Here is a 57,671-nt window from a genome sequence, read left to right as displayed (position 1 = left end):
TAGCAGGAAAGGCAGAGATGTCTAAATTCATTCGTACAACAGGTTTTACACGCGAATCAATTATTGAAGCTGTTGAAGGTAGTTTGGAGAGATTACAAACTGATTATATAGATTTGTACCAATTGCATTGGCCAGATCGTAGTACCAATTATTTCGGACAACGAGGTTTTACACATGATATAACAGATCATTGGGAAGATAATATTCATCAGGTTTTAGAAACATTGCGAGATTTAATTCGAGAGGGTAAAATAAGACATGTGGGTGTGTCTAATGAAACCCCATGGGGTATGATGCGTTTTCTAGAGGAAAGCAAAGTTCATGGAACACTGCCCAGAACTATAACCGTACAGAACCCTTATAGTCTTTTAAATAGATTGTTTGAAGTTGGTATGGCCGAAATATCAGCTAGGGAGCAAGTTGGCTTGTTGGCATATTCTCCATTAGGATTTGGTGCCTTAAGTGGTAAATATTTGGGTAATCGTATGCCAGAAGGTTCACGTTTAGCTCTTTTTCCTAATTATAGTAGGTATATTGGTACTACTGCAGTAGAGGCAACAAAAAAATATTATGAGTTGGCGCAAGCAAATGGTCTTACCTTGGCTCAGATGGCGTTAGCTTTTGTAAATTCAAGATCCTTTGTGACAAGCACGATTATTGGAGCAACCACAATGCGTCAACTAGAAGAGAATATTGGAAGTATAGATGTTGACTTGTCTGATGATATACTTCAAAAAATTGAGGCGATTCATAATTTAATACCTAATCCTGCACCGTAATATGGAAAGTCTTGTTTTTTTAAAGGTTGGTTTTTGGCAAATAGTAGTTATACTAGCCGTAGTAATAGTTATTATGGTATTTGCAAGGATAATGCGGGATAAGCGTTAACCGAATAGGTTGCGGGCAACTTCTTCAATTTTAGAGGCCAATAGAATTTTTATCTTTGTTGATTTGAGACCTATTTTATTGTTTTTGGACACTATAATTGTGGTGTAGCCTAATTTTTCTGCTTCTAATATACGTTGCTCTACACGTTGAACTGGTCTAATTTCACCAGCCAAGCCAACTTCTGCGGCAAAACAAATTCCTTTATCAATTGGTATGTCTTCATTACTCGATAGTATGGCAGCTATAACAGCTAAATCAATAGCTGGGTCATCAACAGATATTCCACCGGTAATATTTAAGAAAACATCTTTTGCACCTAATTTAAAACCAGCACGTTTTTCTAAAACAGCCAATAGCATATTTAAACGTTTGGCATTGTAGCCTGTAGTGGAACGTTGAGGTGTGCCATATACCGCAGTACTAACCAGTGCTTGAATCTCAATAAGTAGTGGGCGCATACCCTCAACGGTAGAGGCAATTGCCGTACCACTTAACCCATCATCATTTTTAGAAATCAGTACTTCTGATGGGTTATTGACTTCTCTTAAGCCACTGCCTTGCATTTCATAAATACCAAGTTCTGCTGTAGAGCCAAATCTATTTTTTAATGATCTTAGAATGCGATACACATAATTACGGTCACCTTCAAACTGTAAAACGGTATCGACCATGTGCTCCAAAATTTTTGGTCCTGCAATAGAGCCATCTTTAGTAATATGACCAATGAGAATTACGGGTGTATTGGTTTCTTTGGCAAATTTTATAAGTTCAGCAGTGCACTCACGTATTTGTGAAATACTACCTGCAGCAGATTCGATATAATCTGAATGTAGGGTCTGAATTGAATCGATAACTACAATGTCTGGCTCCGTGGCCTCAATCTGCTTAAAGATATTTTGTGTCTTTGTCTCTGTTAGAATAAGGCAGGTTTCACTATTTGGGTGAATTCTATCGGCCCGCATCTTAATCTGCTTCTGACTTTCCTCTCCAGAAACGTATAAAGTTTTATAAGGAAGTTTTAAGGCAATCTGAAGTAAAAGGGTGCTTTTTCCCACACCAGGTTCTCCGCCTAATAAAACTAAAGCGCCAGGCACTAATCCGCCACCTAAAACCCTATTGAATTCAAGGTCGAAGGTATTTAGGCGAACTTCTTTTTCAATGCTAATCTCATTTACCAAAAGTGGTGTTGAGACTCTTTTTGAAGTTTGCGAAGGTAATTTCCAATTTACCTTTTCCTCTTTTTGTACAACTTCTTCAACAACGGTATTCCATTGTTTACAGGCAGAGCACTGTCCTACCCATTTAGCATATTGTGTTCCACAATTTTGACAAAAAAATGCAGTTTTTGTTTTGGCCATCTTTAGCTTTTACTGAAAGAGCTAAAGGTAACAAGAAGTTTGAAATGAGCGGATGTCGCTTAGTAATTAAGCGTTAATTATCTTGTGAGCTTTCTTTTTTATGAGCGCTAAATGCTAAGAAAAAGGATGCCCAGGCCATAAATAGGGCAATACCACTGTAGGGAATAATAAAATCTCCTTTCAATCCGAAATAGGTAAACAGTACTCCGGAAAACACGAAATACATTGCGTTAATTTTTATCATAATAAGTAGGTTGGGCTAATTTGGGAACTAGCTGTTTAAATATATTAAAATCCGAAATCGGCTTTTAATGCATCCATTTTTTCAAGGGCCATTTCTTTAGTTAAAAAATCTATTTCTTCCATTTGAAAAGCTTTTTCAAATGTTTTAAGCGCTTTTTTAGGTTCTCCTAATTGTTCATAATATTCGGCTTCAAAATAAAAGCCGAGCATAGTTTCAGGATATTCTTTTTTGCAAAGATCAGAAAGCGGTTTTAATGATTCAAAATCTTCTTTTTTTCTTGAAGCTGCGTATATCGCCATGATATCATTCAGTTCTACAGGCTTGCTAAAACCGAATATGTCAACAATACCTTGGTATTTACTTTCTAAATAATTAAAAACCGGTTCTTCGCTAGTAAGTATCTGTGTTTTATATTCTTTAGGACTAATAGGTTTAAACATGCCGAAAATATTATCAAATGCTTTGCCTATGCCATATGTAGCTACTGAAATGTGGTCGGCATTTTTATATTCATCGTAATAGTAATGTAACGATTCTTTTTCCAAAGCTTTAATACCTTGGTCCATAGCTGCTATTCGTTGAGTAACCTTGTTTTGCTCACCTTCTACTATAACCTGATAGAATATTTGATTTTCAAAAGTATTAAGTCTCATTGGCACTCTAGTTTCCATTTCTGGAGCGAGAGTAGGCGAAATACTTATATAAGCATCAAAAATTGAATTATCCTTAAATAACCAGTAATTCATGAAGTTAGCTGTGATGTCGTAACCCACAATCATTTTGAAAGGAGCAGTGCTATAGTTTAAGTCTAAATATGGAATAAGTTCCATGCCTATAAACTCATAAAAGCTTTTACCTTTTTCAGAAGGTAAACCGCTTTCAGCATCAAATGCACAATCTTCAAATCTTAAATCATTCTTGCTTTGATCTATACCAACGACGATGCTTTGAGGCATGCCATGAAAACGACTATAGAATTTTGAGGAGGCAACAACTTGTTCAAAAAGATATTCTCCATCAAGAACTATAATAAGAGGATATTTTTTGTCCTCATCCATATTCTCAGGAAAATAGTAATGTACGTCTCGTCTTTCTTGAAGTTTAAAAGACTCAAAAATTTCTTGAGTTGTTTGAGAATAAGATATTACGCCAAATAAAAGTGCGAATATTAGGGCTACAAAACGCATATATGGTAATTGTAAATAGTACGGAAACTATTTGATTCTGTTCAATAACGGTAATAAAATAAAAGATATTGCACCAAAAACTACTATCATTAATGTTTGGGCAATCCAAATTATCCATCCGAAGGCATCACCAGAGACGGCACTGATGCCGAAAATTGTTAAAGCACTACTAACTGCGATGGGGTAAAGACCTATGCCTCCATTCGTGGTTGCCATGGCAAAAGCGCCTGCTACAAAGGCTACGAGCAATTGACTTAGGGTAAGAGAAATAGTTTCGGGTACTGTAAATTTTATAATCCATAGCATGCCTATATAGCATCCCCAAATAAACAAAGTATGAAAAATAAAAAGCCACTTATGCTTCATTTTAAAAATACTGAATACACCATCAAGTAATCCCTTTACAAAGGTTTTGATTTTCTGAGCAAATGCATTTTTAGATTTTTTAATCAGAGCAACGAATAAAATGAAGAATATAATTCCTGTGCCAGCAAGTAGGAGAAGGCCGTTTAAATTAAAGCCACGTTCTTGTAGCATGTTCATAATAACATCTGTCTGTAGTAAAAATGCTAAAAGAACAATTGAAAGCAACATTATTACATCTATGACCCTTTCGGTAACTATAGTTCCAAATCCTTTTTCAAAGGGTACATTTTCATAGCTGGTAAGTGCAGTAGCTCTCAAAACTTCACCTGTTCTTGGTATGCCAAGATTTGCAAAATACGAAGTTAAAATTATTAAGATATTATTGCTGATACGAGGTTTGTAGCCTAAAGGTTCTAAAAGGTAATTCCATCGAACTGCTCTAGAGATATGACCTAGAACACCTAAAAGAACAGAAAGGAAAACGTAAAGAGGATCCGCTTCCTTAATATAAAAAATTATTTCTTTTCTATTTTCAGGTGTGGTCGAATTATAAGAATACCAAACTAAAAAAACTCCCAATGCTATTGGGAGTATAATTTTAAGATTTTTTTTTAGCGTATTCGTCAAGATTAAGTCAATAAGTTATTTTCTTCATTTGGAAAAACCAATGACGGATTGAATTTTTTTGCTTCTTCAATATCCATCCAAGTATACGAAATTAAAATAAGCACATCACCTACCGAAACCTTTCTTGCCGCCGCGCCATTTAAAGTGATTTCACCACTTTTTCTTGGACCAGGAATAATATAAGTTTCAAGACGTTCTCCATTATTATTGTTTACAATCTGTACTTTTTCACCACGAATAAAGTTTGCGGCATCCATAAGATCTTCGTCAATAGTGATGCTTCCTACGTAATTAAGGTCTGCGCCGGTAACTTTTACTCGATGTATTTTTGATTTTACTACTTCTACTTGCATAATGCAAAATTAATTAATTAAGGGCAATGTTATCTATAAGTCTTACACCTTCTACATAAACAGCAATAAAGGCCCTATATTTTATTTTAATATTTTTATTCTTTGCTGGAGTCAAAGTTTCAACGTCAGTAATTTCAAAATATTCTAGTTTAAAATCGGTACTGTTCTTAAATTGCTTTGCTACCCAATCTTTAACATTTAATACACTTTCCATGCCAAATTTATGTTTGGCAGTTTTCAAGGTTTCGTAAATGAATGCAGCATTTTGTCGTATTGTTGGGCTCAACCTTTCATTTCTAGAGCTCATGGCTAGGCCATGATTTTCACGTACTATTTCGCAGCCAATAACCTCAACAGGTATTTTCTGTAGCTCTACGAGCTTTTGGATAATACGTAATTGTTGAAAATCTTTTTCGCCGAAATAGGCTCTTTTTGGTTTAACAAGACTAAAAAGTGCTTCAACAATAGTTCCGACCCCATTAAAGTGATTATCTCTGAACTCCCCTTCCATGACTTTATCAAGACCAGCAAAGTCATAAATTTTGGATTTAACTCTGTCCTGATAAATTTCAGCGATTGAAGGTGCAAAGACAATTATGTTCTTTGAAATAGAAGATATTAAATCAACATCATCAACTAAAGTCTTTGGATATTTTTCAAGATCCTCAGTATTATTAAACTGGGTAGGGTTTACAAATATGCTGACTACTACATTTTGATTTTCTGTCAGGGCTTTTTTAAGAAGAGACATATGCCCTTGATGCAGAGCTCCCATGGTCGGTACCATACCAAGGTTAGTTGAGTCATCGATTTTATTTAGTTCGTCTTTAAGTTCATTTACGGTCTTAACTAACAGCATTGAAAAGTTCATTAGCGAGCAAACTTACTATAATTACTGCTAATCTCTATATTTTTTGTAATTTTGCACTTACGTTCCAGTGAAAAATAAAATATAACCTTTATGAATGGTAAAAAGATATTGTTTGTATCTTCTGAATTAGTTCCTTACTTACCCGAAAACGAAGTTTCTTTAATGTCTTATGAAGCGCCTAGAATGGTCAACAGCAATGGTGGTCAAATAAGGATATTCATGCCAAGATATGGGAACATCAATGAAAGAAGGCATCAATTACATGAAGTAATTCGGCTTTCCGGAATGAATTTGGTAATTAATGATATGGATATGCCATTAATCATTAAAGTAGCATCTATCCCAAAAGAAAGAATACAGGTTTACTTTATAGATAACGAAGAGTACTTTAAGCGTAAAGCAACATTTACCGATAAGCAAGGAAATCTTTTTCCAGATAATGACCAACGCGCAATTTTCTTTGCAAAGGGTGTTATGGAAACTGTGAAAAAATTGAATTGGTCTCCTGACATTATTCATGTTCATGGATGGATGGCTAGTTTGTTACCATTGTATTTGAAAAAATATTATGCTGATGAACCACTTTTCGCTGATAGTAAAATTGTATTGTCTGTTTATGGTAGAACTTTCGAAGGTGCGCTAGATAAGGATATGATTAAAAAAATAGCTTTTGATGGTATTCCAGAAGAGGCGATTGCTTCTTTAGCAGAACCTACCTATAATAATTTGTTAAAGATAGCTGTAGATTATTCAGATGCTATTATTTTAGCGTCGGAAGACATTCCAGAAGAATTAGAAAACCATATTTCCAACCAAGAAAAACCAGTGTTACCATATGTACCCGTTCAAGAATTTGAAGAGGCATATGCTAATTTTTATAACACAGAAGTTTTAAAATAATCTGAATGAATTTTTTTGATAATTCCACTACTCCCAAATTATTGGGATTGATATTGATATTTGGTTTTTTGATATCATGTGAACAAGATTTAACCACTGTTGGTGCTGGTGTTGTAGGTAATGAGCCATTTACTACGGGTCAAGAAACGTATGATGTTTTTGTGTACAATAAGAATATTGAAGCGGTTCAAACTAATAAGTTGCCAATTTATCAATTAGGTGTTTTTAATGATCCAGTTTATGGTAAAACTCAAGCGTCTGTAACATCTCAAATGTTTCTTAGTGTAGCTAATCCTTCATTTGGAAGCCTTTCTCAAAATAAAGAAGATAAGGCAGGCAACTCTAATGAGTTAATAACCACCATTGAGGAAAATGAAACAGTAAAAGAAGTATATCTTTATATTCCATTTTTAACAAAAAGTATAGCCACAGATAGTGATAACGATGGTGTGGTTGACGAATTTGATAAAGTGCCGAGTGAGGATAATGATAATGATGGAGATGGAGTTCTGAATTCGGTTGAAATAGCGTCTAATACAGATCCTTTAAACGATGCTAGTGTAGATGAAGATCGCGATGGTATAAATGATAAAGATGGTACAGCAATTTTTGTAAATAATTTCGCCAAGAAAATAGAATTAGACAGCATTTACATCAAAGGTCAAAATTATGATGAATTAGAAGGGTCGGCATTGCCTAAATTCGACTTGAAAGTAGAGAGGTCAACCTTTTTTCTTCGTGATTTAGATCCAAATGCCAATTTTCAAGAATCACAAGAGTATTTTTCCAATCAAGAATTTTCTCCTGAATTCGTTTCAGACTTGTTATTTGAAGGTGTTGTTGAAATCAATGATGAAGAAATATTAATCGCCAATGACGATGATTTAACTACTGAAGATGTAGATGAATCATTAACTTTTAGAAAGCTTGGTCCAGGTATTCGAATTCCTTTAAATAATGAATTTTTTCAAGTGAATATTTTGGATAAAGAAGGAAGTTCAGAGTTGTTGAGCCAATCTAACTTTACTGAATTCATAAGAGGTATGCATTTTTCTATTTCGGATGAAATGGGTGATGATGTTATGTTTCTTTTCGATTTAAAAGATTCGAATGTTACTATGACTTATAGCTATACGAGTTATGATACTAATGGTACCTTAGCCGATACAAGTGATGACAAGCCCAATGTTATAAAGGAAAATGATTTTGTTTTTTCATTTTTATCACAGGTTCAGAACGGTCCTGTATCTGGTAATGCGGTAAATACCATTATCACAGAAAATTATGGACCTCAGATAATACAAGCCTTAGACAACACAGAAAACGCTTCAAGAATTTATTTAAAAGGTGGGCCAGGTACTTATGCTGAAATAAATTTGTTTGAAGAAAATGGAAGCGAGAATATTGTTGAACAAATACGAAGTGAGAATTGGGTGATTAATGAAGCTAATCTCGTTTTTTATGTCGACAGAGAGCAATTAGTTGCTAGTGAGTTAGATCCTCCAAGGCTATATTTATATAATGCGGAAAATAATTTCCCTTTAATTAACCGTAATACAGAGCAAACAGATGCTACTGTAAACGAGTTGTTTGGTACCTATTTAAATTATGACGGTATTGTAGAAAAATCGAATGGAAAAGGTGTTAAGTATTCAGTGAAAATAACTGACCACATCAATAACCTGGTAGTTCGAGATTCTGCAAATGCAACGTTAGCTTTAACATTGTCAACTAATATTCAAAATTGGAATGTTAATGAGGCAAAAGTTGGTGGCGTTGAAAAAAGAATTGCGACAACGTCTAATTTAACTCCTTTGGGCACTGTTTTATACGGTAGCAATCTTCAAGTTACTGACCCAAATTATGATAAGCGATTAAAGCTTGAAATATTTTATACAAAAGCTAAGTAAATAAGGTATAATCATGGATTTTGGTATTTGTTTAGCTATACATACCATTTTAAAGAATATTCACGTTATACATCTTAAATAGGTTAATTTTTAATCACGTTAACATAATTTCGTGAAGATTAATTTTGCTTAAAATCATCAAACTATAGTATTATGTGTGGAATTGTAGGTTATATAGGTTATAGGGATGCTTTTCCTATTATAATAAAAGGTCTTCAGCGTTTAGAATATCGTGGATACGATAGTGCGGGGATTGCTTTGTTTGATGGTAGTCAGATTAACCTCGCTAAAACTAAGGGTAAAGTAGAAGATTTAAAGAAGAAGGCTGAGGGTATTTCTCAAAAAGGAAGTATAGGTATTGGTCATACACGTTGGGCTACACATGGTGTTCCAAATGATGTGAATTCTCACCCACATTATTCGAATTCTGGAGAATTAGTAATTATCCATAACGGAATCATAGAGAACTATGAGGCTATTAAGCAAGAATTGACTAAAAGAGGGTATAAATTTCAGTCCGATACTGATACGGAGGTATTGATAAATCTTATTGAAGAGGTTAAGAAAACAGAAGGCGTAAAACTAGGTAAAGCTGTGCAAATTGCATTAAATCAAGTTGTTGGGGCTTATGCTATTGCAGTCTTTGATATTAAGAAACCAGATGAAATCGTGGTAGCTAAGTTAGGTAGTCCTTTAGCAATTGGTATTGGTGAAAAAGAATTTTTCATTGCGTCAGATGCTTCTCCTTTTATAGAGTTTACAAATAATGCTGTTTATCTTGAAGATGAGGAAATGGCTATTATTAGGCTAGGTAAAGAAATAAAGCTTAGAAAGATTAAAGATGATTCAGTTGCATATCCTAGAATTTTAGAATTGCAAATGAACTTAGAAGAAATTGAAAAAGGTGGTTATGACCACTTTATGCTGAAAGAGATTTATGAACAACCAAGGGCTATTAAAGATACCTATAGAGGACGTTTATTAGCTGATCAAGGGTTGATTAGAATGGCGGGAATTGACCAGAATATGGAAAAATTCCTTAATGCCAATAGAATTATTATTGTTGCTTGTGGTACTTCATGGCATGCAGGTTTAGTTGCAGAATATATATTTGAAGATTTAGCGAGAATTCCTGTAGAAGTTGAATACGCTTCAGAATTTAGATATAGAAATCCTGTGATTACTGATAAGGATATCTTAATAGCTATTTCACAATCAGGTGAAACAGCGGATACTTTAGCGGCAATTAAACTGGCTAAGGAAAAGGGTGCTTTTGTTTTCGGAGTTTGTAACGTGGTTGGTTCGTCAATTGCAAGGGAAACTGACGCAGGAGCTTATACTCATGCTGGACCAGAGATAGGTGTTGCTTCTACAAAAGCTTTTACGACGCAAATAACTGTACTTACCCTAATTGCCTTAAAATTGGCAAAAGCAAAAGGTGTTTTTTCAGAATCTAGATATCATGAGTATTTAACTGAATTAGAGACTATACCTAGTAAAGTAGAAAAGGCATTGCAGTCAAATACATTGATTGAAATTATTGCCGATGTATATAAGGATTCGACAAATTGTCTTTATTTAGGAAGAGGTTATAATTTTCCGGTTGCCTTAGAAGGTGCCCTTAAATTAAAAGAGATAAGTTACATTCATGCAGAAGGTTATCCAGCTGCAGAAATGAAGCATGGTCCAATAGCATTGATTGATGAGCATATGCCGGTTTTCGTAATAGCGACCAAAAAAGGTCATTATGAAAAGGTAGTAAGTAACATACAGGAAATCAAATCAAGAAAAGGTAAAATTATAGCTATTGTTACTGAAGGTGATGAACAGGTAAGAGATTTGGCAGATCATGTAATTGAGGTGCCAGAAACTTTAGAAAGTTTAACCCCATTGTTGACTACTATACCATTACAATTACTTTCTTACCATATTGCGGTAATGAGGGGTTGTAATGTAGACCAACCTAGAAACCTTGCAAAATCGGTAACGGTAGAATAAACTTTAACTAATTATATTTAAAGGGGCATGAAATATTTCATGCCCCTTTTTTATTGCATATATGTGAATTAAACCGGTATATGATTATCATAATAATACTATGCATGCATAATTTTTTTCAAATTACTATTATTCGCATAAAATAATCTGTATCTTGAGCCCCAACTAATTTTAAACTTTAATTAAGAATGAGAGCAATACTATTTATAGCATTGATGGCTATTGGTACATTTGGGTTTTCCCAGACCAATATCAATGGTAATGTTGTTGATCAAAACAACGAGCCTATCCCCGGGGCCAATATTGTAATTGTTGGCACGACCATTGGAACAGTAACTGATTTTGATGGTAATTTTAATTTGGCTACTTCTGAAGTTCCGCCATTTAAAATAGAAATTTCCAGTATTGGTTACTCTAGTGCTACTGAGGCTATTACTGGTAATAATCAAACATTGACTATTTCTTTAAATGAGTCACAAACTTTTCTAGATGAAGTTGTAATATCAGCATCTAGAACACCTGAACGTATTTTTGAATCACCCGTTACCGTAGAACGTATGGGACTAGAGACTATCAAGAGTACTACTGCTGCAGATTTCTATGGCGGACTCGAAAATTTAAAGGGTGTAGATGTCAATACAAACAGCCTAACATTTAAATCTGTAAATACAAGGGGTTTTGCATCATTTGCGAATACACGATTTATGCAATTGGTGGATGGTATGGATAATTCTACACCAGCCTTAAACTTCCCTATCGGTAACTTGGTAGGTATGGTAGAAACAGATGTTTTAAGTGTTGAACTGTTACCAGGAGCATCTTCAGCTCTTTACGGAGCAAACGCATTCAATGGAATTTTATTCATGCGAAGCAAAAGTCCATTTGATTATGAAGGTATTAGCGTATCAATAAAACGAGGCATCACTTCGCAAAAAGCTGCAGGTGATAATGCTTATACAGATTTAGGTATTAGGGCTGCACACAAATTCAGTGATAAGTTTGCGGCGAAAGTAAATTTCGGTTACCTAAAGGGTACTGATTGGGCTGCAACAAGTGAAGTTGATAAAACAACTCCTGGTGGAACAAGAGCCGATTTAAACTATGATGGTATAAATGTGTATGGTGATGAAGTATCAACAGATATTAAAGGTGTAGCGCTTACTCTTGAAGGTCTGGGTATTTTACCTGCTGGAGCTAATGCCCTAGTGCCTTCTCAGGTTGTAAGTAGAACCGGTTATAATGAAAGCGATCTTACTAATTATAATGCAGAAAGCATTAAAGCTGATTGGGGTTTATATTATAGACCAATAGAGGATAATAGTTTAGAGCTTTCGTATGTAGGCAAAGTAGGTACTGGTAATACCATTTATCAAGGAACAAATAGATATAATATTAAAGGTTTCTTTCAAGAACAGCATAAGTTGGAAATTAAGAATGACAACTTTTTTATAAGAGGGTATTTGGTAGGCGATAAATCGGGTGATTCCTACGATATGGTTTTTACCGGTATTAATATCAATAGAGCTTGGAAAGATGATAATACTTGGTTCGGAGAATATACAGGTACTTATGTACTAGCTACTCTGGGGGGTGCTACAGATGTACAAGCACATGCTGCTGCAAGAGCACAAGCAGAGTCAGGAAGATACTTACCCGGATCCCCCGAATTTCAAGCGGCATTCAATAGAAGTGTCAATGACCCTGATTTAACTACAGGATCTAAGTTTCAAGATGCTTCAAAGTATTATCATGCAGATGCTAATTATAATTTTAGTCACCTGATTGATTTTGCGGATATTCAAGTTGGAGGTTCCTTTAGGGAATACAGTTTAAATTCTTCAGGAACTATTTATACAGATGCTGACGGACCAATTAATTATTCTGAATTTGGAATTTATTCGCAAATTCAAAAAAGTCTTCCTTTGGAAGGTGAAAAAAGTTTAAAGTTGACAGGTTCTATTCGTTATGACAAGTCTGAATTGTTTGACGGATTTTATTCCCCAAGATTATCCGCAGGGTTTACTATAAATAGAAATCATAATATAAGAGCTTCGGCTCAAACAGGGTTTAGAAACCCAACAACTCAAGATTTATTCATAGGATTAGATGCGGGAAGAGCAATTTTAGTTGGTTCAGCGGCGAGTAATCTAGATCGATATTCTACACCTTTCGCTGTAAGCGGTGGCGGCCAATTATTAGGCCAACCAGCAACAATTACCCAAACAGGTGCTGCAGCATATAATAATTCATATTCGTTGGCCTCGGTTACTGAATTGGGAGCAACAGGAAATCCGGCAGTATTGGAGATTGCAAATCCAGACATTATTAATCCTGAAAAAGTAACTTCTTTCGAAATTGGGTATAGAGGTAAAGTTGAAAAATTAGTAATTGATTTTAGCACCTATTATAACAGTTATAAGGACTTTATTTCACAAGAAGTCGTTATTGCTCCTTATTATGGTACTGTTGGTGATGGGGCATTATCTGTTGCGGCAATTGCTAATGGTGATTATCAAGCGTATAGTGCATATACAAATACAGATGCAGACGTAAATTCATATGGCGCATCTTTAGGATTAAGCATGAAAGTTCTTGGTAATTTCGACCTAGAAGGTAGCTATACCTACACGAAACTTGATTTTGATCGTGAAGCAAATCCAGATGTGATGTTAAATTTTAACACACCTGAGCATAAGTTCAAAGCTTCTTTTGGGAATAGACAATTGTTCGACAATTTTGGTTTCAATGTTTCTTATAGGTTCAGTGATGACTATTTCTGGGAGGCTACATTTGGAAACGGTGTTATTCCAGAATTTCATGTTGTGGATGCGCAGATTAACTATGATGTTCCTAGTATTAAGTCTTCATTCAAATTGGGAGGTACCAATTTGACTAATAAGGAATACTATACGGCATTCGGTACCGGATTCATTGGGTCTATGTACTACTTATCTTGGACAATAAACAACTAATTTTAAATGAGAGTTGAAATGAAAAAAATAAAATTTATATATATATCACTTGGGGTTTTAGCTTTTACGGCTTGTAATGACCCAGAAGACGTGGACATTGCTCCAGAAGTGTTAGTTGAAGAGTCGGTTGCATTAACAGCGGGGTCTGCAGATTTTTCTAACTATGTTTCTTTAGGAAATTCTTTAACCGCTGGTTTCACTGATGGTGCCTTATTTCAAGCAAGTCAGACTTTGTCTTTGCCTAATTTGTTATCACAAAAATTTAGTTTAGTAGGTGGTGGTAGCTTTACTCAGCCATTAACTAATGATAACATTGGTGGACTTGCCGCTGGGGGTGCTAGAATACAGGGTCCAAGATTAGTTTTTGGGGGTGCTGGCCCAGTAGGGTTAGAAACCTTAATTGGTCCCGTAACTGTAACAACAGATATTGCATTAAACAATCCTACGGGTCCTTTCAATAATTTGGGTGTACCTGGTGCAAAAAGTTTTCATCTTTTAGCCCCTGGTTACGGTAATTTGGCAAACGTATCTTTAGGACTTGCAAATCCGTATTTTGTAAGAATGACAGGTTCAACACCAAATGCAAGTGTTTTAGAGTTGGCGGTAGCACAAGCACCTAGTTTTTTCACTCTTTGGATAGGTAATAATGATGTTTTAGGTTATGCAACTACTGGTGGTGACGGGACTAATCCTATTACTCCCGTTTCGGGAGCACCTGGTGTTGGTTTTGATGGTAGTTATGGAGCTTTAATTGCTACGCTAACTGCTGGAGGAGCACAAGGGGTTGTGGCTAACATACCTAATGTGACCGATGTTCCACATTTTACAACGGTACCTCATAATCCTGTGCCTTTAGACGCTGCAACAGCTGCTGCTGTAAATGGTGCGTATGCTCCTTATAATGGGGGATTACAAGCGGCATTTGGTGCTTTGACAGGAACAGGGCTATTTACTCAAGAAGAGTTAGATGCAAGAACCATTAGTTTTGCTGCTGGAACAAATAATGCAGTAGTTATAGAAGATGAAACTTTGACAGATTTAGGTGCGATTAATCCTGCTTTTGCAGCATTGCCTAAAATAAGACAAGCTACTGAGGCTGATTTAATAGTTTTGCCAGCGGCCAGTTTTATAGGTACTCTTGCTGTTCCGGGTAATCCTTTAACAGTAAATGGTGTTGCAATTCCTCTTGCTGATAAATGGGTACTTATACCTAGCGAGCAAGCTGAAATTGCTATTGCGACTGAAGCATTCAATCAAATAATAGCTGCCGCAGCAAGTCAAGCTGGCTTGGCATTAGTAGATGCAAATTCATTACTGAATCAATTGGCTAATGGCGGAATAACAAGTGGAGATTTCACATTGACATCTAGTTTAGTAACGGGTAGTGCTTTTTCATTAGATGGTATTCACCCTACTGCTAGGGGATATGCATTATTGGCTAATGAATTTATGAAAGCCATAGATGTAACATATGGTTCAAATTTTGAAGCTTCAGGTAATTTATTGAACGTTGGTGATTATCCAACTAACTTCTCTCCTATACTTCAATAGAAACATATAGAATAGTAATATATAAAAGGTGCCGAATAGGCACCTTTTTACTTTTGTAAAAAAGGTAAAAAACAGTTTTTGTTTAAATCTGAATACTATATCTTTGCAGCCTGAAAATGAGAGCATTTTTAAGGTTATATTAAACGTAATACATAAACATAAAAGTAATGTCAAAAGTTACAGGTAAAGTTTCGCAAATCATTGGACCCGTGGTTGATGTAGAATTTCAATCAGGTGATGTCCTGCCTAGAATATATGATTCCTTGGAGATAATAAAGAAGGATAAGTCTATTTTGGTATTGGAAGTTCAATCTCATGTTGGCGAAAATACGGTTAGAACTATCTCTATGGATTCTACTGATGGTCTAAGTAGAGGTGTTGATGTAGTTGCTACAGGAAGCGCTATTCAAATGCCTGTTGGCGATGATGTATATGGTCGTTTGTTCAATGTAATCGGTGATGCTATCGATGGTTTAGGAAACTTACCTAAATCAGGTAAAAATGGTCTTCCTATTCACAGAGAAGCTCCAAAATTTGAAGATCTTACAACTGCTACAGAGGTATTATTCACAGGTATTAAAGTTATCGATTTAATTGAACCTTATGCAAAAGGTGGTAAAATTGGTTTGTTTGGTGGTGCTGGTGTAGGTAAAACTGTATTAATTCAGGAATTGATTAACAATATTGCCAAAGGGCATGGTGGTCTTTCTGTTTTTGCAGGAGTAGGTGAAAGAACTCGTGAAGGAAATGATTTACTTCGTGAGATGTTAGAATCGGGTATTATAAAGTATGGTGATGATTTCATGCATTCTATGGAAGAAGGCGGTTGGGATTTATCCAAAGTAGATAAAAAAGTAATGAAGGATTCAAAAGCGACTTTCGTTTTTGGACAAATGAACGAACCACCGGGAGCACGTGCAAGAGTTGCTCTTTCAGGTTTAACAATAGCCGAATACTTCCGTGATGGTGCAGGTGAAGGTCAAGGAAAAGATGTACTTTTCTTCGTAGATAATATTTTCCGTTTTACACAAGCAGGTTCTGAGGTTTCGGCGTTATTAGGTCGTATGCCTTCTGCAGTAGGTTATCAACCGACTTTGGCAACAGAGATGGGAGCCATGCAAGAACGTATTACTTCAACAAAGAGAGGTTCTATTACTTCTGTGCAGGCGGTTTATGTTCCTGCAGATGATTTAACGGATCCAGCACCAGCGACAACTTTTGCTCACTTAGATGCAACAACGGTATTGTCTCGTAAAATTGCTGAGCTTGGTATTTACCCTGCGGTAGATCCATTGGATTCTACTTCAAGAATTTTGACTGCTGAAATTTTAGGAAAAGACCATTATGCATGTGCGCAAAGAGTAAAAGAACTTTTACAACGATATAAAGAGCTTCAAGATATTATTGCCATCTTAGGTATGGAAGAATTATCTGAAGAAGATAAATCAGCTGTAGGTAGAGCAAGACGTGTACAACGTTTCTTATCTCAACCTTTCCACGTAGCAGAACAGTTTACAGGTCTTAAAGGAGTTTTAGTAGACATTAAAGAAACAATTAAAGGCTTTAATATGATTATGGATGGTGAATTAGATCACTTACCAGAATCTGCTTTTAACCTTAAAGGTACAATTGAAGAGGCTATTGAAGCAGGTGAAAAAATGTTGTCTGAAGCTTAAAACTAGTAAACGGTTTGCGGTGCTAGTTTTACTACTGAGTACTGAATACTGAATACTGAATACTGAAAAATTATGTATTTAGAAATTGTATCACCAGAAGCTACATTATTTGCTGGGGAAGTTACTTCAGTAACCGTACCAGGTATTAATGGAGAGTTTCAAATGTTGAAAGATCACGCACCTATTGTTTCCTTATTACAAGAAGGTAAGGTAAAGTTTGAAGGGAATGTTAATTTGGATAAGGACTATGCCTCAAAGTTCAGTAAAGATGCTGATGGAAATACGGTATTACCAATTTCTAGTGGTACTATTGAGTTGAAGAACAATAAAGTTATTGTACTAGCAGATTAGTGATTACATAACTTAATAAATTAAAAAGGCTACACTGAAAAGTGTAGCCTTTTTTTATTCCTTTTTATAAGCTAAAATATCAGCTGGCTGACAATCTAAAGCTTTACAAATTGCTTCTAGTGTAGAAAAACGAATAGCCTTAGCTTTTCCTGATTTAAGTATAGAAAGGTTGGCTTCAGTAATACCTATCATTTCAGCAAGCTCCTTACTTTTTAAATTCCGTTCTGATAATACGTTATTGAGATTTACGACTATACTCATAGTTATATAGTTATATAGTTAGGTCGTTTTCAGATTGCACAGTATATCCTTTTTTAAAAATGTTGGTCAGAAATAAAGAGATCACTCCAAATATCAAAAGTAATATCAAATTATGAACATCTCCAAAATCTGCTTTTTTCATTATTGGGTAATGAATAACAAAGTATAATACAGGTCCAATAATTAAGTTTAGAATGGTAAAGAGCGTTAGGTTTTGGATAATCTTTTTATTGAAAATGATTGATTCTTTTAATGCTTTAAAAATATTAGAAATTATATAAAAAAAGAGAACTCCAAAAAATAGGACTAAATGTATGGTAAGAATGTCACTAAATTGATATTCACCTTTTATAGAAGTTCCCGTTAAGGGTATCTCCATATCAAATCTACCATTATTTGTGCTAAATCTATTGGTAGTAAATGCAATGAAAATGTAGCTTAGAAATAAAATCAGTAAGATTGAAATGGTTCTGAATAAATAATAAAATAGATCGGAGAGAGACTTAGGGCCAAATATTTTCATGAATTTGAGTTTATATGGTTAAGTCGTTTTCTTTTCTTAACTCATAACCATCTTTAATTAATTGTGAAATTATACGGATGAAAATGGCTATAATAATTAAAGGAAATATTTCACTAAAAGTTATATTTAGATTGTAGGCTTTCAATTCTCTGAAGAATGCAACATTTTCTAAGCCAGTTTTTATTAGTATAATAGAAATAATTCCAATGGAGTAGACAAGGAACCCATTTCCAAGTGCTTCAAAAATTTTACCATTTTTTTTAGTGAAAAGTAAATCTGTGTTATCGCCAAATGTTATTTTACTAAATTTAAAAAGTAGCCAAAGCATATAAATCATAAAGAGAATTTCAATAAATGCGAATAATTGAATTACGCTATAGCTCGGGATTTCTATAAAGGATTGATTTGTATTTAACTGTGTCGATATATTTTTAAAAAGGAAGTAAACCTTATCTATTATTGAAATAATGTTACTGAAAATAGATAGAAATATAGTAAAAAGCAAAATATTAACTAGAATGGTAAATGATGAGTATTTGCTTTTCATAATTTAATAATTATTGTTTAACGATAACATATATATAAAAATTATCGAAAAACAATAATAAAAAATAAATTATCAATTAATTAAGAAATTTTTAAGGAAATCAATTCCCAGTCTTGCCCTAAGCTGTGGTAGGTGCATAGTTTTTCAAATCCTGCTGCCAAATGAGCGTTTAAAGAACGTGTATTTGTTGCATCAACTTCTGTAATAATATATTCATACTTGGGATAGGAGAATTTTTTCATTGCACCATATAATCCTTTGAAAACACCCATCTTTCTGTGAGTTTTAGCAATGCAAATTTGACCCATGGTTAGAAAATTTTGAATATGGTTGGCATCCAATTCATTGAACATAGGCCTTAAAACTGATATTTCATCTTTAAAATCTTCTGTCATGCTAAGTGCATAGGCAATAACGATTTCATTATCCTTTGCTATAATATGTGGACAATAGTCATTCATGCGTTTTAATAGTTCAAAATCATGTTCAACCGTTACAAATCCTTCGTGTTGCATTTCTTCGATAGAAATAGCTGATTTTAAATTCATTCGCTGCAATGACAGAATTTGTAATAATTCTTCGCTTGTGCTTGCAGTAGTATAACTTATATTCATTTATTCAACTTTTAACCAATTATTTCGTGCCTTTAAAACTTTTTTCGAAAGCTTCTCACCATTTTTTTCTTGTAAACTAATGGTATAGCTTGGGTCTGACTCAAGAATCACTTCTGTATTTCTTTCCTGAGTGTCTCTTAAAAATGTAACCGAAAGCTTGTCATTCGGTTTAAACTCTTTAATGAAGACATCAAATTGAACTCCGTTCGGAAATGGTTTTCCATTAATTGACGTAATGATATCATCTTTATCTAGGGCTGCTTTATATGCCGGACTACCAATTTTTGTATTGGTTTGAATCTTACCGTTTAAATCGTCTGTTATAGATACTGCGGCGCCAAAATAGGCGGCATTAGGTTCTTGGGAGTAATTTACGCCAACCGAGCTTAAAAGTTCGGCATACTTGGGCATATCGCTTTTGTAGATGAAGTTATTGAAGAAGTTATTCCCAAATACATCACCTGCATATAAGTTCAATGATTTGTTTAAATTTTCTATAGAATATGGTATCTCTGTTTTTCCATAAGTGTCCCAAACCTGCTTCATAAAATCATCTAAATTCAGGCCTTTCTCTCTTAAGGATAAATCTAAAGCTAGACCAAGAACGCTTCCATAAGAATAATAAGAAATAAATGTATTCTCTCGGTTTACAGGGTCAACTGAAGTAGATGCATCTACAAATGGTGCCTGAAAACTCATTTCTATAGGATTGAAAAACTGTCTGGCTGGAGAATTCCAAACATAATTAAAGGTACCTGTTAATCCCTCTACGTATTTTTCTGGTGAAATTAACTGTGCTCTACAAAGTATAAGGTTGGTGTAGTAACTTGTAAAGCCCTCTGCAAACCAAAGTTCTCCACTCATATTGGCTTCTTCAAAATTAAAGGGCTCTAATGTTTTTGGTCGAATACGTTCAACATTCCAACTATGAAAAAATTCATGAGAGACTGTTCCTATATTTCCTTCCATACCCCCGTTTGCCAAAGTTCTGGTGCTAGTTAATATGGTAGAGTTTCTATGCTCCATACCATCACCAGAGGCATTTGGTGTGTAGCAAGCTAAAAAAGTATAGGAGCCATAATCAAAAGTGGGTAGTGCTCCAAAAACTTCCTTTTCAGTGATTACTACTTTTTTAACCTTTTCAAAATATGCATCTGCTTCTTCCTCAGTTCCTGGATCATGAAGAGCAAGTTTTACGGTTTGATTGTCAATATTGAATTCCCTAACCTTATGATTACTTAGTTCTGTAGGGCTATCCATAAAATAATACAGGTCTGGGGCGCTATAATTATTATCCTTTAAATGGGGTAGTTGGGTGGCAACTTTCCAATTTAAATCTTCTCTAAGGTTAAAGTCAACCAAAATCTTACGCTTTGCTAGGGAAGGAGCATACATAAAGGTTGCTGGTATATTTAAATGAGCATGGCTCTCATCTATCTGAGAATAGGTACCATCACCTCTATTTGCAAATAAGGTGTATTTTATATTTACCTGACCATCATGACCTGAAACCTTCCATTCATACGGATTCTCTTTTGTTATTTTCAAAGGATTACCCTCACCGTCATTCGCAGTAAAATTGTATACATTTTTGGCAAATTCATGCAATGCATAGCGCCCTGGTGAGGTTCTGCTCATTCTTAACGCTAAAGTGTCTGTAGTAATTTCTTCGAAAGATGCGACTATAGTAGCCTCATGGTGAACAGCATTTTCAAAAGAAATAGAATAATTGTTAATCTGTGCAGATAGTTGAATTGACTGAAAACCAGATAGAAAAATTAGGAGTAAGTATCGCATACAATGATTTTATAGCTAAGATAATGAAGCTAATTCATGTATTTGAAAACTTTAATTTTATATTATAAAATGCTACTTAGGTGAATTCGGTAGGGTATTAATTTTCAAACTTTGCTACAACAGTTTTTTTAATTCCCTTTAATATAAAGTCTGTAATGGGTTTAGTTACAAATTCCTCTACCAATGGCTTTTCTTTTAGTTTGTCTATGTCTTGTTGATAGGCGGAAGAGGTTAGAACAAAGACCATACAGTTTTCAGTACTTGCAATTTTTTCAAATTTCTCCATAAACTGCCACCCATTCATGACAGGCATATTTAAATCAAGAAAAATAATATAATTGACCTCTTTTGAATATTCTTTGGTTAGAAATTCAAGTGCAGTTAAGCCATTTGAAAAATTGTGTATATCACCTTCTAGTGCTGCGGCCTCAATTCCTTTTTTTAATAAAAAAGTGAATATAGGATCGTCTTCTATTAATAGTAATTGGTAAATCATTTAAGTTATTCTGTATCTATTGCGTTGGCGGTAGTTTTGATTATTTCTTTAATAACGGAATCAATTTCATCTGCCGAAGTAATTATATAATTGAGTATACGTTGTTTTTCTTCAAATGGAAGATTCTTTTTTTCATCTCTTATTAAATTTATCAATCCCATTAATCGTGCTACAGGAGCTCTAACAATATGAGATTGCGTCCAGGCGATTTTTTTTAACTGCTCATTCTGTTTTTCAATAGCGTTTAAATGTTGAACTTTAGTGGTTACATCTTTAGAATTGATTACAATTCCATTAATTGTTGGTTCATAAAGCTTATTTGTCGCAATGGTTTCCATCCATATCCAATTACCATCTCCATGTTTAAACCTAAAAGGCCCAATTGTAACTTGTGGTATTTCAAAAATCTTAATAAATTGATTATGAATGGTTTCGTAATCGTCGGGGTGAACGTAGTCAAAAGCATTAGTGCCAATGAATTCTTCGGGTGTTATACTTAGTATTTTTGTGGATGTAGGACTGGCATAAGAAAAATTTGCATGCTCATCAACAATACAAATCATATCGCTACCTTCTTGCACCAATGTTTTAAAGCGCTTTTCACTTTGTTCTAATTGTACTGCAGCTTTTTTCTTTTCTGTTATATCTTTTGAGTTAAGAATTATTCCATTTATAGAAGGGTCATCTAATTTGTTTGTGGCAATAGTTTCAATCCATACTAATTTACCTTCTTTGTTCTTAAATCTAAATGGTTCAATAGTTATCTGTGCTTTATTATATATGGTTTGAAACTGATTGTAAAACATTTCATAATCATCAACATGTACAAAATCAAAGACTTTATTACCAATAAAACCTTGGGGTGTTGTATTTAAAATTCGTGTTGATGTCGGACTTACATAAATAAAATTCGCGTCCTTATCTAATATGCCAATCAAATCACTTCCTTCTTGTACCAATGTTCTAAAACGACGCTCACTATTTTCCAATTGAAGTTCAGCCTTTTTCTTTTCGGTAATATCTCGAGCTACACAATAGATTACTCCATCTTTTTCGTCCCAGTTAGAAGACCACAGCATTGGCACAATCGTTTTATTCTTATGTAGATATCTGTTTTCAAAATTGACAACTTTTTCACCTGCTAAAACAGAATCTGCAGAGTCTTGTGTTAATGCAATATCTTCTTCATAAACTAATTCTTTATAATTAGTGCCAATTAAATCTTTAGGTTCATAACCCCATATTCTTTTGCAAGCCTTATTAATACTTAAGAAATAACCTTCTTCATCTATAGTGCAAATAATATCTAATGAGGCATTCATTATTTTTTCCATTTCTTCCTTTGCAGTCAATAAAACTTGTTGAGACAAAACCTCAGATGTAATATCTTTTGAAAAACAGGTTATGCCAATTTGTTTACTTTCTTTATTATACAATGGGTTAAATGATGTTTGATTATAACTTGTTAAGTATTTTGATGGATCTTTAATTTTATGTTTAATTGAAAACCTTTCACCTGTTGAAGCTCGGTTATAGAAATCCTTCCATTTATTATTTATTTCAGCATTAAAGGTTTCAGAAATCACATAATCACCTTCCTTAATAAAATGACCTAAATTTCTTTTTATCAGTTGATGAAATGAGGTGTTAGCAGTAATTAATTTTAAGTCTAAATCTATAGCCCACATAAAATCTTTTGTGCTATTAATCATGGCCTCTTGGTTGTTCTTCACCCTTTCAAGTTCGATACGATTATGGACTTTTTCAGTGATATCCTGCAAGGTGCCATACATTAATAGTGGTTCTTGCTTATCGTTCCAAGACAGAACTTTGCCATTTTCATGAACCCATTTAAATTGACCATTCTTATGCATTATTCTGTACTGAATTTCACAACCTACAGATTGGTAATCGCAACAATTCAAAAATTGTTCCTTAACCATGGCTAAATCTTCTGGGTGAATAAGACCTAACCATTTATTGGTTTTAAAATGATGTATTGGCACTTTATCCAAACCAATTATTTGGAGTGCTTCATCGCTGAGCATGATGGAGTCTTCTTTAATATTACGCTCCCAGACACCAATTTCTGTAGCCTTTACAATATTTTCTAATAGTTTGCCTTTTCTTTCTAAATCTATTTTTTGATCTTCTTCATTCTTTTTTGACCTTCTTAACTCAAATAATTTTACAACTTGTTTGGCTAGGGTTTTAAGGCCATTTATTTGCTGTTCACTAAGTTTTCGAGCTTCATAATCAATAACACATAAGCTCCCAAGACGATTACCATTCGAAGCGGTTAGTGAAGCACCTGCATAAAAGCTAACTCCTGGATTTTCTTTTACTAGAGAATAATTCGTAAATCTTTCATCATCATTAGTGTTTTCAACAATCATTAAATCTTTGTCATTACTTATAATATGTTTGCAGAAAGAATCTTCTAATGATGTTCCATTGAAATCTAAACCATGGTGAGATTTAAAAAATTGTCGTTTATTATCTACTAATGATATAAGACTAATTGGGGTTTTGCAAATAGAAGCTGCAAGTGATGTAATGTCATCATATATGGATTCAGGAAGAGTGTCCATAACATCGAACGACATTAAAGTTTTAATTCTTTCTTTATCTAAAATATTATTCCCTTCCATAGTATCATCACAAACTGAGATAAGCAATTTCCAAAGTAGGAAATTTCTTTAAAAAAAAGAAGCAAAAGTATGGTATATCTTTGTCAATAGAACATCTGGCATTAATTTTATCCTATAAAAATATTTTTTTAATTTTTGTAAGTGGTTATTAATCAGGTATGTGAAATGAATTTCGTATTGAAATTGAGGTTTGCTTGGTGAATTTTGAATATTTTGAAGTATATAGTGAGAAAAACTTTGTCAATTCGTTAATTACGTTAGTTTCATTTCATAGAAAAGCTATTTTTGTTGAATGAGCCAAATACCCAACAAATTGCTTAATATTTTAGCAAGCCGTAAAAAGGAAGAGACTTTTCGGCAATTAAACGCTATAAATGGTTTAATTGATTTTTTATCAAATGACTATTTAGGTTTTGCAACAAATGAAACCTTGTTTTCAAAAACGTTTCAGTTGTTATTAAACGAAAGTGTTGCTTCAAACGGATCAGGTGGATCAAGGCTATTGTCGGGTAATCATAAATTATATACTATTCTAGAACCATTATTGGCGACATTTTATAAATCAAATGCCGCGCTTGTCTTTAATTCTGGTTATGATGCCAATATGGGGTTGTTTAGTGCCATACCGCAACGTGGAGATTTAATTTTTTATGATGAGTTCGTTCATGCCAGTATTCGAGAAGGTATACGTATGAGCAATGCGAAGGCGTATAGTTTTTCACATAATGATCTAAATAGTTTAAAAGAGAAAGTAGAATTAAATTCTGATAGAAATAAGAATGATGAACTGGTTATTTATGTAGTTACGGAAAGTGTTTTTTCTATGGATGGTGATACTCCTGATTTAAAAGGATTTGCAAAGTACACCAAAGCGAATGGTTATAATTTAATAGTAGATGAGGCTCATGCAGTTGCGGTATTAGGGGAAAACGGTGAAGGTTTAATACCAGCGTTAAGACTTGAAAATGAGATATTTGCAAGAACGGTTACTTTTGGAAAAGGGTTTGGTTGCCACGGTGCAGCTATATTAGGTTCCGAAGATTTGAAAGATTATTTGGTGAATTTCGCCAAACCTTTTATCTATACAACAGCATTAACACCACATACTTTAGCATCTATAATAACAGCGCATACATTTTTTAAGGAATTGAGTGAGGAGCCAAAAGACATATTAAAAGAGAACATTGAGTTTTTCAAAAAGCAAATTAGTTCTCAAAAGATAAATGAATTTTTTATACCTAGTGATACTGCTATACAAGGTTGTATTATTGCTGGTTCAAAAAAAGCAAAACTAGTTTCTAAAAAACTCATTGACAAAGGCTTTAATGTAAAAGCGATTCTTGCACCAACAGTGCCAGAAGGGCAAGAAAGACTTAGAATTTGTTTACACAGTTTTAATTCAAAAGAAGAAATAGGTCTTTTAGTAAAATTGTTAGCGGGCTTTATTTAGATATATATGGAAGATAAATTTTACCAACTTGCCACTTTTGAATATGTAGCAGATGTACAGATAGTGAAGGGGAAACTTGAATCTGAGGGGATACCGGTATTTCTTAGAGATGAAAATACGCTGAATTCAGACCCTATAATCAGCAATGCTATTGGTGGTGTTAAATTACAGGTTTATTCTAAAGATAAAGAAAGGGCAGTAGCTATATATAATGAAATTAGGGCTTATGCTATTGATAATGAAGGCGAACCAATTGTTTGCCCAAATTGTAAAGCTCAAAAATCAGAAGCCTATTATAATAGGAAAGGAGTTTTTTATAAACTTTTTCCATTTTTTGAAAAAAGAAAATATAAGTGCCTAAATTGTGGTATGATCACTAACTTAAAGTAAAAACAGAATGCAGAAGATTTTTGTTACCGGAATTTCAACAGGAGTAGGAAAAACTATTGCTTCGGCCATTTTTACGGAAGCTTTACAGGCAGATTATTGGAAGCCTATACAAGCAGGAGATTTAGATAATTCAGATACCGACAGGGTTAAAAGTTTAATCTCGAATAGTAAAACCAAATTTCACCCATGTAGTTATGAGTTGACATCTCCTATGAGTCCGCATGCTGCTGCTGAAATCGATGGTATTCGAATTGATAGATTTCATATCAATGAACCTGAAACAGAAAATAATTTAATAATAGAAGGATCTGGCGGAATTTTGGTTCCCTTAAATGAGGAAGATACTTTGTTCGATATTATTATGCCAGATTATAAGGTTGTCGTTGTGTCAAGAAATTATTTAGGCAGTATTAATCATTCTTTATTGACCATAAATTGGTTGCAGTATAAAGGATATGAAGTTTCTGTTCTGTTTAGTGGAGAATCTAATCCACAAACAGAAAATATTATTTTGTTAAAAACTGGGGTATCATCATTAGGTAGAATTGATGAAGAGGAAAAATTTGATAAAGAGGTCATTAAAAAATATGCCGATAAGTTTGAAGGCATATTAAGGTCACTCTAAACGTTGTAGAATTTCTGCATTTTCAACGGTAGCAAATGTGTGATAATGTTTGGCTAAATACGCGTCAATATATTCATTTTCTTCAATTTCTTTCTTGTCCAAAATCCGTCTGCCTTTGCGTATGACAATCGTTTTTGGTTGTAATTCCTCCATAATAAATTTCAATTCTTCTATAGAATTTTTTCTTGGGTTGTCAAAGAAAGTAAAAAGTTCATCTCTACAAATGTTACTAGGGTGGGTCGAAGCAATCGTTGGCGGTAAGGTGTCTAAATTCCAATAACCGATATGGTATTCAAAAAACAATATGTTTTTAGTTTCTAAGTTTTTGTTTTTAATATAAGCAGGGACAGAAAATCCCTCTCCATTAAAGAAGGTGTTGCGTTCATATTTATTCTTTATAATATTGGCATATTCCAAATAACTTTCCGCTGGTATTAATAAAACTAGGAGTAGTGCATATTTCGGTACTTTAGCCTTATAAGCTGTGGTCAGTTTCTGAATGACAATTGCAACCAAAATCAATAGCATAGGGTGTAATTGTATAAGGTAATGGCCATTAATTCTTCCGCCTTTTACAAAAGACACCAATACACCGGCAATAGCAACTAGTAATATTAGTATCGTTCTATTTCTGAAATTAAGACTGCTGCTTTTATAAGCGTAGAAAAGAAAAAGACCAATAATGACAAATATTGGAGCTAGTTTAAAAATAGAATACCTTCTGGCTTCTGTGTATTCTAATGGAGCTAAAACCACAGATTCCCACCAAATAATGGCTTGGTTAGAAAGATAGTAAGGCAGTATTGTGGCAAAAATAACAGCTAAAACACCCACTCCAAATAATATTACATGAAGCAAATTGATATGCTTTTTCGAGGATAATGCTTCGTAAATAAGATAAAGGCCGATAAAGAATATAGGAAAAGCCATATTCAATTTCACCATAACGGTAGCTCCCATTAATAAGCCTGCCAAGAAAGTAAAACCTAATGTCTTTTTACTTTGTAAAAAATAGAGGGCTGGTATAAAAAACGCGATACAAATATGTTCTGACATTACGCCTTGTAGGCTTCCGAAAAGACTTAAAAGAAAAATACAAAGCAAGCCAACAATAATAGAAGCCTTTTTAGATAGTACCAAAAATGCTATCTTATAAGTATAGTAAGCAGTAATGACAACTAAAAAAACGCCTGCTAATCGTATGGCAATAAAGCTTTTGCCGAAAACAGATATAATTGCCGCAAAAAAAGCAAAAGTTAACGGAGGTTTTAAATCCCATAATTGGGTATAGGGTAGAAAACCATCTACCCACGATTGGCCTAAAAGAATAAAAGTACTTTCATCTCGGTCAATATAATCTCGAAAGAAAAAGGGAAAACGAATAAAAAAGGTAACTATCAAAAAGATTAGGAATACCAAGCTACTCTTTAACTCGAAAAAATCTAAAAATGCTTTTTTGTTTCTTTTTGAGGGCATCTCTTTGTTGCGGTTTATTTCCCGATCTTTGCAAGATAGATAAAATGACGAATTATAAATTCTATGACCGTGGAAAATCTATCTACTCGAGATAAAAAACACTTATGGCATCCGCTAACGCAACATAAGTTGAATAAACGGCAATTGGCTATTGTTAGAGCTAAAGATGCGCTATTGTTTGATGAGAATGGAAAAGAATATATTGATGGTATAGCCTCTTGGTACACGGTAATGTATGGTCATTCTAACAAGCATATTGTTTCGGCAATGACCAAGCAAATGAATAAGTTGGATTTTGTAATGTTCAGCGGTCTAACACATGAACCAGCAATTGAGTTATCTGAAAAATTGATGGAGATTTTGCCAGCAAATCAGGCAAAGATTTTTTTCAATGATAATGGTTCTACCGCAATTGAAGCGGCAATAAAAATGGCATTGCAATTTTATCATAACAAGGGTGAATTAAGAGATACGCTTATAGCATTTGAAAATGGATTTCATGGCGATACGTTTGGTGCCATGAGCGCATCAGGACTTTCATCATACAACGGTCCTTTTGAAAAATTTCTTTTGAAGGTTGTACGAATACCTACACCACAAGAGAATAATATACAGGAAGTAAAAAGTAGGCTAGCTAAAATTCTGCAAGAAAACAAATGTGCAGCTTTTGTGTTTGAGCCTTTAGTTCAAGGTGCAGCTGGTATGAAGTTTCACTCGGCCAAAGGTCTTGATGAATTAATTAATCTGTGTCAAGAAAATAATGTTTTAAGTATTGCCGATGAAATAATGACCGGTTTCGGTAAAACAGGAAGGAATTTTGCTTCAGATTATCTTGAAAACAAACCTGATATTATTTGTTTAAGTAAAGCACTTACGGCAGGTATGTTTCCTTTAAGTATTACAAGTTGTTCACAAGCAGTTTTTAATCGATTTTTAAGTGATGAGGTTCATAAAGGGTTCTTTCATGCCCATACATTTAGTGCACATCCTATTGGTTGTGCCGCTGCTTTAGCGGGTATTGAACTTTTAAATTCACCTGAAATTGCAGAAAGAAGAAAATATATTGAAAGCGCCCATAATTCTTTTGCTACAAGAATTGAGAAGCATGAAAAAGTTGGTAATGTAAGAGTGATGGGAGTTATTCTGGCCATAGACTTAAACATAGAAATGGAGCGCTATGGTAATTTACGTGATGACTTATATGATTTCTTTGTAGAGAGAGGGGTTTTATTAAGACCGCTCGGTAATACAATTTATGTGCTACCGCCTTATGTAATTACAAATTCCGAACTTCAAAAAATTTACGAAACCATTACAGCCGCACTAGAAACTATTTAGATTACGATTTTGAAAGAGAAAATATCCATAACAGCTATAGCATCACTCTCACCTTTAGGTAGCACATTAGAAGAAACTTGGCAGTCTTATCAAAATAAAGAACATTGTTTCTCATTGGTAGATAATAATGGTGAAAAGTCTTGGGTTGCGCCAATGTCTAAATCGGGGAGATTACTTGTAGAGAAGCTTCGTGTATCTGATTCCAAGTACAGGAAATTAGACGATAGTGTCTTAAATGCAATGGTAGCTTCAAGATTGGCTGTAAGAAATTCTGGATGGAAAAGCGATGTAGAATTCGGAATCAATTTAGGTTCTTCTAGAGGGGCAACTAAGTTATTCGAACAATTTCATACAGAGTTTTTAGAAACAGGTTTAGCATCTACTTTAAGTTCGCCCACCACCACGTTAGGTAATATCTCTTCGTGGGTGTCCCATGATTTAGGAGCTACAGGTCCTGAAATTTCTCATTCCATTACCTGTTCCACAGGTTTACATTCTGTATTAAATGGTGTTGCTTGGATTAATAGTGGTATGGCCAATAAGTTTTTGGTAGGCGCAAGTGAAGCACCATTAACTGATTTTACGATAGCCCAAATGAAGGCTTTAAAAATCTATGCAAAATATGACGAGTCTGGTTCGACTTCGATAGATAATTTATCAAAGGTAATAGAGCGTAATCAAAACTATCCTTGCCAAGCATTAAATTTAGAAAAGGAGAATAACAGTATGATTCTAGGCGAAGGAGCATCGGTAGCGTGTTTAGAAAAAGGAGTTGTAAAAAATGCTTTAGCTACAATTGATGGATTGGGCTATGCAACTGAAATTTTAAAACACAACACATCCATTTCTGCAAATGCCGTTTGTTTTCAAAAATCGATGAAAATGGCCTTGGGTGATTTACACCCTTCTGAGGTTAATGCAATAGTAATGCACGCTCCAGGAACTATAAAAGGTGATTTATCAGAGTATAATGCTATTCAGAAAGTTTTTGGCAGCAACATACCTTCGTTAACAACCAACAAATGGAAGTTAGGTCACACTTTTGCTACTTCGGGTATGCTTAATCTAGAGATGTCACTTTTAATGCTTCAATTTAATGAATTCATACCGGTGCCATTTTTAAAACAAGAAGGGGTAAAAAAAAACATTAAGAAAGTGATGGTGAATTCTGTTGGTTTTGGCGGAAATGCAGTAAGTATTTTGTTGTCTAAAAGTTAATAGCTAATTCGAGGCTTCCAAATAAAAACGCTTGAAGTTTTTCTCTAATTAGCTTTAAGTACTATCTTTCAAATATCAACTAAATAGGATTTTTATGGAAACTTGGTTTACTGCATTAACTGTTTTTGAGAAAGTATACTGGGTAGTTGCTTGTATTGCATCTTGCTTTTTATTGATTTTTTTGGTTATGACTCTTTTTGGGGGAGATGCAGACGAAATGAGCGGAGATGTAGATACTGATATTGATGGTGACCACGGGGTAGGTTTTCAGTTTTTATCCTTTAAAAATTTAACAGGCTTTTTTACCATTTTTGGATGGACCGGCATTGCATGTTTAGATAATGGGCTTTCTCACACTCTTACAGTAATTATTTCAGTTATATGTGGCTTATTAATGATGGTTGCTATGGCATCCCTTTTTTATTATTTGGCCAAATTACAGAGTAGTGGCACACTAAAATTGAGTAATGCGCTGAATCAAGTAGGGGAAGTTTACTTAACTATAGGCGCCAATAGATCTAGAATTGGTAAGGTGAGTATTAATGTACAAGGCACGTTAAGAGAATTAGAAGCCTTAACAGATGAAAATCAAGATTTAACACAAAGCAATGTGGTGCGTGTAAAGCAGGTGACCGCAAATGGAATATTAATCGTTGAACTATTAAATAAATAACCCTATGCTATTACCATTACAATTAGGTGGAGGTGCATCTTTGATTGCTATCGGATTTGCAATTCTCTTTTTCTTTATCATTATAATTTCCTTTATCAGAAGGTACAAAAGATGTCCTTCAGATCGTATTCTTGTAGTATATGGTAAAGTAGGCGGTGGTAATTCTGCGCGTTGTATTCATGGTGGTGCAGCATTTATTTGGCCGGTAATTCAAGACTATCAATTTTTAGATTTGACGCCCATCTCTATCGAGGTTAATTTGGTAAATGCTTTAAGTAAGCAGAATATACGTGTAAATGTACCTTCAAGATTTACTATAGGGGTATCTACGGAGCCTGGTATTATGCAAAATGCTGCAGAGCGTTTACTTGGATTAGGACAAAATGAAATTCAAGAATTAGCACAAGAGATTATTTTTGGTCAGTTACGTTTGGTTGTAGCTTCCATGGATATTGAAGAAATAAACTCAGATAGAGATAAGTTTTTAACCAATATCTCACAGAGTGTAGAATCAGAATTGAAGAAAGTTGGTCTTAAGCTGATTAACGTAAATATTACTGATATTGTTGACGAGTCTGGTTATATAGAGGCATTAGGTAAAGAGGCGGCTGCACATGCTATAAACGCGGCACGTAAATCAGTTGCAGAAAAAAACAGAGATGGTTCTATTGGTGAGGCAAATGCAGTACAAGATGAACGTACTCAAGTTGCAGCTGCAAATGCAAAAGCGGTAGAGGGTGAGAACATCGCAAAAATCAATGTGGCTAATTCAGATTCATTACGTCGTCAACGTGAAGCGGAAGCAGAACGAACCGCGATTGCATCAGAAAAGGTACAAACTGCTAAAGCATTGGAAGAATCATATGCAGCTGAGCAAATGGCCGAATTAGCAAGAGCAGAGCGTGTTCGTAGTTCTCAAATGGCTGATATTGTCGTTCCGGCCGAAATAGATAAGAAAAAGGTTGAGATTGATGCTGAAGCTAATGCTGAAAGAACAAGACGTATTGCTAAAGGGGAGGCAGATGCCATCTTATTTAAGGCACAGGCCGAGGCACAAGGGCTTTTAGAGGTTTTGACGAAGCAAGCGCAAGGTTTAGATGAAATAGTTAAAGCGGCAGGTAATAGTCCAAAAGATGCCGTACTATTATTGATTGCTGATAAGCTTCCAGAATTGGTTAGAACTCAGGCTGAAGCTATTAAAAATATTAAAATTGATAAAGTGACCGTTTGGGATTCTGGATCCAAAGGAGAAGATGGAAAAAGTTCTACGGCTAATTTCATTTCTGGCATGTATAAATCGGTACCGCCACTTCAAGAAATGTTTAATATGGCAGGAATGCAGTTACCTGAATATTTAAAAGGCAAAGAAGTTGCCTCCGAGTCAATTGAAGAACAAACTAAATCTTCAGGTGCAACTAAGAATAAAGAGGGCAAATAATTTTTCATTATCCTGATTTTAAAAATCGTATAATTAAGATATAAACTAGAATTCCACTATTTTTGGGGCAGAAAGAATATGAGATTATATGAGCGAAGCAAGACATAATTGGTCAAAAGAGGAAATTCTAGAAATATATAATAAGCCTTTAATGGAGCTTCTTTATGAGGCTGCAACTGTACATAGAAAGAATCATGACCCCAATACGGTACAAGTTTCTACGTTACTTTCAATAAAGACTGGTGGTTGTCCTGAAGATTGCGGGTATTGCCCTCAAGCAGCTCGTTATCATACCGATATTAAAGGTAATGATCTTATGGCTGTTTCTCAAGTTAAGGCTCAAGCATTACGTGCGAAAGCATCTGGGAGCTCAAGAGTTTGTATGGGTGCCGCTTGGAGAAACGTAAAAGATGGCCCTGAGTTCGACCAAGTTTTAGAAATGGTTCGAACTATTAATAAATTAGATATGGAGGTATGTTGCACATTGGGCATGATTACCGAAAATCAGGCAAAGCGTTTGGCAGAAGCCGGACTTTACGCCTACAACCATAATTTAGATACTTCTGAAGATTATTATAAAGACGTTATTTCTACACGCGCATTTGAAGACCGTTTAGATACTATAGAAAACGTTCGTAAGAGTAATGTAACTGTTTGTAGCGGTGGTATTATTGGTATGGGTGAGGCTTTAGAAGATAGAGCGGGCATGTTAGTTGCTTTAACATCTTTGAACCCTCAACCAGAATCTGTTCCTATTAATGCGCTAGTTGCTGTTGAAGGAACACCTATGGAAGATATTGAGCCAATATCTATCTGGGAGATGATACGTATGGTGGCTACTACAAGAATTGTAATGCCGGAGACTCAGGTTCGTTTGTCCGCAGGTCGTACTCAAATGAGTAGAGAAGGTCAAGCAATGTGCTTCTTCGCTGGTGCAAACTCAATTTTTGCAGGTGATAAATTGTTGACTACGCCAAACCCAGATGTAAATGAAGATATGGCCATGTTCAAAATGTTGGGTTTGAATCCTCAAAAACCATTTACAAAAGTCTCTCAGCCAAAAACAGTAGAAGCAACAGATTCGCAATTACAGGCAATGGGTGAAAAACCTAAATGGTCTCGACCGGGTCATTCTATCGAGCGTAATGAAACTGCTAAGCAAAAGGCTAAAATTATCGATTAGTATTACATTAATACATTTTTAAGAATATCTTTTCTATTCGTTAATTACCTTTGGCTTCCCTAAAAAAACCATGAGTAATTGAAGTTAGCAGAAATTCCAAGGGTAAATAATATTACCAAGGAAGATTTTATCGAGAACTATTTTAAACCTCAAAAGCCTGTAGTTATACAAAGGGCTATTGAAGGTTGGCCGGCTTTTGACAAATGGAATCTGTCGTACATAAAAAGTGTTGCGGGTGACATTACGGTGCCTCTGTATGATAACAGACCAGTACAGCATAAAGATGGTTTTAACGAGCCACATGCTAAAATGAAGATGGCTGATTATGTCGATTTATTGAAGCGCGAGCCGACTAAATATAGAATATTTCTTTGGAATATTTTAAAAGAAGTGCCCGAGTTACAGAAGGATTATACTTTTCCTGATTTTGGATTGAAACTACTTAAGGGACTGCCTATGTTATTTTTTGGGGGTAAAGATTCGTACACCTTCATGCATTATGATATTGACTTGGCAAACATATTTCATTTTCATTTTGATGGAGAAAAAGAGGTCATTCTATTCCCGCAAGAGGAAACAAAGAATCTTTATAAAGTACCACATTCATTAATTACGCATGAAAGTATAGATTTTTCTAATCCCGATTATAAAAAATGGCCGGTATTAGAAAAAGCTTCAGGATTTAAGACTACACTTTCGCATGGTGAAGTTTTATATATGCCTGAAGGATATTGGCACTACATGAAGTATAAATCTCCTGGGTTTTCAATGAGCCTTCGTGCTATGTCACGTAATCCAAAAAATTTAGCTAAAGCCTCCTATAATATATTGATTATGCGTTATTACGACGTGCTGATGCGTAAATTGAAAGGTCAAAATTGGATAGATTGGAAGAATGAAGAGGCGATTTCTAGAACCAACAAAAATCTTGAAGCATTTGTTAAAAATTAAGATGAATTTTATTTTATGAGTTCTTGTAATTTCTCATAAACTAGGTGGCTTTCCCATCCTCTATAAAGTAGATAATCAGCTAGTTTTTTCCTCCTTTTTTGAATATTAGACTCTGAAATTTGCCCTAATCTTTTTATTGCTAGGGTGTCTAAGGTATTTAAATACTCTTGAGGGTCTATTTCTTTTAAAGCAGTAGTTATGTTGTATTTAGAAATGTTTCTAAATTTTAATTCGTTGACAATTCTATTCTTTCCCCACTTTTTTATATTGAATTTACCTCTAGCAAAACTCTTGGCAAAGCGTTCCTCGTTCAAAAATCTATCTTCGATAAGCTGACCGATTATAGTATCAATAGCTAGCGGAATCATACCCATTTCTTTCAGTTTGCCATTAACCTCTTTATGGCAACGATCTTGATAGGCGCAATAACTCTCTATTTTTTTTGTCGCTTCTCGAATGGTATATCCTTTTGTTTTCTGATTCATATTTCTCAAAAATACTAAACAAAAAAAGCGACTCCGTTAGGAAGTCGCTTTTTTTACTTAATATATTGTTTTGCCGTCTTTGTTCTTAAAACGGTATTCAAGATACGTATACGCATCACGTGGTTGTATTTTGATCCATCTTTTGTATTCTAAGAACCATTTTGTTCTCATAGATGGAAATCCTTTAGTTATATAGGCCGCTATAAAAGGATGTATATTTAGTGTTATACTATTGTCCTTTGCTGGCCCTTTTAGGAGTTTTTCAAGATCCACTGTAATTTTGTCTATTAAAACAATAGGTGCTTCCACCTCTTTCCCTGCATTATTAGGGTCCTCTTCGGTTGTTTTAATATTCATTTCAGGGCGTACCCTTTGTCGGGTAATCTGAATCAAACCAAATTTACTAGGAGGTAGTATTTTGTGTTTGGCGCGATCATCACTCATCTCATCTCTAAGATGTTCAAAAAGCCTCTTTCTATGTTGTGCTTTTACCATGTCGATAAAATCAACTACAATAATGCCTCCCATATCTCGTAATCGCAATTGTCTTGCAATTTCTGTGGCTGCCAAAAGATTAACCTCAAGGGCAGTGTCTTCTTGGTTTTTAGCTTTATTGGATCTATTTCCGCTATTCACATCTACTACATGTAGTGCTTCAGTATGCTCTATAATTAAATAGGCACCTTTGCTCATAGTGGCAGTTCGGCCAAAAGAAGTTTTTATTTGTCTTTCTATACCAAATTTCTCAAAAATAGGTACACTAGAGTCATAGTGCTTCACGATATTCTCCTTGTCTGGAGCAATTTCTGCCACGTACTCCTTAACTTCATTATATAAAGTAAGGTCATCTACATGAATACCCGTATAACTATCATTAAATACATCTCTTAAAATTGAAGATGCTCTATTAAGTTCAACAAATACTTTTGATGGTGTTTGAGCACGATTTAATTTTTTACACATTGCTGTCCATTTGTTCAGCAAGTTTTCTAAATCTTTGTCCAGCTCCGCAACTTTTTGTCCTTCTGCAACTGTTCTAATTATTACACCAAATCCTTTTGGTTTAATACTTCTAACTAGACGTTTTAATCTGTCTTTCTCTTCCTTGCTTTCTATCTTTTGGGATACAGAAACACGGTCTGAGAAAGGAACCATTACCAAGTAACGTCCGGCAATTGATAGCTCGGAACTAATTCTTGGTCCTTTAGTAGATATAGGTTCTTTTACAATTTGAACCAATAAGGATTGGTTGGCTTTAATGACATCGGTTATTACACCGTTTTTGTCAATATCGGTCTCGAATGGAAAGCTTTTTAAGGAGTAATCCTGTAATTTTCCTGAGCTCACTTGTTTTATGAACTTAAGCATTGAAGATAATTGAGGACCAAGGTCATGGTAATGCAAAAATGCATCTTTCTCATAACCAACGTTAACAAACGCAGCATTGAGACCGGTTACCGGTTTTCTGATTTTAGCGAGAAAAATATCGCCTACAGAAAAATCATTACTATTTTCTTCTTTATGCAGTTCAGTGAGTTTTCCGTCCTTTAGCAAGGCAAAGTCAACGGCTTGGGAACTAGATCTTACGATTAATTCTCTATTCACCTGAATATATTTTTAGTCGTTCCAACTAAATGTAGGGAACGAACTGATTAAACAATACCATAGACAGATACCATTGTACCTGCCGAAATCCAATATATGGATCTCTATGTCAATGAACGTAAAAAGAAAAAGTAGTTATAAAACTACTTTTTCTTGTGTCGGTTAGCTCTTCTACGCTTCTTGCGCTTGTGTGTAGCTACCTTATGTCTCTTTCTTTTCTTACCACTTGGCATAAAGTTCTTTTTTTAAGATTAATTATTTTACGTGTACGTTGCTCTTAACTCCTTCTACAAAAACCTTTGCAGGTTTAAATGCTGGAATGTTGTGAGCGGGTATTTTAATGGTTGTATTCTTGGAAATATTTCTACCGGTCTTTTCGGCTCTGGTTTTAATAATAAAACTTCCAAAACCTCTAAGGTATACATTATCACCACTTTCCAATGATGTTTTTACCTCTTCCATAAAGGATTCAACTGTAGCTTGTACATCTCCTTTTTCAATTCCCAGCTTATCTGAGATTTTCGATACAATTTCCGCTTTCGTCATCTTTCAATATTAGATTTTCTGTATGTTTTTTCGGGTTGCAAATATATAAATTAAATTCAATCTTTCTTTCTAATGGGTTAATTTTAAGTATATAAACTGCTACTTTTATCACTTAGTATTGAAGAGCATGTCATTTTCGGGTATAATTTTAGATTGGTATCATCAAAATAAGCGTTCATTACCATGGCGCAAATCTTTAGATCCGTACAAAATATGGCTTTCAGAAATTATTCTTCAACAGACTCGGGTAGCCCAGGGAGCACCGTATTACTTAAGGTTTGTTGAGCAATTTCCAACTGTACATCATATGGCCAATGCAAGTGAAGAAGAAGTTTTAAAACTTTGGCAAGGTTTGGGCTATTATTCTAGGGCTAGAAATTTACATGCTACCGCAAAAATTGTCGTTAATCAATATAATGGAGAGTTTCCAGATACCTATAACGAGCTTTTAAAGTTGAAAGGTGTGGGTGATTATACTGCAAGTGCCATTTCTTCTATATGTTTTAACGAACCTCAAGCAGTAGTAGACGGTAATGTGTACAGAGTTTTATCTAGATATTTCGGAATCGATATCCCAATTAATAGTGCTGAAGGCATAAAGTATTTTAAATCATTGGCTGAAAAAGTAATGGATGTCAATGATATAAGAGATTATAATCAAGGTATAATGGAGTTTGGTGCTATACAATGCTCACCAAAAAAACCACTTTGTTTACACTGTCCTTTAAATGAAAGCTGTGTAGCGCTGCAAAAAGGAATTGTTGGTCAATTGCCCGTAAAGCTGAAAAAGACAAAAGTGAGAAATCGATTCTTTAATTATATTATACCTATATATATTGATGCAGACGGAAATCGATTTACAAATCTTCAACAGAGAAAAGGAAAGGGTATTTGGCAAAATTTATGGGAGTTTCCATTAATTGAATCAAATTCTATGTTAGAAATTGAAGATGTAGATAATAGGTATAAGCAATTATTTGAAGGTAATGGCGAAATTGAATTAATCGAATTTAATGAGGTTGCTATCATCCATAAGTTATCACATCAGCATTTACACACTAAATTTTGGATATTAAACACTAACACTGAAATTCCGAATCAAATTTCCTTTGAAAAAATCAAGAATTTTCCTGTGCCTGTTTTAATTGCAGATTTTATTAAAGCGTTTAAATTTTAGTACTTTTGATTTTTATATCTTTAAGTTATGAGCGGTACATTAAATAAGGTAATGTTGATTGGACATTTAGGTGATGAGGTGAAAATGCATTATTTTGAAGGAGGCGGCAGTATTGGTAGATTTCCAATTGCCACAAATGAGACATACACCAATAAATCTACTGGTGAGCGAGTTACTAATACCGACTGGCATAACATTGTAGTTAGAAACAAAGCTGCCGAAATTTGCGAAAAATACCTAAGTAAAGGCGATAAAGTATATGTCGAAGGAAGGTTGAAAAATCGTCAATGGCAAGGTGAAGATGGTAACACAAGATATAGTACTGAAGTACATGTAACAGATTTCACCTTTTTAACCACCAAAAAAGATGCTGGGGCAAATGATAACAGTTCTGTTTCTATTACCCCAAAAGCAAGTAATGATAACAGTAAGCCAGTTAAGGCTCCTGCACCTTTAAGCCAAGAGGCCGAGGATGATCTTCCTTTTTAATAATAAATAATAGATACTATTGGACCCAGACCCCTTTCCGTTTTTAGTGACTTCATTGGCTGTAAACGGTGTGTTTACAATTAATATAATCGTACTATGTGTATTGCTTATGTGCTCTGCTCTTATTTCTGGCGCTGAAGTGGCAATGTTCGGTCTTTCGCCAAATGAAATAAAAGAATTACAAGATGAAAAATCGGCAAAAAGTACTATTCTTATTAAGTTGCTTGAGCGCCCAAAAAAACTACTGGCTACCATATTGATTGCCAATAATGCCATTAATATTGGTGTTGTTTTATTGTTCAGCATTATTGGAGATACATTGTTCAAAAATGTTAATCAAGTATTATTTGGAGTAGTATCTGTGCGATTTTTACTTGAAGTAGTTGTAGCGACTTTTCTAATTTTAATGTTTGGTGAAATTCTACCTAAGGTCTATGCTAATAGAAATAGAATGAGTTTTTCGCATTTAATGGCATTTCCATTGCGTGTATTAGATTTTGTTTTTTCGCCATTAAGTTTACCTATGCGTTCAGGAACATTGTTTTTATACAACAAACTAGGCAAAAAGAAATCGAATTTGAGTATAGATCATTTGTCTCAAGCATTAGATTTGACTTCTCATGGCGATACGACCAAAGAAGAGAAGAAAATTTTAGAGGGTATCGTGACCTTTGGTAATACAGATACGAAACAGGTAATGCGCCCTCGTATCGATATTTTTGCCCTTAATGAGCAGATGAAGTTTCTAGAAGTTATAGGTGAAATAAAGAAAAACGGTTATTCTCGTATTCCTGTATTTGGTGAAAACATAGACACGGTTAAAGGCGTTTTATATGTGAAAGATTTGTTGCCTTATTTAGATAGAAAGACTTTCAATTGGATGACGTTGATACGTGAACCATACTTTGTTCCTGAAAATAAGAAGCTTGATGATTTATTGGCAGAATTTCAGGAAAAGAAAAATCACTTGGCAATTGTAGTAGATGAATATGGTGGTACTTCAGGGTTGGTCACATTAGAAGATATTATTGAGGAAATAGTTGGTGATATTAGTGATGAATTTGATGATGAAGATTTGATTTTTTCTAAATTGGATGATTTTAATTATGTTTTCGAAGGCAAAACTCCACTTAAAGATTTTTATCGTGTAATAAAATTAGAGGACAGCGATATCTTTGAAGAAAATAAAGGAGAATCAGAAACCCTTGCAGGTTTTGTTTTAGAGAAAGCAGGAAGCTTTCCAAAACGAGGTGAAAAGATATTATTTGAATCTTATACTTTTATGGTTGAGGGTATGGATAAAAAAAGATTGAAACAAATAAAAGTAACCCTGCCCCATGAAGCTTAAATCGTTAGTAGGTATTTTGAGTGTAGTTCTTTTTGTCATGAGCTGTCAAGATGAGCCCATTCCTAAACCAAAGGCTAAAATTCGTTTAGAGTATCCGCAAGGTAAGTTAGCAGATTTAGAAACTGAAAATTTTAGTTTTAAATATAATCAGCTAGCAGTGGCTAAGTTGAATGGAGATAAGGCATATACCATTTCGTATCCAGAAATGAAGGGAGCTATTTTTCTTAGCTATAAGAAAGTAGATAATAATTTGGAACAACTAATCAACGATTCAAAACGACTTAGTTACGAGCATGCTGTAAAAGCAGATAATATTGTGGAGCAACCTTACGTAAACCCTGATGAAAAGATATACGGAGCTTTATTTGAAGTTCAGGGCAATGCTGCTTCACAGTCACAGTTTTTTGTAACTGATAGTGTCAATCATTTTCTTACGGGCTCGGTTTATTTTTATACAAAACCTAATTATGATTCTATTCTACCGGCGGCATCATATCTTCAGAATGATATTAGGGGAATTATAGAAACCCTTAGGTGGAAAAACTAATTGTATACTATGATGACAAAAGATAATCTTTTAAACTGTCATAAGCGAATACAGCCATTTATTCATAATACCGCAGTGCTTACTTCTAGATTAATAGACAGGGAAGTAAATGCAAATCTCTTTTTTAAATGTGAGAATTTTCAAAGGGCAGGTGCTTATAAAATGCGAGGTGCTACAAATGCAATTTTGCAATTATCGGAGAAACAGAAGAAAAACGGAGTGGTAACACATTCATCTGGTAATTTTGCCCAAGCATTGTCTTTGGCAGCACAAAGTGTTGGTATAACTGCGCATATCGTTATGCCAAATACAGCGCCAGAAGTTAAAAAAGTTGGCGTAAAAGAATACGGTGGCAATATTTATTTGTGTGAGCCAACAGTGCCGGCTAGGCAGGCTTTAGCAGATGAAATTGCCATAAAGACTGGTGCAACATTTATACATCCCTCTAACGATGCGAATGTTATACTAGGTCAAGGTACAGCTGCTTTAGAATTACTAAAAGAACATCCTGATTTAGATTTTATTTTTTGTCCTGTTGGTGGAGGCGGACTCATAGCAGGCTCGGCGTTAGCTGCAAAATATTTTGGGGATAATTGTAAAGTATATGGAGCAGAGCCTTTTGAGGCAGATGATGCTTATCGTTCTTTATTGAGTGGAAAAATTGAAGGTAATGACACCGTTAATACCATTGCAGACGGGCTCAAAACTACATTAGGTGATATTAATTTTCCTATAATAAAGGAGCTGGTTAGCGGAATAATTAGAGTACATGAAGATGAAATTATAGCCGCAATGAAACTTGTTTGGGAACGAATGAAAATTATCATTGAACCATCTAGCGCGGTAACTTTAGCTGCAGTTATTAGGCAATCTAAAGAGAACCCAGAGGCTTTAAAAAATAGAAAAGTGGGAATTATAATTTCAGGTGGAAATGTCGATTTATCTAATCTTCCTTTTTAATTCTCTAAGTTCTCCTAGAATTGTTTATTGCTTTTTTAAAATTTCTTCAGCACGTTGAATGCTAGAATTGATATCCTCTTTCACTTTTTTAACCTTCACTTCTTCTTCCTTTAGCCATTGCTCTTTTTCTTCAGAAAGTTCTTTTCCGTTCATTATTTCTTCAGGATCAAAACGATTTCCAAAACCTTGCATCCAATCCATCATAGATTTATTTGCTTGTTGTAAATCTTTCATCGCTTTTGCTTCTATAGACTCTGCGCCAAGTGAATCTGCTATAGGTTTTAATTGCCCTACTAGTTTACCTAAAGTTCCCATTTTTGGCATTACTTCATTATGAATGTCCATAACTTGTTCCATTCGTGAAGTTTCTTCTGCCTTTTTAGATTCCTTACATGAGGTTATGCTTAGTAGGCCGACGATAGTTAGAAGTGTAAATAATTTTTTCATTTTAATTTTTATCTTTAGTGGTAACTGAATTTATAGTATACTCGTAATCCTTTACTTTGGTGCTCGTTATTACAGATTTCAAATCTTCAATAGAAACTAAATTTTGGTCGAAAGTGACAACTCCATTTTTATCTTTAAAACTAACTTCTGCTGAGATAACACCTTTTGTTTCATTTAGGTTCGAAGCTATCTTGTCTGCACAACCTTCTTGACAAGCCATACCATCAATTTCGAGAGTAACGACTGTAGATGAGGCAGATTTAATTACAGTAATTGTGTTAGAAGTGTCTTGAGCTACCAAAATATTTGCTGTTAAACAGAACATAATAATGTTTAGAAGTAAATAGTTGATTTTCATTTTAACATTTTATGGTTAATAAAAAGTAATACTTAAAAAGATGCTTTTGTAAAGATAGCAAATATCGAAAATGCATACCGTAAACAATTATTAAAATAAGAGCTTAGACCAATCATTATCTTAGAAAAAAAGCCACTTTTGCTTAAAATTTAAGGAGTTGAAAAATATTGATCAAAAGTGGGGTTACCTTATTATTCTATCAATGATATGGGGTTCATCTTTTATTCTGATTAAAAAATCATTGTTGGGCTTTACACCTATTCAAGTTGGGGGGCTACGTATTTTATTTGCTTCCCTTTTACTTTTTTTAATAGGCTTTAAGTCATTGAAAACTCTAGAAAAAGCCGATTGGAAATGGGTGGTTGTTGCTGGTCTGTGTAGTTCATTTTTTCCTCCATTTTTCTTTGCTTTAGCGCAAACGGAAATAAGTAGTGGCATTACATCGATTTTAAATTCTGTTGCGCCATTGTTCACCACTTTGGTCGGAATTGCTCTTTTTGGACTAGCCTTAAAAGGCCGGCAGATTCTGGGGGTGTTTATTGGGCTATTAGGAACTGTAGTGCTTATCGCTGCAGGAATGGAGAATAACATCAATCAAAACTATTGGTATTCGTTCTTTATTATTTTTTCTGCATTAGGCTATGCCTTTAATATCAATATCATTAAAAAGCACTTATCACATTTAAGCCCATTGGCGGTAACGACTGCAAGTTTTGGAGTATCTTTTTTTCCAGCTTTAATTTTGCTTATATATTCAGGGGTTTTCAGTCATTTTGTAGATAGTGCTGCTATGCAGCAAGCAGTTTGGTATCTGTTGGCATTGGCATTATTGGGTACAGCATTGGCGAACATATTATTTAATAAGCTTATCAAGCTTTCTAGCCCGGTTTTTGCAGCGTCCGTAACATACTTAATACCTCTTGTAGCAGTATTATGGGGCTTTTTAGATGGTGAACGAATTTCAATGGTTCAGTTATTAGGCGGACTGATTATTTTGTTTGGTGTATGGCTTGTAAATCGAAAAAAACAATAATTAGTGGGGGTTAAATCAAAAACAACTGTAACAAATAAAATATAGTATTGTCTTTTAACAGAAGTAATTAGATTAAAAACTAGAACTCATGAAAAAATTAATTTTTACTGCTTTAACCTTGGTATTCATTATAGGCGGAATTCAAGCTCAAGAAAAAACATATAACGTTAAATCATTTGATAAGTTAATTGTAAGTCCGCATATTGAAGTAAACCTTGTTGAAGGTGATGAAGAAAGCGTTGTAATTGATAATGCAAAAATTTCATTAGATAAAATAAACGTAGAAGTAGAGGGTAGAACCTTACGATTGTACTTAGATGGTGCTAAGATGGTAACAAAGTCTGAGCGTATATCTAGTAATCAATGGCGAGGCAGTAAGCCATTATATAATGGTACCATGGCATCGGTTACAGTAACCTATAGAAAGCTCGAGAATTTATCTATTAGAGGCGAAGAGATAGTAAGATGTAAAAATCTTTTTAATGCCGATGATTTTAAAATGTCCTTGTATGGTGAGGCAAAAGTTTATTTTGACTCGGTTTCTATAGATGAAATGACCGTTGCAATTTATGGTAGCAGTTATTTGGAAATTGGTGAAGGCACGGTATCACGCCAAGTGTTTAGAGCATATGGAGAAAGCGAAGTAAATACCGAAGGTATGGTTGCTGACGAAACTAAAATTACCGCCTACGGTGAAAGTAACTTTAGGGTGAATGTTGTGGACCGATTAAAAGTTACATGCTATGGTGAAACTAATGTAAACTATTCAGGTAACCCAGAGGTAGATAAAGGATTAATTTTTGGCGAAGCGAGAATAAGAAAGATAGGATAGTAATTTAGCCTTTCAGGAAAAAACAAAAAACCCGCTAGATAGCGGGTTTTTCTATACTTAATAATTCAAATGTTATTCAAAATCAATAGCGGAAACACCATCATTAATCTTAATTTCAGAAACTATGAACTCAAAATTTTGAGGCCCCACTGTTTGAATTAATTTAAATGGGAATAAAATTCCGTCTACTTCTTGGTAATTTTCAAAGTTAGAAGTACTTGTCATTTGCTGTCCTTGCATTTCGGTTATATTAACCTCTTGCAGTTTTAGTCCGGTTTCTATATCGTAAAAGGCCAATTTATTGTCGTTTACCTTTAGTTTGTATGCATTTTTGTCGCCAACCATTTCCATGCCTTCTAATGATATTCCTTCAAGTGTCGCATAGTTTAGTTCAGGAAAAAGTGCTGACTCCTCTTTAATTTTCATGACTTCCTCCTCTGAGAAATCTTTACGTTGGCCTTGTGCTACCATATAGCCACTATCACCATTAAGTACTTGCTTGCTCATCGAATTCCCCATCATTTTTACATCCTGCATAAATTGATTATTAGTGGTTTTCTTCATTTCTAGCTCAAGCTTCATTCCTTGCATTTCTGCAGCAGCAGTCATGGCGTAAGATTTAGCGGCTTCCAATTTGGCTTTGCCTCCGATTGATTTAATGTATTTTTCAATAACTGTTTTGACTGTAATGCCTTCAGGTGCCGATGCTTTATAATCAGGAGTTTCGATTCTATCGGCTGTTTTAGAATAAGACAAAACAGGTAATTTTTTACCATGGAAATCAATATTTTCAAGACTCGATAAAATTTCACTTCCTTTTCCTACTACTACAACGCGTGCATTGTTAACATTGAAATACTTTTTGGCAGCTAGTTCTACATCCGCTTTACTAACGTTCTCTAGTTTTTCTAAAAATGATTTATAAAAGTCTTTTGGTAAATCTTCCTTTTCTACATTCAAAGCATACCTTGCAATGGTCTGTGGGTTTTCTAAAGCCATTATAAAACTTCCGGCATATAATGCTTTAGTGGTTTTAAGCTCTTTTTCAGTGACCGGTTGAGCATTAATAAGCTCAAGTTCTTTTAATATTTCTACTATTGAACTGTCGGTAACCATGTTTCTTACCTCTGCTGAAGCTGTGAATCTTGAAGGAGCGTATTTGTCATTTCCTAATGAAGTATATGCTCCGTAGGTAAACCCTTTATCTTCTCTAAGATTTAGGTTTAGCCTACTATCAGAACCGCCTCCTAAAATTTGATTTGCTAATAATGCGGCAATAAAATCATCATCTTTCATTTTTAGGGTAACAATATTCTGTACGGTAATTTCAGATTGTACAGCATTGGGCATGTCAACTAAATTTATCTGTGTGTTCGGTACGTTTTTAGGTTCCGAATAGCTGAAACTTGGCGGTACGGCCTTCGTCCATGAGGTGAAAAAGGTGTCTGTCAATGTCTTGACTTCATCTAAGGTTACGTCTCCAATTACAATTAGATAGGCATTTGAAGGCACAAAATAATCCCTGTAAAATTCCTCTACATCAGCAAGGGTAACATTATTTACAGTTTTCTCAGTAGCGAATTCCCCATATGGGTGGTTTTTCCCATAGGCTAGTGCGCGTTGTACTCTACCTGATATAGCAGAAACTACCTTTTCTTCAGCTTTAAGTCCTGCAAGAATTTTATCTTTTTCCTTGTCAAATTCTTCTTGTGTGAAGTTTGGATATATAGCAGCATCGGCCATAAGTTCCATCATCCTAGGAAAATATTTAGAAAGAGATTGAGCGTAAGCACCTTGTGAACTATAGCTAAGTCGAGCGCCTAAAAAATCAATTTCTTCGTTGAATTCATCTTTGGCAATGTTTTTAGAGCCCTTGCCTAGTAGGCTTCCTGTTAAACTGGCAACGCCAGCCTTATCACCTTCTAAAATAGGTGGATTATCTATTGACAATTGAATGGATACTCTAGGTAATTTATGATTTTCAACAACTAAGACTTTTAAGCCATTATTTAGATTAAAAGTTTCGGGTTCGCCTAAATTAATTTCTGGCGCCGCACCCGGTGTTGGCATAATAGAACGGTCTACTTGCGCTTGTAAGGCGAAGAAGCAGAAAAGGGTGAATAATAATATATATGTAGTTTTCATAATTTTTTAGTTTGCAGTATTTTGTTCAGGTAGGTATTCTAACACCAATCTTTGATTAGGATTTAAATATTTGTTGGCTACTTCTTTTATTTCCTCTTTAGTGATAGATCTGTAAACTTCTATTTCTTTATTTATCAAAGAAGTATCGCCATAAAGCATATAGTATTCAGCTAAAGAATTTGCGATGCCTTCAACACTAGAATTACTGTTCACAAATTGATTTTCAAATTTATTCTGTAGTTTTTGATAATCATTTTCAGATATAAGATTAGTTCTCAATTTCTCGATTTCTTCCTCCATTTCTGTGTTAAGCATTTCCAAGCTGGTTTCCCCTACAGGCAAGGCAAAAACAATATACATGCCGTAATCTTCTTGTGTAGCAGGAAAAGCGCCTACCTGTAATGCTTGCTTTTGTTCGTCAACTATTTTCTTGTAGAGTTTAGATGAAGGTCCATCACTTAAATAAGTAGATATCATATCTAATACCTGACTGTCTCTATTTTTAAGTCCGGGAGTTCTATAAGCAATCATTGTAGCCGGAATTTGAATATTTGGGTCGTAAGTTTTTGCGTTGATTTGTTCTAAAATAGGTTCCTCTTTAGGGAAGTTTCTAGAAATTTCTTGACCTTTAGGGATGGTGCTGAAATAATCTGAAATCAGCTTTCTAGCATTCTCTTTTTTAAAATCGCCTGCAATCACCAATACGGCATTATTAGGGACATAGAATTTTTTCTGAAATGCTATGAATTCTTCTAGAGTAGCAGCATCTAAATGGTCCATTTTGCCAATTACGGTTTCCTTATAAGGATGATTTTTAAAGAGATTCTTCTTTATGTTTTCAATAAACTTACCATAAGGTGAATTATCTACACGCAGCCTTTTTTCCTCCTTTACAACTTCATTCTGCGTATCGACCCCCTTTTGGTTAATGACAGGATGCAACATTCTTTCTGATTCTAACCAAAGGCCTAATTGTAAATTGTTTGATGGGAAAACCTCATAATAATATGTTCTGTCTTCATCTGTAGTGGCATTTCCAGAACCGCCATTTGATGATACGATTTGATCCCATTTTCCTTTTTCTATGTTTTCAGTACCTTCAAAAAGTAGATGCTCGAAAAAATGTGCGAAACCAGTGCGTTCTGGGTCCTCATCTTTAGAGCCTACGTGATAAAGAACAGAAATTGAGATAATAGGTGCCGTATTATCTTGATGTAAAATTACGTGAAGGCCATTATTTAAGTCATACTCTTCAAAATTAACCTCTTGTGCGAAGGCTAATAATCCATTAAATAATATGGCCGTGACCAATAGTAGTTTGTGTTTCATTAGCATTTTTTTAAATATTCCGAACTATTAGTAGGTATTATTATCGTTTTGTTACGTCAAAAAGCCATTTTGTAGGAACAATCCTCAAGATATGTATTCTTTAACAATTTTTATCAAAGTTATTGTTGTTTATTCATTATCTTAAATGTCTAAACAAAAAAAATATTTTCAAAGATGAATAACTATGCCTTACCTATTCGATTTGGAGTTGCAGCTAGTGGGTGTTTAATTGCTTACTTTTTAATATTATCTCTACTGGGATTGCATACCAACGTGTTTTACAGTCTTTTTAATACAATCATTACTGGATTTGCAATTTTTGAAGCCATCAAGTATTTTAAACTAAAAAAAGGGGGCTCTTTTTCTTATGCAACTGGTTTTATGGCTGGTTTAATTACAGGTGGGGTTGCGACATTAATATTCACCATATTTTTCGCGATATATTCTACTGAGCTTCAGCCGGGTTTTCTAGAAGAACTATCAACGCGTTGGGCAAATACGTATCGAAGTTTTGAGGCCATTGTATTTTTAGTTGTTGCAACTATGGGTTTTACGACTAGTTTGGTGTTGACACTATCATTTATGCAACTTTTCAAAAGTTCAAATACCACCAAAAATAAGCGTAATTAAAAATCTTAAAAAACGCTTGTAAATTCATGATTAAGAATTATATTTGCACCCGCCTATGGAAAAAATCCATCAGGTTTAATTTTTACATTTAACAATATGTACGCAATTGTAGAGATGGCAGGGCAGCAATTTAAAGTTGCAAAAGACCAGAAAGTGTACGTTCACCGTTTACAGGTAGAAGAAGGTAAGAAAGTCACTTTTGACAATGTACTTCTTTTGGCTGATGGATCGAACGTTACTGTTGGCGCCCCGGCTATAGACGGAGCCGCAGTAGAGGCTAAAGTCGTTAAACACCTTAGAGGTGACAAAGTAATCGTTTTTCATAAGAAAAGACGTAAGGGTTACAGAAAGAAAAATGGACATCGTCAATCTTTAACTGAGATTGTAATTGAATCTATCATTTCAAAAGGAGCTAAAAAAGCAGAAGCTAAGAAAGCTGAACCAAAAGCTAAAAAAGAAGAAGCTAAAGCCGCTCCAGTTGCAGCTAAGCCAAAAGCTAAAAAAGCTACAGGTAAAGGTGACGATTTGAAGAAGATTGAAGGTATCGGACCAAAAATTGCCGAAACTTTAAGTGCTGCAGGTATTTCTACTTTTGCAGAGCTAGCAAAAACTGATTCAGCAAAAATTTCTGAAATTATTGCTGATGTACGTGGAAATCATGTAACAGATACTTGGCCAAAGCAAGCACAATTAGCTGCTGATGGTAAATGGGACGAGTTACAGAAATGGCAAGACGAATTAGATGGTGGTGTGGCTAAATAAGCTGACCCATTAAGTATAATAATATTTAAAACCTTAGACAATGGCACATAAGAAAGGTGTAGGTAGTTCGAAAAACGGTAGAGAGTCAGAATCAAAACGATTAGGTGTTAAGATTTTTGGTGGTCAGGCTGCAATCGCTGGTAACATTTTAGTTAGACAGAGAGGAACAAGACACAATCCTGGTGAAAATGTTTACGCAGGAAAAGATCATACATTACACGCACGTGTAGATGGTTTAGTAAAGTTTACGAAAAAAGCTGGTGGAAAATCATTTGTTTCCATTGATCCTTTCGAAGCTTAAACTAAATAGCACATTATAAAAAACCTCTTCAGAAATGAAGAGGTTTTTTGTGTTTAATAATTTTTGAAGTATAATATAATACTACTATTACAAAAGTTTCTCTCCAATTTCAAACCAAGAGTTTACACGTTCAAAACCTTTTGTATTAACATTGTGTGGTGATGTAAATTGTAAGCCACGACCCTCGAAATTCTCTAGGTTATAATTTCTATCATCAATTAATATATCACCCTTTAAAACATGCTTATGTCCACAAAGAATTCGATTTTGCCATGGTATAAAAGGAAAATGCTCATCTAGCCATTCGCTCTTCTCTTCAAGAGAATTTGGGAACTGCATTGCTGCAGATGCTATATAAACTTCATGTTTACTTGCTAATTTTGATAAGATTTCTTGACTGCCAGGTATAAGTTTAAGGTTTCTGAAAAAACCTCTTCTAGTAGCATGTTTTCTAACACTATCTTGATGCGCTTCAGGTACCATTCGCCATACTTCTGATCCAGAGCATAATTCCGAAGTTAGTTCACCATTGAATTCGGCATTGTAAAGCTCTATATGAGCACCATAGGTGTCAGCAATTACCTCATCCATATCTACAAATAGTATCATATAATTTTATTTTTAACGAAGTACGGAAAAACGCTTTTAATGAGAAAATGAAAATTATAAAGTTATTACTTAATGTTTACGATATACTTATAGACAGGACTATTAGAAGCGAATAATCTAAGGCCTAATATTTATTGAAAATCGGTATGAAGTCAATAATATAATTATATCAGCATAGGTTTCTCTATAAATTTTAGCTACTTTAAAATATAATTTTAAACAATCTTAATCATGAAAAAATCAATCATTTGTGTTGCAATGGCTAGTACGTTATTATTCTCTAGTTGTTTGGGTTCTTTTAGCGCTTTTAATAATTTAAAAGACTGGAATCAAGGCTTATCAGATAGTAAGTTTGTTAATAACCTTGTATTTTGGGGATTGAACATTATTCCGGTATATGGTCTTTTCTTTTTAGGTGATGCTATTATTTTTAACGTTATAGAGTTTTGGAGTGGATCTAACCCAATTGCGATGGAAGAAGGTGATATAGAAACCCAAATGGTAGAAAGAGATGGTAATACATTTGAAATGACCGCTACCAAAAATAGATTGCAAGTAACAGTGGTAGAGGGTCCTAAGAAAGATAAGAAAATTGATTTGGTGTATAAGCCAAGTGAAAAATCATGGAATGCAGTTCGTCCAAATGGAGAAATAATAAAACTATCTTCTTTTGAAGAAGGATTTTATATTGTTTACATGCCTAACGGAAAAGAGGTTAAGATTAATCCGTTGAGTTCAAAAGAAGAAGGTTTAGCTCAAATTAAAGAACAAACCGATTGTTATTACTTAAATGGTATGTTGGCTGAAAACAACTAAAACTAAGAATTTTAAACAAAAAAAGGTCCTGATGAAAATCAGGACCTTTTTAATTTATAACCGATATTTTAATATCTGTAGTACTCTGGTTTATAAGGCCCTTCAACAGTTACGCCAATATATTCAGCTTGTTCTTGCTTTAATTCGGTAAGTTCAGCACCTAAGCGGGACAAGTGAAGTTTAGCTACCTTTTCATCTAAATACTTTGGTAGCATATATACATTGTTGTCATAGTTATCACTATTCTTCCAAAGTTCTATTTGAGCCAAAGTTTGGTTCGTAAAGGAATTACTCATTACAAAACTTGGGTGGCCAGTTGCACAACCTAAGTTTACCAATCTACCTTCGGCTAAAATGATAATGTCTTTTCCTTTAATAGTGTATTTATCTACCTGAGGTTTAATTTCATCTTTGGTATTACCATGATTCTTATTTAACCAACCCATATCGATTTCATTATCAAAATGACCAATATTGCAAACAATGGCTTTATCCTTAAGCGCTTCAAAATGCTCAGCTCTAATAATGTCTTTGTTTCCAGTAGTAGTAATAACGATATCGGCATTACCAATAACCGTTTCAAGCTTCTTAACTTCGAAACCGTCCATGCAGGCTTGTAATGCGCAAATTGGGTCGATTTCTGTAACGGTAACAATTGACCCAGCTCCTTTGAATGATGCAGCAGTACCTTTACCTACATCACCATAACCTGCAACAACAACACGCTTACCCGCGAGCATTGTATCTGTAGCTCTCCGAATGGCATCAACAGCACTTTCACGACAGCCATATTTATTATCAAATTTCGATTTAGTAACAGAATCATTAACATTTATTGCGGGCATAGGTAGTGTACCTTTTTTAACGCGCTCGTACAATCGGTGAACACCGGTAGTGGTTTCTTCTGAAAGCCCTTTAATGCCAACAGCCATTTCTGGGTATTTATCCAATACCATATTAGTAAGGTCACCACCGTCATCTAAAATCATATTTAATGGCTTTCTGTCTTCACTAAAAAATAAGGTCTGTTCTATACACCAATCAAATTCTTCTTCATTCATTCCTTTCCAAGCATAAACAGGTACACCTGTTGCTGCAATTGCAGCAGCAGCTTGGTCTTGAGTGGAAAATATATTACATGAGCTCCAAGTTACTTCAGCACCTAAAGCCGTTAGTGTTTCAATTAATACAGCTGTTTGAATTGTCATGTGAAGACATCCGGCAATACGGGCCCCTTTTAAAGGTTGCTCGTTTTTATACTCTTCTCTTAACGACATTAGTCCTGGCATTTCTGCTTCTGCCAATTCAATTTCTTTTCTTCCCCAGTCAGCAAGGGAAATATCCTTAACCTTATAAGGCACATACGGAATAGTTTTCGTGCTCATATCTTTATTATTTTATACTTTCGTTTATCTGTGATAAGCAATTTTTAATAAGCCACAAAGGTACGAATAACCCTAATAATCTCATGCCGCTTTACAAAACTATAACATTAAATGAAGAAACTTCCTTAGCAATTTGGAAGGTTGACGAGACTGAAGATAAGCTTTGGGAGAATATTGAACTTACTACACATTGCCAAAAAAGATTCGATGGTATGAAGTCAGAGTTACATCGAAGGGCTTTTTTGAGCATACGGCATTTATTAACTACATATGGGTATACCGATTTTGATTTGATTTATGATACAAACGGAAAACCACACTTGAAGGATGGTAAATTTATTTCTATTACACATTCACATAATTTTACAGGAATAATTGTAAGTGCCTCTGAGGAGGCAGGTATCGATATTGAAATGCAACGAGATAAGATTCTTCGCATAGCACATAAGTTTACGCCATTTGAAGAGTACCGAACCTTAGCGAATACTGCTGCAATTATTAGAAAATTGACAATTGTTTGGGGAGCTAAAGAATCGCTGTATAAAATTTATGGGGAGCGAGGGTTAAGTTTTTTACATCATATAAATGTGCATGACTTCTCATTTGATGATAATAAAACATCAGCACAAATAATTTATAAAGGTATCTTATCAAATTATGGTATACACTTTTTAGAATTTGAAGATTTTACTTGTGTATATGCTACAAAAAACAAAGCATAAGAAATCATTATATTAATAGACTATTTATGGAAATTTCAGTAGAATTAACTTTTTCGCCACTACAAGACGATTTTGAGGAACATATTATTCAATTTATTAAAAAACTTAGAGCATCTGGCTTGACTATTCTTGAAAATCCGCTTAGTACTCAAGTATTCGGATCTTATGATACGGTGATGCAAGTGCTGAACCAAGAAATCAAAATAGCATTTGAATTAATGGATCGCGGTCTTTTGTTTATGAAAATCGTAAAATCGGATAGAAGCGACTATGAGCCCCATTTTTGATTATTTTTTTGGTCAATACAGTACGTATGACACTTTAGATATCACTCTTGAGATTATTGCTGTAATTTTCGGTCTTTTTTCTGTTTGGTTTTCCAAGCAAAATAATATTTGGGTATATCCTACGGGGTTGCTAAGTACTTCAATTTTCGTATACTTACTTTTAAAATGGGGTTTGATTGGCGATATGCTTATTAATATATACTACTTTATAATGAGTTTGTATGGTTGGTATATTTGGACGAGAAAGGTGGACGCCGAACATTTTACACCAATTACTAGTGCTACAAAAAAGGAACATAAAATTTCTTCTTTAATATTTATAGGTACCATAGTATTTGTGTTTATCGTTTATCAAATTTTTGATAAGTGGACTAGTTGGACTGCCTATGTCGATACGGTAACAACTGCTATCTTTTTTGTGGGGATGTGGTTAATGGCCAAAAGAAAAGTAGAAAATTGGATATATTGGATCATTGGTGATATAATATCCGTTCCATTATATTTCTATAAAGGATTTACGTTTACTAGCTTTCAATACCTAATTTTTACAATATTGGCCGTTTATGGTTATTACGCATGGAAGAAAAATATAGACAGCAACCTTCAAACATCTTAAAAGTCGTACTTTTTGGACCCGAATCTACAGGTAAAACTACATTATCTGAGCAATTGGCGCGATATTATAATACAGTATGGGTGCCAGAGTATGCTAGAGAATATTTACAAGATAAATGGAATGACGAACGTAAAACCTGCGAACCTCACGATTTGCTTCCAATTGCAGAAGGGCAGATGCGACTAGAAAACGAGTTGACCAAAAAAGCAAGTAAAATTTTGATATGCGACACTGATTTATTAGAAACAAAAGTATATTCGGAAGCGTATTATATTGGAAATTGTGATCCAATTTTAGAAAAGTATGCCTTAGAGAATACGTATAATCTGTATTTGCTTACGTATATTGATATTCCTTGGGAGGCTGATGATTTAAGAGATAAGCCTGGCGAACGAGAAGAAATGTTTTCTTATTTTAAAGGCACTTTAGAAAAATACGGTAAAAATTTTATTACCTTGAAAGGGAACAAGAAAACACGTTTAGAGAAAGCCATTAACCATATAGATCAGTTATTAAATAAATGATACAACTTACAGAGAACGACGAAAAGCAATTAAGGGAAAAAGGAATTTCAAAAGAAAAGGTGATAGACCAAGTCAACACTTTTAAAGAAGGTATTCCTTTTGTTCAACTAAAAAATGCAGCTGTTATTGGAAATGGAATTCTCAAGTTTACTGAAGCAGAGGAAAAGGAGTTAATAAAATTGTATGATTCCAAATTAGAAGATTTAGATATTTTGAAATTTGTGCCAGCTTCTGGTGCTGCTTCACGCATGTTCAAGGCATTATTTAATTTTTTAGAAGTTTATAATCCAGAGGAAGAAACCCTTGAAGCATATTTTGAAAGAACAAACGATAAGGATTTAAAGGTCTTTTCAGAAGGGTTAGAACGTTTGCCTTTCTATAAGAAGGTTATAGAAAGGTTGCAAAACCATAATGGTTCTACTGGTAAAAAAGTACACCGATTTGTATCAGAGTTAATGGGTGAGAATGCACTTAACTATGGTTTTTATCCTAAAGGATTATTACCATTCCATGATTATAAAGATGTTGCCGCCACTCCTTTTGAGGAGCATTTGAAAGAGGGAGCTTTGTACGCCAGTAGTAATGGTAAAGCAAAACTTCATTTTACGGTTTCTGAACAACATGAAGAAATGTTCAAAGATGAATTTACACATGCCGGACCTAGAGTTTCAAAAGATACAGGCTTGGAATATGAAATTGTTTATTCTTTTCAAAAATCATCTACCGATACCTTGGCGGTAGATGTGGATAATAAGCCCTTTAGAAATGATGATGGGACAGTATTATTTAGACCAGGAGGCCATGGCGCATTAATTGAAAATTTGAACGACCAAGATGCAGATATTATTTTTATTAAAAATATAGATAATGTTGCTGTCATGAAAGATGCTAAGGCTGTAGCGGACAGTAAGAAGGTATTAGCAGGGATTCTATTAAAAGTTCAGCAAAAGGCATTTGATTATGCCGGGCAGTTAGATAGGGGAGACTTATCGGATGCAAATATTTCTAAAATTAAAGCATTTTTAAACGAGCACCTAAATGTTAGGTTTACTAAAAATTTCGATTCAAAATCTAGATCAGAAAAAACAGGAATTCTTAAAGATAAAATCAATAGGCCCATTCGCATAGGTGGTATGGTTAAAAATGAAGGTGAGCCTGGGGGTGGTCCGTTTTGGGTGTCAAATGCAAAAGGGGAGGTTTCTTTACAAATTATTGAATCTGCTCAAATAGATATGAGCAATAATGCACAAGCAGATATTATGAAGAACTCAACACACTTTAATCCCGTTGATTTGGTGTGTGGCGTACGTAATTATAAAGGAGAGAAATATGACCTTATAAAGTTCGTAGATGATAAACAAGGATTTATTACCGATAAAACAAAAGATGGCAAAGAATTAAAAGCATTAGAACTTCCAGGTCTTTGGAACGGAGCAATGGCATTCTGGAATACCATTTTTGTGGAAGTACCTTTAGTAACCTTTAATCCTGTTAAAAGTGTGGTTGATCTTTTGAAAGATTCACATCAGGCATAATTAAAATAAACATTAGAGTTAAAAGTGTGTAGTTTCTACACGCTTTTTTCATTTACGCACACTTTTAACCAGTTTTTAAGTCAACGGATATTATTGCAGATTGTTGATGGTTAATGTTTTAAGGTAAACATTGAGCCGTAAGATGTCTTGGCATAATTTTTCTAATACGGTTTATAAGATTGTTTAATTTAAAAATTAGTTTTTGCAACAGCTTTAGCAATAGGTAGTTTAATAATGAGAACTGCAGCTACTCCAATTATATTTAATGAAGGTATAATGGAAGATGTATTTTCACAAGATTATACTGAAGTAGCCGCTTCTGATGTGCCAACGCCAATTATAGAAGCATTAGAGACAGATTATGTTGAGGCGATGTTCAATAAAGCGTATGTTGATGATGAAAATAAGTATAAGTTAGAAGTGTCAATGGAAGATGGTACTTCGATGGTGCTTTATGCAGATGCCAATAATAACTGGCTAGAAATGTAATTCCCCCTATTCAATTTAGTTATTAATAAAGAGCTGCTTCGGCAGCTTTTTTTACAGCTAAAACTTTAAAATTTAGTTATTGGGTAATCCATTTGCAGGTTTACTCCGTAAATAATTAAGATTAAAAATGTATTAACGATTAAAATAGTTAGGATGAAAAATTACGCGACACTTGTTTTATTGGCTTTGGGGATGATGTTTAATGTTACGGCAATGACTGTTTCAAATACAGTAGAAATAGAAGCAGTAATGAATACGGTTGACGAATATGTGAAAATCAAATCAAATGAACTAACCCCTCCGGTCATAGAGGAGATATTAAAACAATATCCGACATCTAAACTTGGAGCTGCATATAAGAATGATAAAGGAGAATTTAAATTGGTTATGGTTCTAAAAAGTGGAACTAGAAGAACTGTGTATATAGACCAACATGGTAATTGGATCAATAAAAAATAAGGCTTAGATTCTTAGCTTTTGAAAAAAACTGCAAAATGCGGTTTTTTTTTATTTAAAAATGTGACCAACCAAAAAAAGTGGTGTCTTAATATATGAAGCAAGTTATGAATCAATGGTTACTATAGTTTTTATTTCAATCACAACAACAATTTTAATTTTAGCATTAGCTATGATTTCAAAAATATGTTGGAAAAAATAAAAAATCAAAATATCACTTTCGCGTAAACACTAACCGTTAACTATGAAGGTGCCACCAAGAAGAAATTGTTTTTGAAATAGCCCCCAAATTGGCATTACTTTATTTGATTTTTAAAACAAATAGAGACGTTAATTTACGATTTTAAGACAGAAG

Annotated in this window: 58 protein-coding genes (1 of these 58 running past the window's edge); 35 read left to right on the top strand and 23 right to left on the bottom strand. The window is 34.4% G+C overall.

The window, feature by feature from the left end:
- Positions 1-779: the 3' portion of an aldo/keto reductase gene (locus B5X55_RS03840; RefSeq protein ID WP_079511287.1), read on the top strand. The gene continues 262 nt to the left of window position 1, outside the view; only the last 779 of its 1,041 coding nucleotides appear in the window; its start codon lies beyond the left edge, outside the window; its stop codon occupies positions 777-779.
- A gap of 105 nt (positions 780-884) precedes the next feature.
- Here B5X55_RS03840 and radA read toward each other — a convergent pair whose 3' ends face one another.
- From radA to panC, 6 genes are all read right to left on the bottom strand, one after another.
- Positions 885-2,246: a DNA repair protein RadA gene (gene radA / locus B5X55_RS03835; protein ID WP_079511286.1), complete on the bottom strand. Its 1,362-nt coding sequence runs from the start codon at positions 2,244-2,246 to the stop codon at positions 885-887.
- A gap of 73 nt (positions 2,247-2,319) precedes the next feature.
- Entirely contained in the window at positions 2,320-2,490 is a 171-nt protein-coding gene (locus tag B5X55_RS18755; protein WP_159447518.1) for a hypothetical protein, read from the bottom strand.
- Positions 2,491-2,534: 44 nt separating this feature from the next.
- Positions 2,535-3,677, bottom strand: a complete 1,143-nt coding sequence (locus tag B5X55_RS03830; RefSeq protein WP_079511285.1) for an alpha/beta hydrolase — start codon at positions 3,675-3,677, stop codon at positions 2,535-2,537.
- A gap of 27 nt (positions 3,678-3,704) precedes the next feature.
- Entirely contained in the window at positions 3,705-4,670 is a 966-nt protein-coding gene (locus B5X55_RS03825; protein ID WP_079511284.1) for a lysylphosphatidylglycerol synthase transmembrane domain-containing protein, read from the bottom strand.
- Positions 4,671-4,672: 2 nt separating this feature from the next.
- Entirely contained in the window at positions 4,673-5,023 is a 351-nt protein-coding gene (gene panD / locus B5X55_RS03820; protein ID WP_079511283.1) for an aspartate 1-decarboxylase, read from the bottom strand.
- A 13-nt stretch (positions 5,024-5,036) separates the two neighbouring features.
- Complete coding sequence (panC, locus tag B5X55_RS03815; protein WP_079511282.1) at positions 5,037-5,882, bottom strand: pantoate--beta-alanine ligase; 846 nt, start codon at positions 5,880-5,882, stop codon at positions 5,037-5,039.
- Between the two features lie 102 nt (positions 5,883-5,984).
- On the opposite strand from panC, the gene B5X55_RS03810 reads away from it, so the two are divergent.
- The 7 genes from B5X55_RS03810 to B5X55_RS03780 all read left to right on the top strand — a co-directional run bounded on the left by B5X55_RS03810 (position 5,985) and on the right by B5X55_RS03780 (position 17,252).
- The gene (locus tag B5X55_RS03810; protein WP_079511281.1) at positions 5,985-6,794 is read left to right on the top strand and encodes a glycogen/starch synthase; all 810 of its coding nucleotides are present in this window, start codon (positions 5,985-5,987) and stop codon (positions 6,792-6,794) included.
- Between the two features lie 5 nt (positions 6,795-6,799).
- Positions 6,800-8,704 (top strand): DUF4270 domain-containing protein, encoded by a 1,905-nt coding sequence (locus B5X55_RS03805; RefSeq protein ID WP_079511280.1) that lies wholly within the window; start codon positions 6,800-6,802, stop codon positions 8,702-8,704.
- Between the two features lie 153 nt (positions 8,705-8,857).
- A complete protein-coding gene (gene glmS, locus B5X55_RS03800) occupies positions 8,858-10,702 on the top strand; it encodes a glutamine--fructose-6-phosphate transaminase (isomerizing) (RefSeq protein WP_079511279.1) in 1,845 nt (614 codons plus the stop codon).
- 188 nt (positions 10,703-10,890) lie between these two features.
- Complete coding sequence (locus B5X55_RS03795) at positions 10,891-13,674, top strand: TonB-dependent receptor (RefSeq protein ID WP_079511278.1); 2,784 nt, start codon at positions 10,891-10,893, stop codon at positions 13,672-13,674.
- A gap of 18 nt (positions 13,675-13,692) precedes the next feature.
- A complete protein-coding gene (locus tag B5X55_RS03790) occupies positions 13,693-15,225 on the top strand; it encodes a G-D-S-L family lipolytic protein (protein ID WP_079511588.1) in 1,533 nt (510 codons plus the stop codon).
- A gap of 167 nt (positions 15,226-15,392) precedes the next feature.
- Complete coding sequence (gene atpD / locus B5X55_RS03785) at positions 15,393-16,901, top strand: F0F1 ATP synthase subunit beta (RefSeq protein ID WP_079511277.1); 1,509 nt, start codon at positions 15,393-15,395, stop codon at positions 16,899-16,901.
- Positions 16,902-16,973: 72 nt separating this feature from the next.
- The gene (locus B5X55_RS03780; RefSeq protein WP_079511276.1) at positions 16,974-17,252 is read left to right on the top strand and encodes a F0F1 ATP synthase subunit delta/epsilon; all 279 of its coding nucleotides are present in this window, start codon (positions 16,974-16,976) and stop codon (positions 17,250-17,252) included.
- A 54-nt stretch (positions 17,253-17,306) separates the two neighbouring features.
- On the opposite strand, the gene B5X55_RS03775 is transcribed toward B5X55_RS03780, so the two are convergent.
- The 7 genes from B5X55_RS03775 to B5X55_RS03745 form a co-directional block, all read right to left on the bottom strand.
- Positions 17,307-17,513, bottom strand: coding sequence for a helix-turn-helix domain-containing protein (locus tag B5X55_RS03775; RefSeq protein WP_079511275.1), 207 nt, complete (start codon positions 17,511-17,513; stop codon positions 17,307-17,309).
- A gap of 10 nt (positions 17,514-17,523) precedes the next feature.
- Positions 17,524-18,036, bottom strand: coding sequence for a DUF2975 domain-containing protein (locus B5X55_RS03770; protein WP_079511274.1), 513 nt, complete (start codon positions 18,034-18,036; stop codon positions 17,524-17,526).
- A gap of 10 nt (positions 18,037-18,046) precedes the next feature.
- Entirely contained in the window at positions 18,047-18,583 is a 537-nt protein-coding gene (locus B5X55_RS03765; protein WP_079511273.1) for a DUF2975 domain-containing protein, read from the bottom strand.
- An 80-nt stretch (positions 18,584-18,663) separates the two neighbouring features.
- The gene (locus B5X55_RS03760; protein WP_079511272.1) at positions 18,664-19,197 is read right to left on the bottom strand and encodes a GNAT family N-acetyltransferase; all 534 of its coding nucleotides are present in this window, start codon (positions 19,195-19,197) and stop codon (positions 18,664-18,666) included.
- Positions 19,198-20,994, bottom strand: coding sequence for a M61 family metallopeptidase (locus B5X55_RS03755; RefSeq protein ID WP_079511271.1), 1,797 nt, complete (start codon positions 20,992-20,994; stop codon positions 19,198-19,200).
- Between the two features lie 97 nt (positions 20,995-21,091).
- On the bottom strand, positions 21,092-21,490 hold the full coding sequence (locus B5X55_RS03750) for a response regulator (protein WP_079511270.1): 399 nt from the start codon (positions 21,488-21,490) through the stop codon (positions 21,092-21,094).
- Between the two features lie 5 nt (positions 21,491-21,495).
- The gene (locus B5X55_RS03745; RefSeq protein WP_143814395.1) at positions 21,496-24,168 is read right to left on the bottom strand and encodes a PAS domain S-box protein; all 2,673 of its coding nucleotides are present in this window, start codon (positions 24,166-24,168) and stop codon (positions 21,496-21,498) included.
- Between the two features lie 286 nt (positions 24,169-24,454).
- Here B5X55_RS03745 and B5X55_RS03740 point away from each other — a divergent pair, with 286 nt between their 5' ends.
- The 3 genes from B5X55_RS03740 to bioD are packed head-to-tail and all read left to right on the top strand — an operon-like array spanning position 24,455 to position 26,606.
- Positions 24,455-25,591 (top strand): aminotransferase class I/II-fold pyridoxal phosphate-dependent enzyme, encoded by a 1,137-nt coding sequence (locus tag B5X55_RS03740; protein WP_234999657.1) that lies wholly within the window; start codon positions 24,455-24,457, stop codon positions 25,589-25,591.
- A 6-nt stretch (positions 25,592-25,597) separates the two neighbouring features.
- Positions 25,598-25,981, top strand: a complete 384-nt coding sequence (locus B5X55_RS03735; RefSeq protein ID WP_079511267.1) for a putative signal transducing protein — start codon at positions 25,598-25,600, stop codon at positions 25,979-25,981.
- A 7-nt stretch (positions 25,982-25,988) separates the two neighbouring features.
- Positions 25,989-26,606, top strand: a complete 618-nt coding sequence (gene bioD, locus B5X55_RS03730; protein WP_079511266.1) for a dethiobiotin synthase — start codon at positions 25,989-25,991, stop codon at positions 26,604-26,606.
- Here the strand turns inward: bioD and B5X55_RS03725 are convergent.
- A complete protein-coding gene (locus B5X55_RS03725) occupies positions 26,598-28,082 on the bottom strand; it encodes an ArnT family glycosyltransferase (protein ID WP_079511265.1) in 1,485 nt (494 codons plus the stop codon). The two genes, bioD and B5X55_RS03725, sit on opposite strands and share 9 nt — an antisense overlap.
- A gap of 63 nt (positions 28,083-28,145) precedes the next feature.
- Between B5X55_RS03725 and bioA the strand changes: the two genes are divergently transcribed.
- From bioA to B5X55_RS03695, 6 genes are all read left to right on the top strand, one after another.
- Positions 28,146-29,420 carry an adenosylmethionine--8-amino-7-oxononanoate transaminase gene (gene bioA, locus B5X55_RS03720; protein WP_079511264.1) on the top strand — a complete coding sequence of 425 codons (1,275 nt, stop codon included), beginning with the start codon at positions 28,146-28,148 and terminating at the stop codon, positions 29,418-29,420.
- Positions 29,421-29,429: 9 nt separating this feature from the next.
- Positions 29,430-30,638 carry a beta-ketoacyl synthase N-terminal-like domain-containing protein gene (locus tag B5X55_RS03715; RefSeq protein WP_079511263.1) on the top strand — a complete coding sequence of 403 codons (1,209 nt, stop codon included), beginning with the start codon at positions 29,430-29,432 and terminating at the stop codon, positions 30,636-30,638.
- A gap of 94 nt (positions 30,639-30,732) precedes the next feature.
- Positions 30,733-31,311 (top strand): hypothetical protein, encoded by a 579-nt coding sequence (locus B5X55_RS03710; RefSeq protein WP_079511262.1) that lies wholly within the window; start codon positions 30,733-30,735, stop codon positions 31,309-31,311.
- Between the two features lie 4 nt (positions 31,312-31,315).
- The gene (locus tag B5X55_RS03705) at positions 31,316-32,749 is read left to right on the top strand and encodes a flotillin family protein (RefSeq protein WP_079511261.1); all 1,434 of its coding nucleotides are present in this window, start codon (positions 31,316-31,318) and stop codon (positions 32,747-32,749) included.
- An 88-nt stretch (positions 32,750-32,837) separates the two neighbouring features.
- Entirely contained in the window at positions 32,838-33,932 is a 1,095-nt protein-coding gene (gene bioB, locus B5X55_RS03700; protein WP_079511260.1) for a biotin synthase BioB, read from the top strand.
- 78 nt (positions 33,933-34,010) lie between these two features.
- Positions 34,011-34,883 (top strand): cupin-like domain-containing protein, encoded by an 873-nt coding sequence (locus B5X55_RS03695; RefSeq protein WP_079511259.1) that lies wholly within the window; start codon positions 34,011-34,013, stop codon positions 34,881-34,883.
- 8 nt (positions 34,884-34,891) lie between these two features.
- Here B5X55_RS03695 and B5X55_RS03690 read toward each other — a convergent pair whose 3' ends face one another.
- The 3 genes from B5X55_RS03690 to B5X55_RS03680 all read right to left on the bottom strand — a co-directional run bounded on the left by B5X55_RS03690 (position 34,892) and on the right by B5X55_RS03680 (position 37,519).
- Positions 34,892-35,368, bottom strand: a complete 477-nt coding sequence (locus tag B5X55_RS03690) for a regulatory protein RecX (RefSeq protein ID WP_079511258.1) — start codon at positions 35,366-35,368, stop codon at positions 34,892-34,894.
- Between the two features lie 57 nt (positions 35,369-35,425).
- Positions 35,426-36,973, bottom strand: coding sequence for an Rne/Rng family ribonuclease (locus B5X55_RS03685; protein WP_079511257.1), 1,548 nt, complete (start codon positions 36,971-36,973; stop codon positions 35,426-35,428).
- 255 nt (positions 36,974-37,228) lie between these two features.
- The gene (locus tag B5X55_RS03680) at positions 37,229-37,519 is read right to left on the bottom strand and encodes an HU family DNA-binding protein (protein ID WP_027065813.1); all 291 of its coding nucleotides are present in this window, start codon (positions 37,517-37,519) and stop codon (positions 37,229-37,231) included.
- A 127-nt stretch (positions 37,520-37,646) separates the two neighbouring features.
- Between B5X55_RS03680 and mutY the strand changes: the two genes are divergently transcribed.
- Genes mutY through B5X55_RS03655 form a run of 5 tightly spaced genes read left to right on the top strand, consistent with a single transcriptional unit; the run spans position 37,647 to position 42,040 of the window.
- Positions 37,647-38,696 carry an A/G-specific adenine glycosylase gene (gene mutY / locus B5X55_RS03675; protein ID WP_079511256.1) on the top strand — a complete coding sequence of 350 codons (1,050 nt, stop codon included), beginning with the start codon at positions 37,647-37,649 and terminating at the stop codon, positions 38,694-38,696.
- Between the two features lie 27 nt (positions 38,697-38,723).
- Positions 38,724-39,185 carry a single-stranded DNA-binding protein gene (locus tag B5X55_RS03670; RefSeq protein ID WP_079511255.1) on the top strand — a complete coding sequence of 154 codons (462 nt, stop codon included), beginning with the start codon at positions 38,724-38,726 and terminating at the stop codon, positions 39,183-39,185.
- 19 nt (positions 39,186-39,204) lie between these two features.
- Positions 39,205-40,533, top strand: a complete 1,329-nt coding sequence (locus B5X55_RS03665) for a gliding motility-associated protein GldE (RefSeq protein WP_079511254.1) — start codon at positions 39,205-39,207, stop codon at positions 40,531-40,533.
- Positions 40,523-41,080 (top strand): gliding motility lipoprotein GldD, encoded by a 558-nt coding sequence (gene gldD, locus B5X55_RS03660; RefSeq protein WP_079511253.1) that lies wholly within the window; start codon positions 40,523-40,525, stop codon positions 41,078-41,080. The genes B5X55_RS03665 and gldD overlap by 11 nt, the downstream gene beginning before the upstream one ends.
- A gap of 12 nt (positions 41,081-41,092) precedes the next feature.
- Positions 41,093-42,040 carry a pyridoxal-phosphate dependent enzyme gene (locus B5X55_RS03655; RefSeq protein ID WP_079511252.1) on the top strand — a complete coding sequence of 316 codons (948 nt, stop codon included), beginning with the start codon at positions 41,093-41,095 and terminating at the stop codon, positions 42,038-42,040.
- A 24-nt stretch (positions 42,041-42,064) separates the two neighbouring features.
- On the opposite strand, the gene B5X55_RS03650 is transcribed toward B5X55_RS03655, so the two are convergent.
- Positions 42,065-42,487: a hypothetical protein gene (locus B5X55_RS03650; protein WP_079511251.1), complete on the bottom strand. Its 423-nt coding sequence runs from the start codon at positions 42,485-42,487 to the stop codon at positions 42,065-42,067.
- 1 nt (position 42,488) lies between these two features.
- Positions 42,489-42,845 carry a heavy-metal-associated domain-containing protein gene (locus tag B5X55_RS03645; protein ID WP_079511250.1) on the bottom strand — a complete coding sequence of 119 codons (357 nt, stop codon included), beginning with the start codon at positions 42,843-42,845 and terminating at the stop codon, positions 42,489-42,491.
- A gap of 157 nt (positions 42,846-43,002) precedes the next feature.
- Here B5X55_RS03645 and B5X55_RS03640 point away from each other — a divergent pair, with 157 nt between their 5' ends.
- On the top strand, positions 43,003-43,878 hold the full coding sequence (locus B5X55_RS03640; RefSeq protein ID WP_079511249.1) for a DMT family transporter: 876 nt from the start codon (positions 43,003-43,005) through the stop codon (positions 43,876-43,878).
- An 88-nt stretch (positions 43,879-43,966) separates the two neighbouring features.
- Positions 43,967-44,710 (top strand): head GIN domain-containing protein, encoded by a 744-nt coding sequence (locus tag B5X55_RS03635; RefSeq protein ID WP_079511248.1) that lies wholly within the window; start codon positions 43,967-43,969, stop codon positions 44,708-44,710.
- Positions 44,711-44,782: 72 nt separating this feature from the next.
- On the opposite strand, the gene B5X55_RS03630 is transcribed toward B5X55_RS03635, so the two are convergent.
- Positions 44,783-46,855, bottom strand: a complete 2,073-nt coding sequence (locus tag B5X55_RS03630) for a M16 family metallopeptidase (protein ID WP_079511247.1) — start codon at positions 46,853-46,855, stop codon at positions 44,783-44,785.
- Positions 46,856-46,861: 6 nt separating this feature from the next.
- Positions 46,862-48,184 (bottom strand): M16 family metallopeptidase, encoded by a 1,323-nt coding sequence (locus tag B5X55_RS03625; RefSeq protein WP_079511587.1) that lies wholly within the window; start codon positions 48,182-48,184, stop codon positions 46,862-46,864.
- 174 nt (positions 48,185-48,358) lie between these two features.
- On the opposite strand from B5X55_RS03625, the gene B5X55_RS03620 reads away from it, so the two are divergent.
- From B5X55_RS03620 to rpmA, 3 genes are all read left to right on the top strand, one after another.
- Entirely contained in the window at positions 48,359-48,814 is a 456-nt protein-coding gene (locus B5X55_RS03620) for a DUF4199 domain-containing protein (protein WP_079511246.1), read from the top strand.
- 96 nt (positions 48,815-48,910) lie between these two features.
- Positions 48,911-49,576 (top strand): 50S ribosomal protein L21, encoded by a 666-nt coding sequence (gene rplU, locus B5X55_RS03615; RefSeq protein ID WP_079511245.1) that lies wholly within the window; start codon positions 48,911-48,913, stop codon positions 49,574-49,576.
- Between the two features lie 40 nt (positions 49,577-49,616).
- Positions 49,617-49,877, top strand: coding sequence for a 50S ribosomal protein L27 (gene rpmA / locus B5X55_RS03610; RefSeq protein WP_079511244.1), 261 nt, complete (start codon positions 49,617-49,619; stop codon positions 49,875-49,877).
- Between the two features lie 87 nt (positions 49,878-49,964).
- On the opposite strand, the gene B5X55_RS03605 is transcribed toward rpmA, so the two are convergent.
- On the bottom strand, positions 49,965-50,486 hold the full coding sequence (locus tag B5X55_RS03605; RefSeq protein WP_079511243.1) for a 5' nucleotidase, NT5C type: 522 nt from the start codon (positions 50,484-50,486) through the stop codon (positions 49,965-49,967).
- A 231-nt stretch (positions 50,487-50,717) separates the two neighbouring features.
- On the opposite strand from B5X55_RS03605, the gene B5X55_RS03600 reads away from it, so the two are divergent.
- A complete protein-coding gene (locus B5X55_RS03600; protein WP_079511242.1) occupies positions 50,718-51,302 on the top strand; it encodes a DUF3332 domain-containing protein in 585 nt (194 codons plus the stop codon).
- A 68-nt stretch (positions 51,303-51,370) separates the two neighbouring features.
- Here the strand turns inward: B5X55_RS03600 and ahcY are convergent, their stop codons facing one another.
- Positions 51,371-52,687, bottom strand: a complete 1,317-nt coding sequence (gene ahcY / locus B5X55_RS03595; protein WP_079511241.1) for an adenosylhomocysteinase — start codon at positions 52,685-52,687, stop codon at positions 51,371-51,373.
- Positions 52,688-52,770: 83 nt separating this feature from the next.
- On the opposite strand from ahcY, the gene B5X55_RS03590 reads away from it, so the two are divergent.
- From B5X55_RS03590 to B5X55_RS03560, 7 genes are all read left to right on the top strand, one after another.
- Complete coding sequence (locus tag B5X55_RS03590; protein ID WP_079511240.1) at positions 52,771-53,409, top strand: 4'-phosphopantetheinyl transferase family protein; 639 nt, start codon at positions 52,771-52,773, stop codon at positions 53,407-53,409.
- A 26-nt stretch (positions 53,410-53,435) separates the two neighbouring features.
- Entirely contained in the window at positions 53,436-53,696 is a 261-nt protein-coding gene (locus B5X55_RS03585; RefSeq protein ID WP_079511239.1) for a thiamine-binding protein, read from the top strand.
- Positions 53,680-54,312 (top strand): nicotinamide riboside transporter PnuC, encoded by a 633-nt coding sequence (pnuC, locus tag B5X55_RS03580; RefSeq protein WP_079511238.1) that lies wholly within the window; start codon positions 53,680-53,682, stop codon positions 54,310-54,312. Before B5X55_RS03585 ends, pnuC begins: the two co-directional genes overlap by 17 nt.
- Entirely contained in the window at positions 54,273-54,836 is a 564-nt protein-coding gene (locus B5X55_RS03575; protein ID WP_079511237.1) for an AAA family ATPase, read from the top strand. The genes pnuC and B5X55_RS03575 overlap by 40 nt, the downstream gene beginning before the upstream one ends.
- A complete protein-coding gene (locus tag B5X55_RS03570) occupies positions 54,833-56,371 on the top strand; it encodes a DUF4301 family protein (protein WP_079511236.1) in 1,539 nt (512 codons plus the stop codon). Before B5X55_RS03575 ends, B5X55_RS03570 begins: the two co-directional genes overlap by 4 nt.
- 234 nt (positions 56,372-56,605) lie before the next feature.
- Positions 56,606-56,860 (top strand): hypothetical protein, encoded by a 255-nt coding sequence (locus B5X55_RS03565; RefSeq protein ID WP_234999656.1) that lies wholly within the window; start codon positions 56,606-56,608, stop codon positions 56,858-56,860.
- Between the two features lie 153 nt (positions 56,861-57,013).
- Positions 57,014-57,319, top strand: a complete 306-nt coding sequence (locus B5X55_RS03560; protein ID WP_079511235.1) for a hypothetical protein — start codon at positions 57,014-57,016, stop codon at positions 57,317-57,319.
- The last annotated feature ends 352 nt before the right edge of the window (positions 57,320-57,671 follow it).

Origin of the sequence: Maribacter arcticus, assembly GCF_900167935.1 — a bacterium.
Taxonomy (GTDB): Bacteria; Bacteroidota; Bacteroidia; order Flavobacteriales; family Flavobacteriaceae; genus Maribacter; species Maribacter arcticus.
Note: the sequence above shows the minus strand (reverse complement) of the source record. Positions and strands in the feature narration are given on the sequence as shown.

Excerpts from the sequence above, each read along its gene's own strand:
- B5X55_RS03635 (WP_079511248.1), top strand. The coding sequence starts at position 43,967 with ATGAAAAAATTAATTTTTACTGCTTTAACCTTGGTATTCATTATAGGC.
- panC (WP_079511282.1), bottom strand. The coding sequence starts at position 5,882 with ATGCTGTTAGTTAAGACCGTAAATGAACTTAAAGACGAACTAAATAAA.
- B5X55_RS03655 (WP_079511252.1), top strand. The coding sequence starts at position 41,093 with ATGACAAAAGATAATCTTTTAAACTGTCATAAGCGAATACAGCCATTT.
- B5X55_RS03565 (WP_234999656.1), top strand. The coding sequence starts at position 56,606 with ATGAGAACTGCAGCTACTCCAATTATATTTAATGAAGGTATAATGGAA.
- B5X55_RS03810 (WP_079511281.1), top strand. The coding sequence starts at position 5,985 with ATGAATGGTAAAAAGATATTGTTTGTATCTTCTGAATTAGTTCCTTAC.
- B5X55_RS03690 (WP_079511258.1), bottom strand. The coding sequence starts at position 35,368 with ATGAATCAGAAAACAAAAGGATATACCATTCGAGAAGCGACAAAAAAA.
- radA (WP_079511286.1), bottom strand. The coding sequence starts at position 2,246 with ATGGCCAAAACAAAAACTGCATTTTTTTGTCAAAATTGTGGAACACAA.
- B5X55_RS03765 (WP_079511273.1), bottom strand. The coding sequence starts at position 18,583 with ATGAAAAGCAAATACTCATCATTTACCATTCTAGTTAATATTTTGCTT.
- bioB (WP_079511260.1), top strand. The coding sequence starts at position 32,838 with ATGAGCGAAGCAAGACATAATTGGTCAAAAGAGGAAATTCTAGAAATA.
- B5X55_RS03705 (WP_079511261.1), top strand. The coding sequence starts at position 31,316 with ATGCTATTACCATTACAATTAGGTGGAGGTGCATCTTTGATTGCTATC.
- B5X55_RS03775 (WP_079511275.1), bottom strand. The coding sequence starts at position 17,513 with ATGAGTATAGTCGTAAATCTCAATAACGTATTATCAGAACGGAATTTA.
- B5X55_RS03770 (WP_079511274.1), bottom strand. The coding sequence starts at position 18,036 with ATGAAAATATTTGGCCCTAAGTCTCTCTCCGATCTATTTTATTATTTA.
- pnuC (WP_079511238.1), top strand. The coding sequence starts at position 53,680 with ATGAGCCCCATTTTTGATTATTTTTTTGGTCAATACAGTACGTATGAC.
- B5X55_RS03805 (WP_079511280.1), top strand. The coding sequence starts at position 6,800 with ATGAATTTTTTTGATAATTCCACTACTCCCAAATTATTGGGATTGATA.
- B5X55_RS03605 (WP_079511243.1), bottom strand. The coding sequence starts at position 50,486 with ATGATACTATTTGTAGATATGGATGAGGTAATTGCTGACACCTATGGT.
- B5X55_RS03790 (WP_079511588.1), top strand. The coding sequence starts at position 13,693 with ATGAAAAAAATAAAATTTATATATATATCACTTGGGGTTTTAGCTTTT.
- B5X55_RS03585 (WP_079511239.1), top strand. The coding sequence starts at position 53,436 with ATGGAAATTTCAGTAGAATTAACTTTTTCGCCACTACAAGACGATTTT.
- B5X55_RS03625 (WP_079511587.1), bottom strand. The coding sequence starts at position 48,184 with ATGAAACACAAACTACTATTGGTCACGGCCATATTATTTAATGGATTA.
- B5X55_RS03710 (WP_079511262.1), top strand. The coding sequence starts at position 30,733 with ATGGAAACTTGGTTTACTGCATTAACTGTTTTTGAGAAAGTATACTGG.
- B5X55_RS03650 (WP_079511251.1), bottom strand. The coding sequence starts at position 42,487 with ATGAAAAAATTATTTACACTTCTAACTATCGTCGGCCTACTAAGCATA.
- B5X55_RS03670 (WP_079511255.1), top strand. The coding sequence starts at position 38,724 with ATGAGCGGTACATTAAATAAGGTAATGTTGATTGGACATTTAGGTGAT.
- B5X55_RS03750 (WP_079511270.1), bottom strand. The coding sequence starts at position 21,490 with ATGATTTACCAATTACTATTAATAGAAGACGATCCTATATTCACTTTT.
- atpD (WP_079511277.1), top strand. The coding sequence starts at position 15,393 with ATGTCAAAAGTTACAGGTAAAGTTTCGCAAATCATTGGACCCGTGGTT.
- ahcY (WP_079511241.1), bottom strand. The coding sequence starts at position 52,687 with ATGAGCACGAAAACTATTCCGTATGTGCCTTATAAGGTTAAGGATATT.
- panD (WP_079511283.1), bottom strand. The coding sequence starts at position 5,023 with ATGCAAGTAGAAGTAGTAAAATCAAAAATACATCGAGTAAAAGTTACC.
- mutY (WP_079511256.1), top strand. The coding sequence starts at position 37,647 with ATGTCATTTTCGGGTATAATTTTAGATTGGTATCATCAAAATAAGCGT.
- gldD (WP_079511253.1), top strand. The coding sequence starts at position 40,523 with ATGAAGCTTAAATCGTTAGTAGGTATTTTGAGTGTAGTTCTTTTTGTC.
- B5X55_RS03725 (WP_079511265.1), bottom strand. The coding sequence starts at position 28,082 with ATGCCCTCAAAAAGAAACAAAAAAGCATTTTTAGATTTTTTCGAGTTA.
- B5X55_RS03780 (WP_079511276.1), top strand. The coding sequence starts at position 16,974 with ATGTATTTAGAAATTGTATCACCAGAAGCTACATTATTTGCTGGGGAA.
- B5X55_RS03755 (WP_079511271.1), bottom strand. The coding sequence starts at position 20,994 with ATGCGATACTTACTCCTAATTTTTCTATCTGGTTTTCAGTCAATTCAA.
- B5X55_RS03630 (WP_079511247.1), bottom strand. The coding sequence starts at position 46,855 with ATGAAAACTACATATATATTATTATTCACCCTTTTCTGCTTCTTCGCC.
- B5X55_RS03620 (WP_079511246.1), top strand. The coding sequence starts at position 48,359 with ATGAATAACTATGCCTTACCTATTCGATTTGGAGTTGCAGCTAGTGGG.
- bioD (WP_079511266.1), top strand. The coding sequence starts at position 25,989 with ATGCAGAAGATTTTTGTTACCGGAATTTCAACAGGAGTAGGAAAAACT.
- rpmA (WP_079511244.1), top strand. The coding sequence starts at position 49,617 with ATGGCACATAAGAAAGGTGTAGGTAGTTCGAAAAACGGTAGAGAGTCA.
- B5X55_RS03830 (WP_079511285.1), bottom strand. The coding sequence starts at position 3,677 with ATGCGTTTTGTAGCCCTAATATTCGCACTTTTATTTGGCGTAATATCT.
- B5X55_RS03600 (WP_079511242.1), top strand. The coding sequence starts at position 50,718 with ATGAAAAAATCAATCATTTGTGTTGCAATGGCTAGTACGTTATTATTC.
- rplU (WP_079511245.1), top strand. The coding sequence starts at position 48,911 with ATGTACGCAATTGTAGAGATGGCAGGGCAGCAATTTAAAGTTGCAAAA.
- B5X55_RS03795 (WP_079511278.1), top strand. The coding sequence starts at position 10,891 with ATGAGAGCAATACTATTTATAGCATTGATGGCTATTGGTACATTTGGG.
- B5X55_RS03590 (WP_079511240.1), top strand. The coding sequence starts at position 52,771 with ATGCCGCTTTACAAAACTATAACATTAAATGAAGAAACTTCCTTAGCA.
- B5X55_RS03760 (WP_079511272.1), bottom strand. The coding sequence starts at position 19,197 with ATGAATATAAGTTATACTACTGCAAGCACAAGCGAAGAATTATTACAA.
- B5X55_RS03645 (WP_079511250.1), bottom strand. The coding sequence starts at position 42,845 with ATGAAAATCAACTATTTACTTCTAAACATTATTATGTTCTGTTTAACA.
- B5X55_RS03735 (WP_079511267.1), top strand. The coding sequence starts at position 25,598 with ATGGAAGATAAATTTTACCAACTTGCCACTTTTGAATATGTAGCAGAT.
- B5X55_RS03570 (WP_079511236.1), top strand. The coding sequence starts at position 54,833 with ATGATACAACTTACAGAGAACGACGAAAAGCAATTAAGGGAAAAAGGA.
- glmS (WP_079511279.1), top strand. The coding sequence starts at position 8,858 with ATGTGTGGAATTGTAGGTTATATAGGTTATAGGGATGCTTTTCCTATT.
- B5X55_RS03680 (WP_027065813.1), bottom strand. The coding sequence starts at position 37,519 with ATGACGAAAGCGGAAATTGTATCGAAAATCTCAGATAAGCTGGGAATT.
- B5X55_RS03575 (WP_079511237.1), top strand. The coding sequence starts at position 54,273 with ATGGAAGAAAAATATAGACAGCAACCTTCAAACATCTTAAAAGTCGTA.
- B5X55_RS03560 (WP_079511235.1), top strand. The coding sequence starts at position 57,014 with ATGAAAAATTACGCGACACTTGTTTTATTGGCTTTGGGGATGATGTTT.
- bioA (WP_079511264.1), top strand. The coding sequence starts at position 28,146 with ATGACCGTGGAAAATCTATCTACTCGAGATAAAAAACACTTATGGCAT.
- B5X55_RS18755 (WP_159447518.1), bottom strand. The coding sequence starts at position 2,490 with ATGATAAAAATTAACGCAATGTATTTCGTGTTTTCCGGAGTACTGTTT.